This is a genomic window from Geminocystis sp. (assembly GCF_041753295.1).
Lineage (GTDB): Bacteria > Cyanobacteriota > Cyanobacteriia > Cyanobacteriales > Cyanobacteriaceae > Geminocystis.
In genome coordinates this window covers 1-57,671 of sequence record NZ_JBGSUU010000098.1, presented here as the reverse complement: position 1 = coordinate 57,671, position 57,671 = coordinate 1, and the positions used below count along the sequence as shown (strand labels likewise).

The 57,671-nt window shown below is 32.2% G+C and carries 52 protein-coding genes, 2 tRNA genes and 1 pseudogene (1 of these 55 running past the window's edge); 23 read left to right on the top strand and 32 right to left on the bottom strand.

Features of this window, described 5'->3' with window-relative positions:
• On the top strand, nt 1–1,890 hold the 3' portion of the coding sequence (locus ACEW8E_RS11355; protein ID WP_373480457.1) for a type I restriction endonuclease subunit R. The gene continues 1,209 nt to the left of window position 1, outside the view; 1,890 of the gene's 3,099 nt are visible here — the last part of the coding sequence; the start codon falls outside the window, past its left edge; its stop codon occupies nt 1,888–1,890.
• A gap of 274 nt (nt 1,891–2,164) precedes the next feature.
• On the opposite strand, the gene pheT is transcribed toward ACEW8E_RS11355, so the two are convergent.
• Complete coding sequence (gene pheT / locus ACEW8E_RS11350) at nt 2,165–4,729, bottom strand: phenylalanine--tRNA ligase subunit beta (protein ID WP_373480456.1); 2,565 nt, start codon at nt 4,727–4,729, stop codon at nt 2,165–2,167.
• 140 nt (nt 4,730–4,869) lie between these two features.
• On the opposite strand from pheT, the gene ACEW8E_RS11345 reads away from it, so the two are divergent.
• Both ACEW8E_RS11345 and ACEW8E_RS11340 read left to right on the top strand, forming a co-directional pair.
• The gene (locus ACEW8E_RS11345; protein ID WP_373480455.1) at nt 4,870–5,106 is read left to right on the top strand and encodes a type II toxin-antitoxin system HicB family antitoxin; all 237 of its coding nucleotides are present in this window, start codon (nt 4,870–4,872) and stop codon (nt 5,104–5,106) included.
• Nucleotides 5,099–5,338 carry a type II toxin-antitoxin system HicA family toxin gene (locus ACEW8E_RS11340; protein ID WP_373480454.1) on the top strand — a complete coding sequence of 80 codons (240 nt, stop codon included), beginning with the start codon at nt 5,099–5,101 and terminating at the stop codon, nt 5,336–5,338. Before ACEW8E_RS11345 ends, ACEW8E_RS11340 begins: the two co-directional genes overlap by 8 nt.
• A 210-nt stretch (nt 5,339–5,548) precedes the next feature.
• Here the strand turns inward: ACEW8E_RS11340 and bioD are convergent, their stop codons facing one another.
• Nucleotides 5,549–6,226: a dethiobiotin synthase gene (bioD, locus tag ACEW8E_RS11335; RefSeq protein ID WP_373480453.1), complete on the bottom strand. Its 678-nt coding sequence runs from the start codon at nt 6,224–6,226 to the stop codon at nt 5,549–5,551.
• Nucleotides 6,227–6,379: 153 nt separating this feature from the next.
• Between bioD and ACEW8E_RS11330 the strand changes: the two genes are divergently transcribed.
• On the top strand, nt 6,380–7,375 hold the full coding sequence (locus ACEW8E_RS11330; protein WP_373480452.1) for a ribose-phosphate pyrophosphokinase: 996 nt from the start codon (nt 6,380–6,382) through the stop codon (nt 7,373–7,375).
• An 84-nt stretch (nt 7,376–7,459) separates the two neighbouring features.
• Here ACEW8E_RS11330 and devC read toward each other — a convergent pair whose 3' ends face one another.
• Nucleotides 7,460–8,611: an ABC transporter permease DevC gene (devC, locus tag ACEW8E_RS11325; protein ID WP_373480451.1), complete on the bottom strand. Its 1,152-nt coding sequence runs from the start codon at nt 8,609–8,611 to the stop codon at nt 7,460–7,462.
• A 45-nt stretch (nt 8,612–8,656) separates the two neighbouring features.
• Nucleotides 8,657–9,964 carry an HlyD family efflux transporter periplasmic adaptor subunit gene (locus ACEW8E_RS11320; protein WP_373480450.1) on the bottom strand — a complete coding sequence of 436 codons (1,308 nt, stop codon included), beginning with the start codon at nt 9,962–9,964 and terminating at the stop codon, nt 8,657–8,659.
• 165 nt (nt 9,965–10,129) lie between these two features.
• On the opposite strand from ACEW8E_RS11320, the gene ACEW8E_RS11315 reads away from it, so the two are divergent.
• The 4 genes from ACEW8E_RS11315 (at nt 10,130) to ACEW8E_RS11300 (ending at nt 13,501) form a co-directional block, all read left to right on the top strand.
• Nucleotides 10,130–10,744 (top strand): TetR/AcrR family transcriptional regulator, encoded by a 615-nt coding sequence (locus ACEW8E_RS11315; protein WP_373480449.1) that lies wholly within the window; start codon nt 10,130–10,132, stop codon nt 10,742–10,744.
• Nucleotides 10,745–10,839: 95 nt separating this feature from the next.
• The gene (locus ACEW8E_RS11310) at nt 10,840–12,276 is read left to right on the top strand and encodes a MotA/TolQ/ExbB proton channel family protein (protein ID WP_373480448.1); all 1,437 of its coding nucleotides are present in this window, start codon (nt 10,840–10,842) and stop codon (nt 12,274–12,276) included.
• A 42-nt stretch (nt 12,277–12,318) separates the two neighbouring features.
• Nucleotides 12,319–12,771 carry a hypothetical protein gene (locus ACEW8E_RS11305; RefSeq protein WP_373480447.1) on the top strand — a complete coding sequence of 151 codons (453 nt, stop codon included), beginning with the start codon at nt 12,319–12,321 and terminating at the stop codon, nt 12,769–12,771.
• Between the two features lie 28 nt (nt 12,772–12,799).
• On the top strand, nt 12,800–13,501 hold the full coding sequence (locus ACEW8E_RS11300; RefSeq protein ID WP_373480446.1) for a hypothetical protein: 702 nt from the start codon (nt 12,800–12,802) through the stop codon (nt 13,499–13,501).
• Between the two features lie 186 nt (nt 13,502–13,687).
• Here ACEW8E_RS11300 and ACEW8E_RS11295 read toward each other — a convergent pair whose 3' ends face one another.
• The 4 genes from ACEW8E_RS11295 to ACEW8E_RS11280 form a co-directional block, all read right to left on the bottom strand.
• Nucleotides 13,688–13,969 carry a hypothetical protein gene (locus tag ACEW8E_RS11295; RefSeq protein ID WP_373480445.1) on the bottom strand — a complete coding sequence of 94 codons (282 nt, stop codon included), beginning with the start codon at nt 13,967–13,969 and terminating at the stop codon, nt 13,688–13,690.
• Between the two features lie 143 nt (nt 13,970–14,112).
• Entirely contained in the window at nt 14,113–16,848 is a 2,736-nt protein-coding gene (locus ACEW8E_RS11290) for a CBS domain-containing protein (protein ID WP_373480444.1), read from the bottom strand.
• A 45-nt stretch (nt 16,849–16,893) separates the two neighbouring features.
• Nucleotides 16,894–18,423 carry a serine/threonine protein kinase gene (locus tag ACEW8E_RS11285; RefSeq protein WP_373480443.1) on the bottom strand — a complete coding sequence of 510 codons (1,530 nt, stop codon included), beginning with the start codon at nt 18,421–18,423 and terminating at the stop codon, nt 16,894–16,896.
• 57 nt (nt 18,424–18,480) lie between these two features.
• Nucleotides 18,481–18,924, bottom strand: a complete 444-nt coding sequence (locus tag ACEW8E_RS11280; RefSeq protein ID WP_373480442.1) for a hypothetical protein — start codon at nt 18,922–18,924, stop codon at nt 18,481–18,483.
• Nucleotides 18,925–19,135: 211 nt separating this feature from the next.
• Between ACEW8E_RS11280 and ACEW8E_RS11275 the strand changes: the two genes are divergently transcribed.
• The 7 genes from ACEW8E_RS11275 (at nt 19,136) to ACEW8E_RS11245 (ending at nt 27,691) form a co-directional block, all read left to right on the top strand.
• Nucleotides 19,136–20,266 (top strand): S-layer protein, encoded by a 1,131-nt coding sequence (locus tag ACEW8E_RS11275; RefSeq protein ID WP_373480441.1) that lies wholly within the window; start codon nt 19,136–19,138, stop codon nt 20,264–20,266.
• 98 nt (nt 20,267–20,364) lie between these two features.
• Nucleotides 20,365–21,267, top strand: a complete 903-nt coding sequence (grrP, locus tag ACEW8E_RS11270; protein WP_373480440.1) for an extracellular substrate binding-like orphan protein GrrP — start codon at nt 20,365–20,367, stop codon at nt 21,265–21,267.
• 22 nt (nt 21,268–21,289) lie between these two features.
• Nucleotides 21,290–21,643 carry a GrrA/OscA1 family cyclophane-containing rSAM-modified RiPP gene (grrA, locus tag ACEW8E_RS11265; protein ID WP_373480439.1) on the top strand — a complete coding sequence of 118 codons (354 nt, stop codon included), beginning with the start codon at nt 21,290–21,292 and terminating at the stop codon, nt 21,641–21,643.
• Between the two features lie 54 nt (nt 21,644–21,697).
• Nucleotides 21,698–22,099, top strand: coding sequence for a GrrA/OscA1 family cyclophane-containing rSAM-modified RiPP (grrA, locus tag ACEW8E_RS11260; RefSeq protein ID WP_373480438.1), 402 nt, complete (start codon nt 21,698–21,700; stop codon nt 22,097–22,099).
• Between the two features lie 103 nt (nt 22,100–22,202).
• Nucleotides 22,203–23,387 carry a cyclophane-forming radical SAM/SPASM peptide maturase GrrM/OscB gene (gene grrM / locus ACEW8E_RS11255; RefSeq protein WP_373480437.1) on the top strand — a complete coding sequence of 395 codons (1,185 nt, stop codon included), beginning with the start codon at nt 22,203–22,205 and terminating at the stop codon, nt 23,385–23,387.
• Nucleotides 23,388–23,533: 146 nt separating this feature from the next.
• A complete protein-coding gene (locus ACEW8E_RS11250) occupies nt 23,534–25,324 on the top strand; it encodes a sodium:solute symporter family protein (RefSeq protein ID WP_373480436.1) in 1,791 nt (596 codons plus the stop codon).
• A 114-nt stretch (nt 25,325–25,438) separates the two neighbouring features.
• A complete protein-coding gene (locus ACEW8E_RS11245; protein WP_373480435.1) occupies nt 25,439–27,691 on the top strand; it encodes a glycosyltransferase 61 family protein in 2,253 nt (750 codons plus the stop codon).
• Between the two features lie 60 nt (nt 27,692–27,751).
• Here ACEW8E_RS11245 and mnmA read toward each other — a convergent pair whose 3' ends face one another.
• From mnmA to ACEW8E_RS11230, 3 genes are all read right to left on the bottom strand, one after another.
• The gene (gene mnmA / locus ACEW8E_RS11240; protein ID WP_373480434.1) at nt 27,752–28,804 is read right to left on the bottom strand and encodes a tRNA 2-thiouridine(34) synthase MnmA; all 1,053 of its coding nucleotides are present in this window, start codon (nt 28,802–28,804) and stop codon (nt 27,752–27,754) included.
• A 172-nt stretch (nt 28,805–28,976) separates the two neighbouring features.
• Nucleotides 28,977–29,132 (bottom strand): hypothetical protein, encoded by a 156-nt coding sequence (locus ACEW8E_RS11235; protein WP_373480433.1) that lies wholly within the window; start codon nt 29,130–29,132, stop codon nt 28,977–28,979.
• Nucleotides 29,133–29,242: 110 nt separating this feature from the next.
• Nucleotides 29,243–29,584, bottom strand: a complete 342-nt coding sequence (locus ACEW8E_RS11230) for a metal-sensing transcriptional repressor (protein ID WP_373480432.1) — start codon at nt 29,582–29,584, stop codon at nt 29,243–29,245.
• Between the two features lie 189 nt (nt 29,585–29,773).
• On the opposite strand from ACEW8E_RS11230, the gene ACEW8E_RS11225 reads away from it, so the two are divergent.
• Nucleotides 29,774–30,133 (top strand): ArsR/SmtB family transcription factor, encoded by a 360-nt coding sequence (locus ACEW8E_RS11225; protein WP_373480431.1) that lies wholly within the window; start codon nt 29,774–29,776, stop codon nt 30,131–30,133.
• A gap of 83 nt (nt 30,134–30,216) precedes the next feature.
• Here the strand turns inward: ACEW8E_RS11225 and acsF are convergent, their stop codons facing one another.
• Nucleotides 30,217–31,275 (bottom strand): magnesium-protoporphyrin IX monomethyl ester (oxidative) cyclase, encoded by a 1,059-nt coding sequence (gene acsF / locus ACEW8E_RS11220; RefSeq protein WP_373480430.1) that lies wholly within the window; start codon nt 31,273–31,275, stop codon nt 30,217–30,219.
• A gap of 254 nt (nt 31,276–31,529) precedes the next feature.
• Between acsF and hemF the strand changes: the two genes are divergently transcribed.
• Nucleotides 31,530–32,558, top strand: coding sequence for an oxygen-dependent coproporphyrinogen oxidase (gene hemF, locus ACEW8E_RS11215; RefSeq protein ID WP_373480429.1), 1,029 nt, complete (start codon nt 31,530–31,532; stop codon nt 32,556–32,558).
• A 152-nt stretch (nt 32,559–32,710) separates the two neighbouring features.
• Here hemF and ACEW8E_RS11210 read toward each other — a convergent pair whose 3' ends face one another.
• From ACEW8E_RS11210 to ACEW8E_RS11170, 9 genes are all read right to left on the bottom strand, one after another.
• Complete coding sequence (locus ACEW8E_RS11210) at nt 32,711–33,547, bottom strand: EamA family transporter (RefSeq protein WP_373480428.1); 837 nt, start codon at nt 33,545–33,547, stop codon at nt 32,711–32,713.
• Complete coding sequence (gene hpnK, locus ACEW8E_RS11205; RefSeq protein WP_373480427.1) at nt 33,541–34,383, bottom strand: hopanoid biosynthesis-associated protein HpnK; 843 nt, start codon at nt 34,381–34,383, stop codon at nt 33,541–33,543. The genes ACEW8E_RS11210 and hpnK overlap by 7 nt, the downstream gene beginning before the upstream one ends.
• An 81-nt stretch (nt 34,384–34,464) precedes the next feature.
• A tRNA-Gln gene (locus tag ACEW8E_RS11200) sits at nt 34,465–34,536 on the bottom strand.
• Between the two features lie 96 nt (nt 34,537–34,632).
• Nucleotides 34,633–35,730, bottom strand: coding sequence for a chorismate synthase (aroC, locus tag ACEW8E_RS11195; protein WP_373480426.1), 1,098 nt, complete (start codon nt 35,728–35,730; stop codon nt 34,633–34,635).
• A 298-nt stretch (nt 35,731–36,028) separates the two neighbouring features.
• Nucleotides 36,029–36,691, bottom strand: coding sequence for an iron-sulfur cluster biosynthesis transcriptional regulator SufR (gene sufR / locus ACEW8E_RS11190; protein ID WP_373480425.1), 663 nt, complete (start codon nt 36,689–36,691; stop codon nt 36,029–36,031).
• A 163-nt stretch (nt 36,692–36,854) separates the two neighbouring features.
• On the bottom strand, nt 36,855–37,325 hold the full coding sequence (locus tag ACEW8E_RS11185; protein WP_373480424.1) for a hypothetical protein: 471 nt from the start codon (nt 37,323–37,325) through the stop codon (nt 36,855–36,857).
• Nucleotides 37,326–37,423: 98 nt separating this feature from the next.
• Nucleotides 37,424–38,293, bottom strand: a complete 870-nt coding sequence (locus tag ACEW8E_RS11180; RefSeq protein ID WP_373480423.1) for a metal ABC transporter permease — start codon at nt 38,291–38,293, stop codon at nt 37,424–37,426.
• Between the two features lie 70 nt (nt 38,294–38,363).
• Nucleotides 38,364–39,116 (bottom strand): metal ABC transporter ATP-binding protein, encoded by a 753-nt coding sequence (locus ACEW8E_RS11175; RefSeq protein ID WP_373480422.1) that lies wholly within the window; start codon nt 39,114–39,116, stop codon nt 38,364–38,366.
• A gap of 67 nt (nt 39,117–39,183) precedes the next feature.
• On the bottom strand, nt 39,184–39,783 hold the full coding sequence (locus ACEW8E_RS11170; protein WP_373480421.1) for a pseudouridine synthase: 600 nt from the start codon (nt 39,781–39,783) through the stop codon (nt 39,184–39,186).
• A gap of 144 nt (nt 39,784–39,927) precedes the next feature.
• Here ACEW8E_RS11170 and ACEW8E_RS11165 point away from each other — a divergent pair, with 144 nt between their 5' ends.
• Nucleotides 39,928–41,334: a DUF2079 domain-containing protein gene (locus ACEW8E_RS11165; RefSeq protein ID WP_373480420.1), complete on the top strand. Its 1,407-nt coding sequence runs from the start codon at nt 39,928–39,930 to the stop codon at nt 41,332–41,334.
• Between the two features lie 4 nt (nt 41,335–41,338).
• On the opposite strand, the gene fumC is transcribed toward ACEW8E_RS11165, so the two are convergent.
• Both fumC and ACEW8E_RS11155 read right to left on the bottom strand, forming a co-directional pair.
• Entirely contained in the window at nt 41,339–42,742 is a 1,404-nt protein-coding gene (gene fumC, locus ACEW8E_RS11160) for a class II fumarate hydratase (protein ID WP_373480419.1), read from the bottom strand.
• An 880-nt stretch (nt 42,743–43,622) separates the two neighbouring features.
• Nucleotides 43,623–43,707 (bottom strand) — tRNA-Leu (locus ACEW8E_RS11155).
• Between the two features lie 207 nt (nt 43,708–43,914).
• On the opposite strand from ACEW8E_RS11155, the gene ACEW8E_RS11150 reads away from it, so the two are divergent.
• Nucleotides 43,915–44,643 (top strand): Bax inhibitor-1 family protein, encoded by a 729-nt coding sequence (locus ACEW8E_RS11150; protein ID WP_373480418.1) that lies wholly within the window; start codon nt 43,915–43,917, stop codon nt 44,641–44,643.
• Between the two features lie 60 nt (nt 44,644–44,703).
• On the opposite strand, the gene ACEW8E_RS11145 is transcribed toward ACEW8E_RS11150, so the two are convergent.
• The gene (locus tag ACEW8E_RS11145; protein ID WP_373480417.1) at nt 44,704–45,393 is read right to left on the bottom strand and encodes a DUF4230 domain-containing protein; all 690 of its coding nucleotides are present in this window, start codon (nt 45,391–45,393) and stop codon (nt 44,704–44,706) included.
• 175 nt (nt 45,394–45,568) lie between these two features.
• On the opposite strand from ACEW8E_RS11145, the gene btpA reads away from it, so the two are divergent.
• Both btpA and ACEW8E_RS11135 read left to right on the top strand, forming a co-directional pair.
• The gene (gene btpA, locus ACEW8E_RS11140; protein ID WP_373480416.1) at nt 45,569–46,414 is read left to right on the top strand and encodes a photosystem I biogenesis protein BtpA; all 846 of its coding nucleotides are present in this window, start codon (nt 45,569–45,571) and stop codon (nt 46,412–46,414) included.
• A 171-nt stretch (nt 46,415–46,585) separates the two neighbouring features.
• On the top strand, nt 46,586–47,590 hold the full coding sequence (locus ACEW8E_RS11135) for a vitamin K epoxide reductase family protein (protein ID WP_373480415.1): 1,005 nt from the start codon (nt 46,586–46,588) through the stop codon (nt 47,588–47,590).
• A 95-nt stretch (nt 47,591–47,685) separates the two neighbouring features.
• On the opposite strand, the gene nagA is transcribed toward ACEW8E_RS11135, so the two are convergent.
• Nucleotides 47,686–48,819, bottom strand: a complete 1,134-nt coding sequence (gene nagA, locus ACEW8E_RS11130) for an N-acetylglucosamine-6-phosphate deacetylase (protein WP_373480414.1) — start codon at nt 48,817–48,819, stop codon at nt 47,686–47,688.
• A 462-nt stretch (nt 48,820–49,281) separates the two neighbouring features.
• Here nagA and purU point away from each other — a divergent pair, with 462 nt between their 5' ends.
• On the top strand, nt 49,282–50,136 hold the full coding sequence (gene purU / locus ACEW8E_RS11125) for a formyltetrahydrofolate deformylase (RefSeq protein WP_373480413.1): 855 nt from the start codon (nt 49,282–49,284) through the stop codon (nt 50,134–50,136).
• Nucleotides 50,137–50,196: 60 nt separating this feature from the next.
• Here purU and ACEW8E_RS11120 read toward each other — a convergent pair whose 3' ends face one another.
• A complete protein-coding gene (locus tag ACEW8E_RS11120; protein WP_373480412.1) occupies nt 50,197–51,273 on the bottom strand; it encodes a methyltransferase domain-containing protein in 1,077 nt (358 codons plus the stop codon).
• Nucleotides 51,274–51,416: 143 nt separating this feature from the next.
• Between ACEW8E_RS11120 and ACEW8E_RS11115 the strand changes: the two genes are divergently transcribed.
• Nucleotides 51,417–51,968, top strand: a complete 552-nt coding sequence (locus ACEW8E_RS11115; protein ID WP_373480411.1) for a hypothetical protein — start codon at nt 51,417–51,419, stop codon at nt 51,966–51,968.
• Between the two features lie 151 nt (nt 51,969–52,119).
• Here ACEW8E_RS11115 and ACEW8E_RS11110 read toward each other — a convergent pair whose 3' ends face one another.
• The 6 genes and pseudogenes from ACEW8E_RS11110 to ACEW8E_RS11085 form a co-directional block, all read right to left on the bottom strand.
• Nucleotides 52,120–53,019, bottom strand: a complete 900-nt coding sequence (locus tag ACEW8E_RS11110) for an AEC family transporter (protein ID WP_373480410.1) — start codon at nt 53,017–53,019, stop codon at nt 52,120–52,122.
• Nucleotides 53,020–53,081: 62 nt separating this feature from the next.
• Entirely contained in the window at nt 53,082–54,239 is a 1,158-nt protein-coding gene (dprA, locus tag ACEW8E_RS11105) for a DNA-processing protein DprA (RefSeq protein WP_373480458.1), read from the bottom strand.
• A gap of 165 nt (nt 54,240–54,404) precedes the next feature.
• The gene (locus ACEW8E_RS11100; RefSeq protein ID WP_373480409.1) at nt 54,405–55,247 is read right to left on the bottom strand and encodes a DNA adenine methylase; all 843 of its coding nucleotides are present in this window, start codon (nt 55,245–55,247) and stop codon (nt 54,405–54,407) included.
• A 391-nt stretch (nt 55,248–55,638) separates the two neighbouring features.
• Nucleotides 55,639–56,808 (bottom strand): LL-diaminopimelate aminotransferase, encoded by a 1,170-nt coding sequence (locus tag ACEW8E_RS11095; RefSeq protein ID WP_373480408.1) that lies wholly within the window; start codon nt 56,806–56,808, stop codon nt 55,639–55,641.
• A 51-nt stretch (nt 56,809–56,859) separates the two neighbouring features.
• The gene (gene trxA, locus ACEW8E_RS11090) at nt 56,860–57,183 is read right to left on the bottom strand and encodes a thioredoxin (protein ID WP_373480407.1); all 324 of its coding nucleotides are present in this window, start codon (nt 57,181–57,183) and stop codon (nt 56,860–56,862) included.
• A 103-nt stretch (nt 57,184–57,286) separates the two neighbouring features.
• Nucleotides 57,287–57,532, bottom strand: a pseudogene (locus ACEW8E_RS11085) (magnesium chelatase); the annotation flags it as partial.
• Nucleotides 57,533–57,671: the final 139 nt, after the last annotated feature.

The window sequence follows — 57,671 nt, the reverse complement described above, 5'->3', positions numbered from 1 at the left end:
GTATTTATCTTTGACGAAGCCCACCGCTCTCAATTTGGGGAAGCCCAAAAAAACATCAAGAAAAAGTTTAAGCGGTACTACCAATTTGGTTTTACGGGTACGCCTATCTTCCCCCAAAATGCCCTAGGTGCAGACACCACCGCTACAGTATTTGGTCGGGAATTACACTCCTACGTCATTACCGATGCCATTCGGGATGAAAAAGTATTAAAGTTTAAGGTGGACTATAACGATGTACGTCCACGCTTTAAGAGCTTTGAGACAGAAACAGATGAGACTAAACTAACCTCCGCCGAGAATAAACAAGCCTTACTACACCCTGAACGCCTAAAAGAGATTTGTCAGTATATCTTAAAGAACTTCAAACAGAAAACCCATCGCCTACAGACAGGGGGTAAAGGTTTTAATGCTATGTTTGCCGTCAGTAGTGTAGAGAGTGCTAAGTTATATTATGACTTATTTAAACGTTTACAGAAGGATAGTGATAAGCCCCTCAAGATTGCCACTATTTTCTCCTTTGCCCCCAATGAAGCCCAAGACGCAGTAGGCGATATTCCTGATGAAAACTTTGAACCGACTGCTATGGATAGCACCGCTAAGGAGTTTTTGAAGACGGTTATTGATGACTACAACCAGATGTTTAATAGCAACTATGGCATTGATAGTAATGGATTTCAAAATTATTACCGTGACCTTGCTAAACGGGTACAGACTCAAGAAGTTGATTTATTGATTGTGGTAGGAATGTTTTTGACAGGTTTTAATGCCCCCACTCTCAACACTTTATTTGTCGATAAAAACCTACGCTATCACGGCTTAATCCAAGCCTACTCCCGCACTAATCGTATTTATGACGCTACCAAAACCTTTGGTAATATCGTTACTTTCCGTAACTTGGAGGAGGCTACCATTGACGCTATTACCTTATTTGGCGACAAGAATACGAAGAATGTGGTGTTAGAGAAAAGCTATCAGGAATATATGGAAGGCTTTACCGATGTAGCCACTGGTGAGGTGAGCAGGGGTTATTTAGCAGTAGTAGCAGAGTTACAGGAACGTTTCCCTAATCCTGATGAGATAGTGAGAGAAAAGGATAAGAAGGACTTTGCTAGGTTATTCGGGGAATATTTACGCACGGAGAATGTCCTGCAAAATTATGATGAGTTTACCCACTTGAAAGCCTTACAAGGTATTGATATAGGTGATACTGAGGCTATAGAAGCCTTTAAAGCTGAGTGTTACCTGAGTGATGATGATTTAGCGACAATGCAAGGGATTAAAATACCGACAGAGCGTACTATTCAAGATTATCGATCGACCTATAACGATATTCGTGATTGGCTACGCCGTGAGAAGTCAGCTAATGAAAAAGCTACCTCCTCTATTGATTGGGATGATGTGGTTTTTGAGGTGGACTTACTGAAATCACAAGAGATTAATTTAGAATACATTTTAGAGTTGATTTTTGAGAATAACAAGAAAGTAAAAGATAAGGCGTTATTAGTAGAAGAAACACGCCGTTTAATTCGGGCTAGTCTAGGCAACCGTGCTAAGGAAAGTTTATTGGTGGATTTTATTAACCAAACTAATTTAGATAATATCCTTAACAAAGAGAGCATTATAGAGGCTTTCTTTGGCTTTGCCCAAGTTGCCCAGAAACGGGAAGCAGAGGAATTGATTAACTCAGAAAATCTAAACCCAGAGGCTACTAAACGTTATATTATTACATCATTAAAACGAGGATACGCCAGTGAAAATGGTACTGAGCTAAATGCAATTTTGCCTAGAATGAGTCCACTTAATCCGCAATACTTAACGAAGAAACAAAGTGTGTTCCAAAAAATTGCTACTTTTGTAGAGACGTTTAAGGGCGTGGGTGGAGAAGTTTGACTTACCCCAATACTGTTTGGTTAGTCGCTTAATTTATTTTGTCCGCCCCTAAATCCCCAATACTGGGGACTTCTAGCAAGTTTAACTCCCCGAAAGTTGGGGCAGGAGGGCTTAACCGAGGAGTATTGTGACTTACTCTGCCTGACACCACTGTTTAACAAAAGCTATATATGATGTTGGTTGGGGAACTTTTGTCAATTACTTAGACTACAAACTAAAAGAAAAAAGTCCCACACCATCAATCTTTGATTTTAGTGTTGGTTAGTTTACTAAATTAACTGCGTAATTCCACCGCAAATAGTTTAGTTAAAGTATCTCGAATTTTGTTATGAATAGGATCAACATCGCTATCTTTAAGAGTACCATCAGGGGATTTATAGACTAAATTAAAGGCTAAACTACGTTTATTTTCTTCCACATTTTGCCCTTTATATTCGTCAAATAATGTGACATCCACTAAAGTTTTACCTCCAGCTTTGCGCATAGCGTTGGTAATTTCAGCTACAGTGAGATTACTTGAGGCAAAGAAAGCTAAATCACGAGCAACAGAAGGATAGCTAGAATAAGGTTTAAAAGTCGGAGTTTTTAAGTATTTTTGACTTAAATAAGCAATTAAAGGCTCTAATTTTAACTCAAATACATAAACACTATCAGGCAAATCTTTCTCTTGTCGTAATTGAGGGTGAATTTGTCCAAAAATACCAATTTTAGTCTTATTTAACCATAAACTAGCAGTACGTCCCGGATGTAAACGATTATCTTCGGAATCCGCTTGATAGGTAATTGGTGCTTTTAAATTATTAAATAAACTCTCTAAAATACCTTTGGCTTGATACCATGTTATGGGTTGTGGTTTACCGCCGAAAGTCCAGATACCATCGGTATATAAATTACCGCCTATAATGCCACCTAGAGCGTCACCTTCACGCTTTTCACCATTTTCTAGCCAAAAAACTCGTCCCATTTCAAAACCCTTCAAATAGCCATTTCCTTGGGCTTGGTTATATTCAAAGGCATTAATTAAACCATCAATTAAGTTACTGCGAAGGGCGGAATATTCACTAAATAAGGGATTAGCAATTTTTATTTGTGCTTTTTCAGGGGAAACTAAGGAATATTGTACTAATTCTGTTAAGCCTAAACCTCTTAAATTGGCGCTGATTTGTCGTTGAATTTGCACCTGTGAGGATAAATAACCTACTTGGGATTGAGAAGGTAAAGTATCGATAAAATGATCATAACCGTAAAGTCTAGCTACTTCTTCAATTAAGTCAATTTCTCTTTCTAAATCACGATAGCGATAATTTGGCACGGTGACAAGCCAGATTAAAGGAGATTGGGTTTTTACTTCTAATAGACAACCTAAATCCTCTAAAATTCTTTCTACATCTTCTTTTGGAATATCTACTAATGCTTTTTTTCCACTTTCGGAAGGGGATATTTGCCCACTTTTTAAGGGAGGGTTAGGGAGGGTTACTTTACCTAATACTTGATGAATACGATTAAGTCTTAATTCGATAGTATTGGTTAATTTTTCGGGGCGATTATCGGCGATAACTTGATTGGTAACGTTACCTTGGGCTAAATCTTGAATCAAAAAAATAGCACGATTTAAGGCTTTTTCTAATTCTACTTGATTAACTCCTCTTTCATAACGAGTAGAGGCTTCCGTGCGAATACCTTGACTTTTGGCACTTCTACGAATAGGCACTGGCTCAAATAACGCCCCTTCGAGTAAAATATTTTGAGTATTGTTATCTACTTCGCTATCTTCACCACCCATTACACCAGCTAAGGCGATAGGTTGATTGTTAGCAGTAATAAGTAAATTTTGTGTTTTTAAGTCTCGTTTTTGCCCATCTAAAGTGGTTAATGTTTCATTTTCAGTGGCAAAACGCACTCCGATAGTTAAATCTTGACTTTGTGCAATGTTTTGCAGTTTTTCTCTATCAAAAGCGTGTAAAGGTTGTCCCCATTCTAAGAGAATATAGTTAGTTATATCCACAATATTATTTATCGGGCGCACTCCTGCTGATTCTAAACGCCATTGTAACCATTGAGGAGATGGTGCTATTTTCACATTTTCAATGATTATACCAATATAAGCCGTACAAGCTGATGTTTCTTGAATGTCAACCCCCCTTAATCCCCCCTTAGCAATGGGGGAAACCGTGTCAACATATTTTAATCTTTCTTGAGATTCCTCTTCTACATAGGAAGGGTTGGAGGAAGCCGTTTCAATTCCCATTAATCCTCCTTCAACATGGGGAAGACAAGGACTTTTTCCCGTTAAAGCGGCTACTTCCCTCGCAATTCCCACCATACTTAAAGCATCGGCACGGTTTGCGGTAGCGGTTACATCTAAAATAACGTCATCTAAGCCTAAAATCGGGCGAATATCCTCACCTACTTGGAAATCTCCTTCTAAGATTTTAATTCCTTCGCTTTCCTTCGCCAAGCCTAACTCTGCTAATGAGCATATCATGCCTTGACTGTCAACTCCTCTTAACTTCGTCGGTTTAAGTTTTAAGTCAACTTTTGGTAAATAACTCCCTAAAGTGGCAACGGGTACAAATATATCTTTTTTGACGTTAGATGCACCACAAACTATCTGTGATAAAATTTCTTTACCAATATCTACTTGACATACACTTAGTTTATCAGCATTGGGATGGCGATCGCACTCTATAACCTTACCAACTACGACACCATCAGCCCAACTTCTTCTGTCTTCGGTGTCTTCCACTTCAAAACCAGCGATAGTAAGAGTTTTTGCTAATTCTTCAGGGGTAATGGTGATGTTAACTAATTCTTTTAACCAATGGAAAGAGATACGCATTTTAAAATATCGAGTGATTATAAATAAGCTAATCTCCTATTATCAATCAATTTCAGTCTTGAGTAAACAGCAGATAAGATAAAATTAATGTTATGAGTAATTAATACACATCAAAAAATCTTTTTTCATTTTTAATTATTATGACTAATTTAAAAAATACAATTAACGTCATTATTCATGCAGGTGAAACACAAGGTTATGTTGCAGAATGTTTAGAAATTTCCGTTGTCAGTCAAGGATTAACATTAGATGAAACGATTAAAAATATTCAAGAAGCGGTTAGTTTACATCTTGAAGATGAAGATTTAACAGAATTTGGCTTAACAGAAAAACCATCTTTAAAAATTAATTTAGAAATGCTAATACAATATGCCTAAAATTAAACAATTATCAGGAAAAGATGTTATTAAAATTCTGCAAAAATTTGGTTTTGAAATTCATAGTCAAAAAGGAAGCCATATTAAACTCCGTAGAATTACGATGAAAGGAAAAGAAACATTAACTATTCCTAATCATAAACAATTAGATATGGGTACTTCTCAGGTTATATTTAAACAGGCTTGTCAATATATTTCTGAATCAGAATTATTTGATTATTTTTATATATAAAGTTAAATTATTCTCAAGGTCAAATTTAGTGAAAAATTATTTTTTATGGCTCTACTACTTCTCATCGTGATAAATTATGTCTAAAAAAAGGTGTCAGGTATCAGGTAGCAGGTATTAGGTTAAATTCAAACTTTTAATTTATAATAATTGCATTTTTAAAGTACTCAAAGCCATACTGATTAAAGTTTACATTAATTATTTTATATTAATTTATTCCCTGTTAATATTTAATTTGGAAAGGTTTAAATTATGGGCGGTAATTTGTGCTAAATCTGCTAAATTATCAATTTTATCGACATAAGGAAAACAACCTAAAATCGGTACTTGAGTTAAAGATTCTATCAGTTGTTTTGGTGTCCAATTATTAATATCTTCTTCATTACAAGGATTGACGCAATTTAAAACAATACCTTTAAGTTTCACTTTGTGATGTTTCGCTAAAGCAACATTCGCCACCGTATGAGCGATCGCCCCTAATTTCACGGGAACGACTAAAATAGTTTCTAAATGCCAATTACCAGCTAACTGTGCAATGGTTAAATCATGGGTAATAGGTGAGCCTAAACCCCCTAAAGCCTCCACTAAAAGCAAATCATGGCTTTGTTGCAACTTAAGTAAACTTTGCCAAATAACGTTTAAATCAATGAATTTTCCTTCTAAATCTGCTGCTAGGGGGGGGGCTAGGGGTGCATTAAAACGTAAAGGAATCACCACGTCATCAAAAAATTGCTGATAAAACTCACCATCTCCCTCTACTCCTGTTTGTAGTAACTTCATTAAACCAACTTTTAACCCTGAAAAATATTGCTGATAATAAGCCCTTAATGCAGTGGTAATGATGGTTTTACCCGCATCAGTATCAGTGCCAGAAATTAATAAAGTTTTCATAAAAGAAATGATTGAGTATCAACTAGAAAAAAATTGCACAAAAAGTTGACTTATATTGTAGATTATAATGATAATGTTAATATATCCTATGTAATAAAAGGGTAAAAAAATCAATAAATTAGTACTTAATATTAAGAGGTTAAAGAACTTGTCGTGAGTAATTCTGCCACTTTAACACTCAGTCCGATGTTGCAACAACAAGTATCGGATCACAACCGTTTAAGATTATTTTCCGGTTCAGCCAATATAGGACTCGCTACGGAAGTAGCACGGTATCTAGGCATGGATTTAGGTCCGATGATTCGTAAAAGATTTGCAGACGGAGAGTTATACGTCCAAATTCAAGAATCCATTAGAGGTTGTGATGTTTATTTAATTCAACCTTGTTGTAATCCTGTCAATGATAACCTGATGGAGTTGTTGATTATGATTGATGCTTGTCGTAGAGCGTCAGCACGGCAAATCACCGCAGTGATACCTTATTACTCTTATGCTAGAGCAGATCGTAAAACCGCAGGTAGAGAGTCGATTTCAGCCAAATTAGTAGCTAACCTCATCACTAAAGCAGGAGCCCATCGAGTTTTAGCAATGGATTTACACTCGGCACAAATTCAAGGCTATTTTGACATTCCTTTGGATCATGTTTATGGTTCTCCCGTAATTTTAAATTATCTTCACCACAAAAACTTAGAAGACTTGGTAGTTGTATCTCCTGATGTTGGCGGTGTAGCTAGAGCGAGAGCTTTTGCGAAAAAATTAAATGATGCACCTTTAGCTATTATTGATAAACGCCGTCAAGCCCATAACGTGGCGGAGGTAATGAATGTTATTGGTGATGTCAAAGGTAAAAACGCAGTTTTAGTTGATGATATGATTGATACTGCGGGTACTTTATTAGAAGGTGCTAGACTTTTAAAGAAAGAAGGGGCAAATAAAATTTATGCCTGTGCTACTCATGCAGTCTTTTCAGGTCCAGCAGTTTCTCGTCTTTCTAGTGATGTATTTGAAGAAGTTATAGTTACTAATACTATTCCTATTCCCATTGATAATCATTTCCCCCAATTAAAAGTTTTATCCGTAGCTAATCTTCTAGGGGAAACTATCTGGCGGATTCATGAGGATAGTTCTGTTAGTATTATGTTTCGTTAATTATTTTACCTTGTTTTTGTCGATTGCTCACAATCATTAAATTGATTTTAAGCGATCGCCTTTTTTTGATAATTTATTTATAGCTTAAAATATGTCAGCAGGATCAGCAGATTTTAATTTATTAACGGCAATCGCCCCAGATAAAAAGCACATAATAACTGTTAAAATAAACACTAATATAGCTAAATCTTTTGTCATAATAATGGGTAAACCAGTGGCTTTTGCTGCTTGATAATAAAGGAAACTAGAGACACCAAAACCGGGAATAAAACCAAGACAAGCGAGAAAAATTGCTTCTTGAAAAACGAGAATCAAAAGATAAGAATTATCGTAACCCATAGCTTTTAAAGTAGCATATTCAGGTAAATGATCTGCAACGTCAGTATAGAGAATTTGATAAACAATAACAATACCGACAACTAAACCCATACCAGCACCAAGGGTAAAAATAAAACCAATAGCGGTGCTACTTTCCCAATAATTCTTTTCATAATTCATAAATTCTTCCCTAGACAAAATTAAAACATCACCGCCATTTAATTTATTTTTTAAACTGTTAATAACAGTGGTATTATTAGCATTTTTATCAAGTTTAATTACCCCAATATCAATTAAACCTTTATTACGATTAGGAAATAACCTTAAAAAGTTTAAATCGCTAGTAATTAAGTTACCATCCGCACCAAAAGTTGCACCAATAGTAAATAATCCACCTACTTTTACTTGTCTGCTATCTATTTCTGTTTTAACTTCTTTTTCTTGTAAATAAAGTTCAGAAATATTACCAAATTCTGGGCGAGATTCTTGATCAAATAATACCACGTCAGGTAATTTTAATTGATCTAAATTGTCCGTTACTCCCGATAAATTAAATACTCCTTGTTTCGGATTAAAACCCACTACCATAATTTGTCTAGTATTTTTATTCTCAGGGTTTTTCCAAATACTAAAACCAATATAAATAGGATTAATGGACTCTACACCATCGACTCCTAAAGCCTCATATAAACGACGAGAAGAAAAACTTTTCATAGCTATTAAAGCATCAGATTGAGGACTAATTAAGAAAACATCTCCTTCGATTTTTTCATGTAATCTAACAGAACTATTTAATAAAGCAGACTTAAATCCTAACTGCATAAACATTAAAATATCGGCAAATCCAATCCCCGCTAAAGCGATTAATAAACGGATTTTTTCTCTACTTAATTGTAGCCAAGCTAAAGGTATTTTCATAATTGGTAAGAATTGTTTATTATATTTATAGAAAGTCAAAAATATTTAATCACTTAAAGAAATTTCAGCGATTATTTGAGCATAAATTAAATTACTAATAATGTCGTTATTTTCAGGATTAATGGCAATTTTTACTTCTACTACTCTAGCATCAACACTGGCGGCTGGATCTGTTTCTAATACGTCTTTTTTACCTATTTTTGAGCTAATTTCGATAACTTTACCTTTTAAAGTCTCATTAAAGCTATTATTATCACTTTTAATCGTAGTTTCTTGTCCTAGCTTAATTTTACTAACATCACTCTCATATACTTCTGCTATTGCTACCATTTGTGTGGTATTCGCCATCTCCACAACTCCTGTAGCGTTATCAACGTTTTCCCCTTCCCTTGCCATAATTTCGAGAATAGTGCCGTCACTAGGTGCTTTAATGAGGGTTAAATCTAACTCAATGTCTGCCTGTTTGACTAATGCCATGGCTTTATTTATTTGCGCTTGGGATTGGATAACATCAACCTCTCGAATTTCCCTAATTTCCCTTAATTTAGCCTCTCCTTCCGCAATTTTTTTGGTGAGGGTATTTACCTGTTGAGTGGTGAAGGCTTCCGCTTCTCTAATTTCTTCTGTTACCGTTGAAATAGTTTTTTGATAACTTGCTAAGGCTTCTTGATAACTTTGAGTCACAGTATCAAAAGTTAGTTGTTTTGACTCCAAATTTGACTCGGAAATGACTCCATCTTGTGCCAATTCTTGGTAACGTTGTAATTCTGATTGAGCATTTTTTACTTCAGCCTTAAATCTTTGAATATTAGCTTCTTTTTCGGCTTTTTCCGTAGATAATTGAGCATTTAATCGAGAAATTTTAGCTTTATTGGTAGCAATTATGCCATTTAATTCCGCTTTTAAACTCTCAATAGCTGATTCTTGAGCTTTGATTGTACCTTCCTTTGCTCCTGCTTGTATAATTGCTAAATTAGTTTGGGCAACTTTTACTTCTTGCTTGGCAGTTTCTAACTCAGCTTTTTTGCTATCAAAATCCGTAGTAATAGCAATAATATCACCTTTTTTTACCTTATCTCCTTGTCTCACTAATAAGGTTTTAACTTTTGCACCAGCCATTGTCGGTGTAGAAATTACTTTTATAACTTCCCCCAAAGGTTCAATTCTACCTAAAGCGGTGACAGATTTTTCCCTCACTTTAGAGGTAATCGGAGAAGGAGAAGTATTATTTGTGACACCTAATTTTTGATTTAGATATATTCCTGTCACTATAACAATAACAGCTCCTAAAATTCCCGTAACCACAGCGATTTGTTTACCATTTTTTGCCAGAAAGGATGTTGATTCGCCCATATTCCCAAAAGTTAGACTAGACTGTATAGTATGATTATATACTATAGTTTTAATAATTGACAATTATTATTTTATAATTCATTTATTTAAAATCAAAAATTATGCCCTAATTATCTATTATTTATAATAATCAAAATTATTTGTCTATATTAATTATTTAAAAAAATGATATTAAGCTATCAACAAAAAAAAACAGAAGCGAAAACGAAACAAATTTTAAAAGGTGCTTTATCTCAATTTTTAGAGTATGGTTATTTAGGTACAAGTATGGATAAAATTGCTCATCATGCTGGAGTTTCTAAACAAACTTTATATAGTCATTTTGGAGATAAAGAGACTTTATTTAAGGCTTTAATTTATGAAGTTGCTACCCAAAAATTTCAATTAGTTTGGGCAAAACCTTTAGAGGGAAAACCAGAAATTGTTTTAAAAGAATTAGCACAAAGAATTATTAATGAAGTTAATGATCCACAATATTTAGCTTTTATACATATTATCGTTACTGAAGCAAAAAGTTATCCTGAATTAGGAGAATTATTTTTAGAAAATGTCGCTAAACCAGCTATGAATATTCTTACTAAATATCTCGATGATTGTCCTGATTTAAACTTAACAGATTCTGAAGCAATTGCTCATATTTTTGTTAATAGTTTAATTCATCATATTTTAACTCAAGAAATATTACAAGGAAAAAAAGTTATACCTATTAGTAATGATAGAATAGTTAATAATTTAATGATTATGATTAAATTTAATCAAGAAAATATCAAAATAAAATAAAAAAAGTTATAATTAGCTCATAATTTAATTATAATAAAAAAATTATCATTACAATTTATAATATCAAAAACTAACTCAATAAATTAAACTTTATTATGGCTCAAAAATCCAACAATAATCGTCAAGAATTAGACATTAATTTTCCTACAGTTTTGACAGGGGCATTACTATTAACTATTATTATTTATCTCTTATTTTTACCCTTCAAAGAATCTTATGTCGGTATTTTATTATACCAAAGAGGATTTACACAATATTTAACAGTATTTTTTGCTTCTTTAGTAGTAATAATTACGGTTAATAAATATTTAAAAATTAAAAGAGAAGAGAAGATTTTAAAAAAGATTGGATTACCTGAAAAAATTTCTTTTGATAATTATAAATCCGCACAATTAATTCATCTTCAAGAAGATTTTGCCAGAAATTATAGTATGGTAACGAGTAGATTAGCAAGAATTTTAAGCGCTTATATTAACTCTGGAAGTCGCAAAAGTGTCACAGAATTAGCCTTAGATGATGCTTCTTTTTACCTTACTGCGTCAGAGTCTTCTTATACCTTACCACGAATTTTAGTCTGGGCAATTCCTTTATTAGGATTTATTGGCACAGTTTTAGGTATTAGTAGTGCCGTTAATGGTTTTTCAGGGTTTTTAGATAATAGTGCAGAAATTGAGCAAATTAAAGAGGGAATTGGCACTGTTACCAGTGGTTTAGCTATTGCTTTTGATACCACTTTATTGGCACTTTTGTTAAGTGTTATTGTCATGATTCCTTTAGTCTTAATTGAAAAAATGGAATCACAATTATTACTAGCTACTGATATTTATATTAATGATTATATTTTACCTCGATTAAAAGAAAAAAATGACTCAGAAAAATCTATCTTAAATAGTGAAATATTAATTAAAACTGTTACAGATGCTATTGATAATAAATTACCGACAAAAGAGGAGTTAATTCAACCAATAAAAGATGCTTTACCTTCTCCTCAAGACTTAATTAATCCTGCGGAAATTTATGCTAAAGAAGCAGCTAAAAATTTAGTAGAAGAAATTATTAAACAATTTAAGGAAATTAATCATCAAGAATTAGAATTAATAAATAATATTAAAGATATTAATCAAGTAATTTTAAAAGATAGAGATAATTTTTTACAAACTTTTGGACAACAGAATGATTTAAACCAGTCTATTATTACTAATATTAAAGAATTAGTTGATTTAGTGAGAGAAAATAATCAGGTAAATAGTAATAGTTTAAATGAAAAAACTCAAGTTATTAGTAATGAATTAAATAAAGCCGCTTTAAGCCTAGAAGAAAAAGTTATATCTTTAGAAAAATCTAGTGCTAAAATTGCCGAACTTAATCAGTTACAATCTAGTTTAGAGAAAGTTGTTGAGGTATTAAATAACGTAGGAGAAATGCAAAAAACTTTAGTTAATGTACAAGATAAAATAACTCTTTTACAACCTACTTTACAAGACTTAAGTAAGCCTAGAGTTATCAGATTAGTTGAACAAATTGAACAATAAAACTATTAATTATTAACTACTATTATTATCTAATTTTTAAAAATGCGCAGACAATTAAAATCAAATAAAATAGAAATGGAATTATTCCCTTTTTTATCTATTCTAGCTTGTACTATTGGGAGTTTAATTTTACTTATAATTGTCATTAGTACAGAAACATTAAATACTAATCCAGAAGTAACAATTATTGCTAAAACTGACGGAAAAGGAATAAATCAAAAAAAACAACCTCGTTATATTGAATGTAAAGAAGACGGAGTTGTTATCTATCCTAGTCAAGAATTTATACCCAAAAATAAACTTAGTAACAGTGATTCTAAATTACTAAATTTTATTGCAAATATTAGAGCAAATAAAGATAAAGAATATGTTATTGTAGCAGTTAGACCAAAAGGAATTGAGGTTTTTCAACAAGTAAGAGATTTGATTGAAAAAGAAAAAATTGATATAGGTTATGAGCCCATAGAAGAAGGTTGGACTTTAAAAGTTCAATAGTCAAAAATACGATAACATTAATAATATCATGAGACCTAGAAGAATTAGAAAAAAAAATCATCCCGGACAAAATTTAGATTCATTTTTAGATATATTGACAAATACCGTAGGAGTATTGATGTTTATTGGTTTATTTGTCAGTTTATTAGCAGCAGAAGCAGGTACAATTATTAGGACACCTTTACGCTCACAAACCAACAAACAACCTCTTTTTTTTGAAGTAAGAAATAACAAAATTTTTTCCTTAAATGATCCTAAATTAGATAGCGAAATTAATCAAGTATTAGCAACTTTACCTAATTGTAAAACCCCTGATATTCCCAAAGATATTCCTTCTTATTTATACAGTTTTTATCTACAAGAAATACAAGATTATGAGCAATGTATTAAGACTAGAAATATTAAACTCGATAATTTTTATTATGATAACGGTGATTATTTAGTTAGTTTTACTGAAGATGGGGCATTAAAATATGAAGCTAATTCTTCATCTCAAGGAGAAGATTCTAAACAATTAAAAATGACTAACTCTAACTTTATTAACACTTTAAAACAATTAAATCCTGATGTTAATTATATCGCTTTTATTGTACGTCCTGATAGTTTTGAAACTTTTAGAGTTGCGAGGGAAAAGGCTTGGAGTATTGGTTATGAAGTAGGATGGGAACCTTTCGCCCAAGATAAAATTTTAGTTTTTGGCTCTGGAGGGCGTTCAGTGGGAGTACAATAGATAAATAGTAATGGTTAAGGAGTGATAAATTGAGAATAAACTATATAAGTAAATAGCCAAGATTAATTGTATGTTTACTTTGACACTCATGCACTTATAGAAGAATGGGAGAGGCAAAAAAGATTATGAGTTATTTTCATTAATTTTAAACTCCACAATCTATTTTACTTTAGTAGTTAAAATTATTTACTGCTGGTTTTCAGAAATATTATTGAGAGGAGAATTATTTGACTGAGAAATTTCTAAATGATGCCCATAACGTAAGGCAAAACCGAATCCGAAACCACCAAAACTAAATACTATACTGGTAATGATAATTAATTGTTTAAAAATTGTTAAGGATTTTTGTTTTTGTTTTTCGGGAATGTCATCCATGTTTATTTTTTTCTTAATTGAAACATTTTTTATCATCTGAGATGAAGACAATTCTAAATTAGGAGAATTAATTTTAAGAGTAGATTTAGTCACTGTATTTGATATTTTCCCCTTCATAAAAATAATAAATAAAATTTTTTAGTGTTTAATGGTTAGTTAATTCTTAAAAGTAAATAATTTTACTAACAAGTAATAATAGCTAAAATCTAGCCAAAAGTGGGATTATTATAATCAAATTAGCAAAGAGGATAATTTTTCAGGATAAAATCTTTTGCCTCAAGAGTATTATTAATCTTACCATCTAAAAATAAAGCCTGTACTGTTGTCAATATTTGTTTATATTTTTGACTAGGTTTATAACCTAAATCCCTCAAATCATTGCCATTAAAAGGGAATTTTATCTTATTCCATGTCATCAAATAACACCAAATAGTTTTTCTAATGTGTTTATCATTTTTTACCGCAACAAGTAAAAGAGTCAAAGGTTGGTAATTTGATAAGAATTTTACCTTTTCACTAATAGATTGACAAGTGGATAAAGTATTTTTAATATTTTCCTCATTAATTGACAAATATTTAAGTCTTTGGATACTGTCTTTAGGTAATTGTAAATTTTCCGCTACTTTCACCCCTTCCATAAAAGAAGCCAAAATAATTTCTAATCGTAATAACCAACAAGTAACGGGAGGATTTTGTCCATCTAAATGATAGTATCTTAACCAACGATCTAAACAACGAATTTGCCACCATAACTGGGGAGTTAATTGACAATTTTTGTGCAAACAAGTTAAAGCGCCCACTTCTTGCAATAATTTTAAAGCTGGTTTCCAATACTGCGCTTGAAGAATATAGTTTAATTCCGCTTTGAGACGAGTAGTTAAAGCTGGAATAGAGGTTTTTTCTGAGGAGACTCTTTCATATATGCCACTAGAAATAGCATAGTTAATATATTCTCTGGTTTCTGATTCAATAATAAAATTTAGTCTTACAGCAAACCTTACTGCCCGAAAAATTCTGGTAGGATCTTCTATAAAGCTATTAGGATGTAAAACTCTGATAAAATTTGAGCGTAAATCTTTTAAACCGCCAAAAAAATCTAATAATTCCCCTCCACGAGGATGAGTAAGACGCACAGCTAAAGCATTGATGGTAAAGTCTCTACGGTATAAATCTTGACGAATTGAGCTCGATTCTACCACAGGATTAGCCGCAGGATAAGGATAAAATTCCGTGCGCGCGGTGGCAATATCTACCCATAATGAGCCTAAATTCTCGTCTTTATGCCATAATAATGCAGCAGTTTGAAATTCCCCATGAATACTTAAACGTGCTTGAGGATAAATATTTTGCAAGGATTTAGCTAACTTTACCCCAGCCTCAGTAATTGTCGATTGATGAAAACCATCTACCACTAAATCAATATCCTGCAAAGAAAGAGTATCGCAAGATGAGGTTAATAATAAATCTCTTACACCACCACCCACCAGATAAAGATGCCAACCTTGAGTTTGTGCATAAGTTGCCGCTTGTTGTAATAATTTCCAGATAGGGGGATGTAAATGTTTTTCAAAAGAAGGTAAAAGACAAGAAAGTAGAGGTAAAGTATCTTGAGAAGGAGAATCATTGAGACGAAATTGATGAAGATGTCGTAAAATATCCGTGCGCGTCACAATACCTAATAACTCATTGTTTTCCATTACTGGTAATCTACCAATATCATTATTTACCATTAAACTTTGAATATCAGGAAAAGAAGTTTGAGGGTGAATTTTTTGGACATTTTTCGTCATATAACCTTTTACAGGTGCATGAGAAAAGCCATGATGTAAAGCTAAATCAATATCTCGGCGAGAAATTACTCCCACTAATTCCCCTTTTTCCGTCACCACAAATAACCCTGAATGCCCATAACGGAGTAAAATTCGTTGTGCTTTTTCGATGGTAAGGTGAGGAAGAATTGTGCGCACAGGAGATGACATTAAATCTCTAGCCACCAGAGGAAAAGGAATTAAATCTTTAATCTGAGTCAAAAGATTATCAATTATTTCGTGAGGATTATCACAACGTAAATTAAAAGAAGCTGCACTACTATGACCTCCTCCGCCAAAATCTGTAAAAATAGAAGCTAAATTCACCGAATCTATACCACTACGCCCAATTACCGTTAATTTTCCTTTTTTCTTTTCTTCCGTTTCCGAAAAAATCTGTTTAGACTTGACACTATAACCATAATAATGTCCTAATAAAAAAACATCAACTTCCGTTAAATCTCTAATTCTTCCTGCTAAATTCGACAATCCCGCCATAAAATTAGGAGTTTCTAATAATATCCATCCCACACAACAACCGTTAATAATTTCTGTTTGTAAATTCTTTAAGGCTTGGGGCAACAACTGCTGTAACGATGGTGCTAAACTTGGTTCAACATATTCTCCTATGGTGCGAAGATTTATTCCTTGAGTCATCAACCATGCCAAGGCTAAAGCATCACGAGAAGTAGTCTGTTCGTAAGTGAGTGAACCAGTATCCACATGGATTCCTAATGCCATTACCGTGGCTTCGATGGTATTTAGGGTTAAAGATTTTTCTTGTAAAAGTTCGCAAATAATTGTGGCACTAGAACCAACTTTTTCGATATATTTAAAAGTAGCCCTGATATTAACTTCGTTTTCAAGATGATGATCGTAAATAGTTATGGACTCTATATTCTCTAGCTCTAACCATTCTGTAGCTTTTCCTAAACGACTAGAATTTTGAGTATCCACAATAAATAAATTTCTAATTTTTTGAGGATTAACACTACGAAACTCCATTAAAGCTAATTCATCTCGATGTAAAGCTAAAAAATTTTTCACCGAAGGATGTGCGCCCCCCGTTAAAATGATTTTCGCACCTAAATGTAATTTAGTTAAACCTACTGCCGCCCCTAAAGCATCGAAATCCGCCGTTTGATGACATAAAATTAAATCCATACTTTATTTATGTAATTGATCATTGACAATTATTTCTAACCTTAATTATTGATAACTTTGTGCTAGTTTTTCTAAAATACGAGGTTTTAATCGTTCAAATTCATCTCTTAATCTTTTACGACTAACTTTTGCATCCCCTTCAGGAGTGGGAATAGTAGTGTTTTTAATCCATTCTTTCATAATGGTACATTGATTAGAGGCGATGGTAGAAATCATACTATGTTGACATTTTTCAGGCTCTTCTAAAGCAAAAAAGAGAATTTTATAACTACCTAGTTGAGATAAAGCAGAAACTACTTGTCTTGCGCTTTCTGTTTTTAAGTCTAAGTAACAAGGTAGCCAACGGGGGCCATGGGTGGGATTATAAATAACTGTAATCCACAAAATCATGGGATGAGGTGAACTTAAAAAAAGAAATTGATTATAACGAATACTAACTATACGATTTAAAATATCTTGTTTATCTAACATTACCCATAAACTAGGGTAGTTTTCTGTTTCTGTATTAACAATGCGAGGAAAAACAATTTTTTGTAAAGGTTTATTTTTAGGCCATGTTAATTTTGTGTCTTTAGTCGGTTTTACTTCAGATTTTTTTTGAGTTGGAGTAACTTTGGCTTGAGAAACTTCTGTTTTATCTTTATCCGCAACAATGGTTTCTTGACTTGAATAACTGGTTTTTTGTTGATTATTGCGTTTATATTCTTTTTCTAATCCTTCGATGACTTTTAAGATTTCAGCTACGGTTTGTGGGCGTTTATCTCTGGATTTCGCCATACACTTCATGATGATATTTTTTAATTCTGAAGGTATTTTTAGATGTGCTTCAAAAGGGCGAGGCTCAAAATCATGATGGGCTTTATACCATGCACCAAAAGATGATGTTTCTGGCAAGATGGGCATTTCTAGGGTTAACATTTCGTACATCATTACCCCTAAACTATAAATATCTGAACGATTATCTAACTCTTTTCCTTCCATTTGTTCGGGGGAGCAATAAGCTAAAGTTCCCATAAATGAATGAGTTTGAGTTGCATTTGCTTGTACTAATTTGGCAATACCAAAGTCTAATATTTTGACTAATTCTCCTAATGTGGGGTCTTCCATTACCAAAACATTACTAGGTTTAATGTCTCGATGTACCACTTGACATAATTCTTTGTGTAACATTATTCCACTGTGAGCGGCATCCATCCCTACGCAAATCTGACGAGTAACATAGAGAAACCTTTTTAGTGCCATGGGTTGAAATTTAATAATATCGCTTAAACTTTGCCCTTCTAAAAACTCCATCACATAGTAAGGGATTTCATTTTCATCGATACCATAATCTCTTACTCGAATGATATGAATACTTTTTTCTCCTAACAATGCACTTATAGTTGCTTCAATTTCAAAGCGACCACGCATTTTATCGTTAAGTAAGGTTTGGGAGAGGAATTTAATGGCCACCGTTACCCCACCTAATACTTGATCTTCAGCTCTATATACCTGCCCCATTGCCCCAGAGCCAATTAACTCAATCAGTTGATAACGATTTGCTAGTATCCGATTTTCTTTTTTCCCTAAACTCATGATTTAACTTCAATATCAAATCTTATCTATTATTATTTTGACTTATATATTCACTTTTTACCCACGACGTTCTAAAATTCCTTCTAAGGTATTTAAAAGATGATTTCCCGCCATCATCCCACTGGTGAGATGGTAGGTATTTTCGTCTAGGCAAAAATACGTTTCAAAGCCATTTAAACGCCGATTATCTCCTAATATCCAATATCTTTTGATAATTGAATCATTGGTTAACCAACCTTCTCCTTCTATTTTCTCAAAATCACTTCTTTTTAATACATAAGCATACTGATTTTTATTGGCAGGTAAAAATCCTTTATATTCAAAGGTTATATCTTGGCGATCGCCACTAAGAAAAACAATTTTAGTTTTCATAATGAACCAGTTAGATTGATCCCAAGTGATAATAATAGCACCTTTAAAAAGGCTAGATTTTTGATTTTTATCTAACCATGTACCTTTAATAATCCAACTGCCTGATTCTAAAAGAAAACTATGGGTCATGAAATTATGAGAGAATAAGAAGAAAATTTGTTTTGTGACTTATGAACATAACAACAATATACAGAAAAAATGCTACTTTAAAAATAAATTATTAAACTTCTTTCATTTCTGTAGGTAATAGTAAAAAAAGGAAAAAAAAGAGATTTTTGTAATAAATGTTATTTCGTTTTCGATAGTTAATAGTTGATCACAATTTAAGAAAATTTAGCTCATGATTTCAGTACGTTATATTTTACTTTCAGTTTTGCTAGTTTTGGTAAATGGTTGTAGCACAAATAAGGCTTTAGAATCTCGTTTTGCTCCCCTTCAGCCTAAAAACCCTGATGAAATAAAGACGGAAGTATCTCCTACAGTAGAAACCCCTAAAAATACTTCAGAGGTTAAATTGCCTGATAATTTTCCGAAAGAGATACCTATTTATACTCAAGCAAAATTAGTGAGTGTTGACGGAAAACAAACAAATTGGACATCTTCAGATCCGCTAAACTTAATTACAGAGTATTATCAACAAGAATTAATTGCACAAAAATGGACAATATCTCAAAAAGAAGATAATTTAATTATTGCCACAAAACCAGACAGCAATGAATCAATTAAGTTGTCTTTAACTCCTCGTAATGGTGAAACGGAATTTACTCTTTTCTATGAATCGGCAGCGGAAATTATTGCCAATCCAGTTATTCCTGAGAATAATAATACTTTACCTTCTACTGTTACCAATGTGAATGAATCTTCTTCTAGTCTTGATGAATTAGTGAGATTAAATATTATTTCTTCTACGGAAAAATTAAATCCTTATCAACCGATTACCCGTCGAGAATATGCTCGTTGGTTAGTTAAGGTAAATAATCTTTTATATGCTGATGTAAATAGTAAATTAATTCGTCTTGCTAATCCTCAAAGTAAGCCAATTTTTACCGATATTGCCCAGAATGATCCTGATTTTGCCATAATTCAAGGTTTAGCAGAAGCTGGTTTAATTCCTTCGACTTTAACTCAAGATAGTAATGCTATTACTTTTAAACCCGATACTCCTTTAACCAGAGAAGATTTAATTATATGGAAGTTACCTTTAGATTTTCGACAAAAATTACCTAACGCTACTTTAGATACTATTAAAGAAACTTGGGGTTTTCAAGATGCCGCAAAAATAAAACCTCAAACATGGAGACAATTATATGTTGATTGGCAAAATGGGGAAGAATCGAATATTAGACGAGGATTTGGGTATATAACTCTTTTTCAACCGCAAAAACCCGTAACTTATGAAGAAACTGCTCGAATTTTAAGTATATTTGGCTATCAAGGAGATATTCGTAATCTTCAAGATGTTAAAAACTGAGAAGGGATGAGGAAATAATTATTATTGTTTTAAGATAGGATCTTCAGTTACACTTGAAAAAAATGTTGGTAATATAGTTTAAAAAATTAAATAAAATAATGTTGAAAAAAATTTTTATCACTTCCTTAATGGGTTTACTGCTATCAACGGGGGTAAAACCGACTATAGCGGGTACTGTAGTTGAAAATATCGCTAAAACTGGTACTTTTACGGTGGCTACTCCTTTTAATACAGTGCCTTATTCTTATTACAACCCTGAAAACGAATTAACGGGTTTTTCTATCGATGTCGTCAAATTAATTCATCAACAATTAGAAAAAGAATTAGGGCGTAAAATAGAGCTAAATTTTGTGGAAGTCAATTCTCTTCAAGAAGCGATTCCGAAAATGCTCAGCGGAGAGGCAGATATTGCTTGTAATGCTGTTTTTACATGGGAAAGAGATAAGTATGTGGACTATACTTTGAGATATACTATTTCGGGTATTCGATTACTAATTCCGAAAGGTAAAATACCTAGTGATTCTTCTTTTGCTAACAAAAAAATTGGTATTCCTCCTCAAACCTTTGTTAGAGATGCCATTAAGTTAAATTATCCTAATGCTGTATTAGTGGATGTTAAAAGTTTAGAAGAAGGTACTAATAGTTTAAATCAGGGGAAAATAGATGCCCTAGCAGGAGATAGCATCCTTTTAGATGGTTTTCGTCAACAAGTTAATCCTGATGGATTTGAGCAGTTTCCTCCCTTTGCCGAACCTTCTTTGGCGAACTATGGAGTGGGTTGTATTGTTCCCGAAAATAATTCTGCTTTCTTAAATATTGCTAATTATAGTATTGCGAGAATGATGGAAGGTTATCTAGTTAAAGATGCCGAAATGACTCAATTATTTCAAAAATGGATGGGAGAAAATGGTGTTGTCAATATAGTTAGTAATGAAAGGGTAGAGTTATTCTTTAAAAGTACCATCATTAATCATGAACAAATCCCATTCCCTAAAAAATAAAATTTACTATTGACAAAATATCATGAAAATTTCAAATCTGACGTGGTTGGGTTTTTTCTTAACCCTATCAAGTCTAACTATTTCTTCTAAAATCTTAGCGGTGGATAGTAATAACATCAACCCTAATCACAATATTGAAACTCGTTTAAATCGCATTTCTGAAGCTCTAAAAACCACACAAAATAAGTTACCTGAAAATACTTTAAATTATCCTGATGAAGAAATCTTGTTAGGAGGATTTATCAACGGTGGTGGTGGTTTTCGCAATGCAGCGGGGGGCGGTGGTTTTCTTAATAATCGTGGTGGCAGTGGTTTCCTTAACAATCGTGGTGGTTGGGCTGATGGTGGCGGTGGCTTTTTAAATCGTCGTTATTAATAATAATGACTATAAAAAAAATATTTATCACTTTACTTTTTGATTAATAAATTTATGAAAATAACAAATTTAACATGGTTAGGCTTTTTAATGACTTTATCTAGTCTTGCTATCGTACCTGAAACGAAAGCTTTAAATACAGATAATGTTAATAATTTTGATAATATTACCGAGAATATAGAAAACCGTTTAAATCGTATTTCCGAAGCCTTAAAAATCAGAGAAAAAGACTTACCTCAAGATAACGATATAGAAAATTATCCTGATGAAGAGATATTATTAGGACAATCATTTTTAAATAGTAATAGAGGCGGTTGGGCTAATGGTGGTAGAAATTGGCGCAACGGCGGTAGCTTCTTGAATAGTAACAGAGGTGGTGGTTTTATTAATCAACCCAGAAATTTCCTTAATAATCGTGGTTGGAGAGATGGTGGTGGTTTCTGGAATCGACGTTAATTAGCCCATCAATCTACAATTATGCTCCCCAATACTGGGGACTTTTTGTCTTGATTGTCGCAAACTTAAGAAAATTAATTACTTATTACCTATTACTTTTAAAATGGCCAAGGCAGAGAAACAAATATCAGAAACATTAAAACATACCTCAAAATTTGGACCTATTTCTTTAGTTATTATTCAACCAACTTCTTTTTGTAATTTAGATTGTGATTATTGTTATTTACCTGATCGTCATTTACAAAATAGGTTATCTTTAGACTTAATTGATCCTATTTTTAAAAGTATTTTTACAAGTCCTTTTTTTCAAGATAATTTTACAGTTTGTTGGCACGCTGGTGAACCTTTAACTGTACCAATTTCTTTCTATAAATCTGCTTTTCAACTAATAGATGAAGCTGATAAAAATTATAATAAAACTAATTTTGGATTTAATTATTCCTACCAAACAAATGGTACATTAATTAATCAAGGATGGTGCGATTTTTGGCAAGAATATCCTGTTCATGTTGGTGTAAGTATTGATGGTCCAGCATTTTTACATGATAGTCATAGAAAGAATCGTAAAGGTGGTAATTCCCATGATTTAACTATGCGAGGAATTCGTTATTTACAAAAAAATAATATTCCTTATAATACTATTTCTGTTATCACTGAAGAATCATTAAATTATCCTGATGAAATGTTTAATTTTTTCCTCAAAAATGAGATTTATGATATAGCTTTTAACATGGAAGAAACTGAGGGAGTTAATGAATTAACTTCTCTTAATGGTAAAGAAATTGAATTGCGTTATATCAAATTTATTGAACGTTTTTGGCAGTTAGTAACGGAAAGTAAATCACCTTTTATTGTTAGAGAATTTGAGGTTTTAATCAGCTTAATTTATAGCGGAAATAGACTTAAAAATACTGATATGAATAAACCTTTTGTCATTGTTAATTATGATTATTTAGGAAATTTCTCTACATTTGATCCTGAATTATTATCAGTCAAAACAGAGAAATATGGTGATTTTATTTTTGGAAATGTCTTAACAGATACCCTTGAATATATTTGTGATAGCAATAAATTTAAAGCTATTTATCATGATATTAATGAAGGAGTAAAACTATGTGCTGATAGCTGTAGTTATTTCGGTATTTGTGGTGGTGGTGCAGGGAGTAATAAATATTGGGAAAATGGTACTTTTGCCTCTACGGAAACTCAAGCCTGTCGTTATCGTATCAAAATTTTAACGGATGTTTTAGTCACTGCCATGGAAAAATCTCTTAAGATTATCTCTTAATTATTTTCTCAAAAACTTTGCTAATAAAACAATAAATTTTTCTGTTTTTCTATTCCTATCTAATTATCAATAAATTCTTAATAATTACTATCTCAAAAATATCTATTTATTTAATTATATATTCTTCATAATTAACGTTTAATTTTATGCAAACTGTTGATTGGGTTGTTATCGTTGTCTATTTAATTATCACTATGGCAATCGGTATCTATTTATCGGGTAAAGCATCGAAAAGCCTCGAAGATTTCTTCTTGTCGGGGCGATCGCTTACATGGTGGTTAGCGGGTACAAGTATGGCTGCGACTACGTTTTCAATTGATACACCTTTGTATATTTGCGGGATTGTAGCAACAAGGGGTATTGCTGGTAATTGGGAATGGTGGAGTTTTGGCATAGCTCATGTTGTCATGATTTATATTTTTGCACGATTATGGCGTAGATCAGAAGTTGTAACTGATGCAGAACTAACAGAGCTACGATATGGCGGAAAAATGGCAGCAATTCTCCGCGCTACGAAAGGATTTTTATTTGCTGTACCCATTAATTGTATTGGTATAGGTTACGCAATGTTAGCGATGGTAAAAGTAGTTACAGCATTGCAATTATGGGAAAGTCTCGGTTTAGACTTAGGCGACAGTGGCAAGTTATGGAGTGTCATCGCTGTTAGTATTTTTGTTTTAGTTTACTCAGGTTTTTCGGGATTATGGGGAGTAGTCGTAACAGACTTTTTTCAATTTTTCCTTGCTTTATTTGGGGCGATGGTTGTGGCTATAATGGCAGTTAATCACGTTGGTGGTATTCAAGAGTTAATTCCCGCAGTGCAAAAAGCAACAGAAATAGATGTTTTATCTTTGATACCTCTTACCAAAGGAGAAGGTTTCTTTAATTGGCGTTGGAGTGATGTGGCAGGAATTAGTTTAAGTACTTTTTCTGCCTATGTATTTGTACAATGGTGGAGTTTTCGTCGTAGTGATGGCGGGGGAGAATTTATCCAAAGATTAGTCTCCGCAAAAGACGAGGCAGAAGCAGAGAAAGCCGCTTGGTTTTTTAATATTCTTAACTACATTGTTCGTACATGGCCTTGGATTTTAGTCGCCTTAGTGGCGATTGTCATGTATCCAGATCTCGAAGATCCAGAATTAGGTTATCCTAAATTAATGTTAGAATTTCTCCCTCCAGTCATGTTGGGGTTAGTGGTAGCTTCTCTTATTGCGGCTTTTATGAGTACAGTTTCTACCTCCATTAACTGGGGTGCATCTTACCTCACCAATGATTTATACCGCCGTTTTTTTGTGCCTGATGCCACGCAAGATCAGTTAGTATTAGTGGGAAGGATAGCTTCTATTGTAGTTACTTTTATTGGTGCGATCGCAGCTTTTTTCGCTAAGGACATTAGTACTGTATTTCGTTTAGTAATTGCTATTGGTACAGGACCAGGATTAGTGTTAATTTTACGTTGGTATTGGTGGCGTATCAACGCTACAGCAGAATTAGCCGCCATGATAGCTGGTTTTATCATCGGTTTAACTAGCGTTATCCCCAACCTTAATATTTTTCCAGCGGATTTTGGCTTAAGACTAATGATTATCTCAGGTTTAACGGCTATTATTTGGATTACTGCTATGTATTTAACCCCTCCTGAATCCGAAGAAACTTTAAACAAATTCTATCTAAAAGTGCGCCCTGCTGGAATTGGTTGGCGTAAACAACAGGAAGAAACAGGAGTTAAACCGTTGCAAAATCTAAGATTAGATGGTTTAAAAGTTATCGCTTCGGTGTTTTTACTATTTGGTTTAATGTTGTCTATCGGTGGCTTTTTATTATTAAAATCCCTCACAGGTTGGCTATGGTTAATTATTGCTGTTATCGGTGGTTTTTGGTTACGACATCTCAATAAACAAAGAATCTTTCCTATGCCTCGCCCCGGTTTAGAATAATAATAAGTAGGGGTAAATAGTATTTACCCAAATTCTTTGATTTTCGCCCAAATTATGTGGTATTAACTCAAATTATTTTATATTCACTCGAATAATAATTTTGTTGATTTTGATATGAATATTTCTGAATATGAAACAAGGATAAAGAGTTTTTTTGAAGAAGAAAAATACGAAAAAGCTATTGAATATATTGAAACAAATTTATTTGATAATTCTGTGCATAATTTATCTAAAATTTATCTAGCCTTAGCTTATTTTTGTCTAGGCAATGATGAAATTTATCAAACAATTTTATTAGATTTACTCTTTAATAATGAAGAAGAAGAATTAATTATTCTCTCTCAATCTATCTTAAATATTGCTGAGTTAAAATTTAATCAACAACATACTGATTTAGCTATTAAATTATATCAACAAGTTTTAGAAATTGATGCTAAATCTATAGTAGCTTATATCAATTTAGCTCAACTTTTTACTCAACAAAGTAATTTTGATGATGCAGTTTTCCTTTGGCAGGAATTAATATTTATTCAGCCTAATTTAATTATTTCTTATCAAAATTTAGGATTATTATGGCAAAATATTTGTGAATTTAAAGAAGCGATCGCCATTTATAAAAAAGGATTAAATATCGAAGAAAATAACCTTAATATCTTATCAAATTTAGGTAATTGTTATCTAAAAAATAATCAACTAAAAAAAGCGAAAGATGTTTTCTTAAAAATTATTACCATTGATTCTAATAATTATCAAAGTTATGGAGAATTAGGTTATATTTATCTTTTGGAAAATGACTTAAATTCAGCAATAAAATTATGGCAAGAATTAACTAATCATCAACGGTTAGTTTTTGAAAAATATTTGTATTGGTATAATAATAATAATATTAAACCTTTTTTTACTGATAGTAAAGCAATAGAATTAAATATCACTTTAATTAATTCTTTAGTTAATAATGACAATAAAGGCAAAATTGCCCTTAATATTGCTAATTTATTATATCAACAAAAAAATTATCTTTTAGCCATTAATTATTATGAAATTGCTTTAAATAATAACCTAGAATCAGAATCTATTTATCAATATCTTATTCTTAGTTTATTTTATACTCAACAAAGAGATAAAATCGTTAATTATTTAGACAAACTTAATAGCATAAATCCCGAAAAAAGTCAAGTATTTTCAACACTAATTAATAATCAAACAGTAGAAAATAAGAATAATGAAAACTTAGTTAATTCCCCTAATAATTATTATGATAATGTAGAAAAATGGGCAATAAAAAATGATTTAATAAACTCAAACTATTATAATTTTAATTTAGATAATATTTTAAATTTAAAACCACCAAAAACTATTGATAAAAATATCCATCCTAGCTTTTATTATCCATCAATTATTGATTTACCAAAAACTTTTTTAGTCAATATTCCTCATGGTAAATTTTATTTACGACAAGACGAAGCAAGTAGTGCCGTAATGACGGAAGAAAATTATCTAATTGGTAATCTTTCCCCTGAATCTCCAGCATTAAGTCCAAATCATCCTGATAGTCATCCTAGTAAACATTCTATTTTAAAAACTAATTTTTTACCACCAATTCAACAAATAGAAGGAAAAGTTATCGTTTTAGCAGGATTATTAAATAAAATTTATTTTCACTGGTTATTTGATATATTACCTAGAATAAAATTATTAGAATTAGCTAATATAAATTATAGAGAAATAGATTATTTTTTAGTAGATAATAGTACCAATTTTCAACAAGAAACTCTCAAAATATTTAGTATTCCTTCAGAAAAAATATTACCTTTATCTTTTCCTCTACATATACAAGCTAATAATTTAATTATACCTTCTTTTCCTAGTTCAATTGCTTGGATGCCTTCTTGGAGTTGTGATTATTTACGAGATAAAATATTAGATGCAAAAAGTATTAATAATCAGAGAAAAAGATTATATATTAGTAGAAATAAATCTAACAATCGCCGTTTAATTAATGAGGAAGAAGTAATAAATCTTTTGTTAAATTATAATTTTGAAGTAATAAACCTAGAGTTATTATCAGTCAAACAACAAGGGGAATTATTATCTCAAGCGCAAATGGTTATTTCTCCTCATGGTAGCGGTTTAAGTAATCTTGTTTTTTGTCAACCTAAGACTAAAGTTATCGAAATTTTTGCTCCTAATTATGTTTATCCTTGTTATTGGTTATTGAGTAATTTAGTTAACCTTAATTATCATTATTTAATAGGAGAAATTATCGGTAGTAAACACTTTCATTCATTGCTTTATCCTGATTCACGTTTTGAAGATATTTACTTAAATTGTGAAAAATTAAGACAACTTTTAGAAATAATAATTTAAACATAAATTAAGGTAATTGTTAATTATTAATTGACAAACTTTAAACAGATTCTTCATGACTTAATTTCGCTCAATAATGCCACCGCCTAAAAGTAAATCTTGATGATATAGCACAGCAGCCTGACCGGGTGTAATACCAAATTGTGGTTCATCAAATACTAATTTTACTCGTTGATTATCTAAAGGAATGACATGGACAAATTTTGGAATACTGCGGTATCTAATTTTAGCCTCAGCTTTGATGGGGTTTTTTGGTTCACTTATTGAAACCCAATTCATTCGATTAACAATACATTCCGTTTGTCCACCTTCATCACGGGTTGCCACAATAACTTGATTCATGACAGGATCTAATTTTACCACATATAAAGGCTCTGCATAAGCAATTCCTAAGCCTTTACGTTGGCCAATGGTATAATGATGTATCCCTTCATGTTCTCCTAAAATATTACCTTTTAAATCTACAATTTGCCCTTGTTTTGGTTTAATATATTGATCTAAAAAGTCTTTCATCGAACCATGACTTTCAATTAAACATAAATCTTGACTATCAGGTTTTTCTGCCGTTGTCAGTTTAAATTGATTTGCCATAACTCTAGTTTCTGTTTTTGTTTGTTCTCCCAAGGGTAGAATTAAATGGGCTAATAATTCTTGAGTAAGATCATAGAGGAAATAAGATTGATCTTTTGTATCATCAATGGCTTTTAATAACTGATAGCGATGATTATTTTGGTCATATTTGATTCTCCCATAATGTCCTGTAGCGATTTTATCAATACCTAGAGTATTTTTAGCGTATTCTAACATGGGTGGAAACTTAACCACACGATTACATTGAGAACAAGGTAAAGGAGTAACTCCTGATTCATAACCTGACACTAAGTAATCGACAATATAAGTCTGAAAAAGATCACGAGTATCTACTATATGATGAGGTATGTTTAATTGTTCACAAATAGAGGCAGCATCTACCATTCCTTCTGAGCAACATTGCCCTTTTCCCTTCATTAACCATAGGGTTAAACCTTCCACTTCATAACCTTGACTTTGTAAACTAGCGGCAGCTACAGAACTGTCCACACCACCCGACAACCCGACGACAACTTTATTCATAACACTAAATAAATAACGATAAACAATGAATACTAATAATTAATTTATATATAAACCATGGCAAAAATAAAACCATCAACCTAACATTATCTTGAATAGATAGTAATAATTGATGGCTTTTTATGAATGAGTGATTAGTGAAACTCAAAAAATGGAGATGTTTAGAAATATTCTACTCTTTGTTATCATCGGACTGTTGAGCAGAACCATTACCGTTATAATCTCTTCTTTTAAATTTAGAATTGAAAGTAGTAGTTTTTTTTCTAAACTGACGCGCGTAGGCTTTATTACGTTCTGCTTTTTCCTTTTTAGGATTACTTTTCGCCATTATATCCTCATAAATAAATAGGTTTCTTTTGAACTACCCACTCCAAATCAACGATTGTCATCATATTTCCTACCGTGGGAGGTTTTCTTAGAAATTATAACATTTTATGGTTAAGATGGTAAAAAACGATCTAAAGCCGATTTTAATGCTTTGATTTCTTCCTCAATAGTTCCATCTTTGGCAGCACGAGTAATACATTCGCTCAGATGTTCATCTAAAATTAATCTGGCAACTCTATCTAAAGCACCACGAATAGCCGCAATTTGAATCAATACTTCTGGACAATCCCGACTTTCATTAATCATAGTCTTAATACCTCTAACATGACCTTCAATGCGAGATAAACGATTAATTATTTTCCGTTGAGATTCCTCACTATGAATATGATCATGGGAATGTTTCTTGTGATCATTATAATTATGGGAATGATTATCGGAAAAAGTTGTTGTCATGGAATTGTTATAATATTAGTCCTTTAAAGGGATTATATCATTACAGCTATGTAATCAGTGTCGAATTAACTTTTTGATTATGTATTTCAAACTTTCCATAAAATAAATAGATTTTCTATTAGTGACAAAATTTTCAGGAAAAGGTGCAAGATCTAAGTAGAATATAAGTGTTATTTACTTCTAATTCTCATGGCCATAGTCCAACCTGTACCTACGGAAATTCTCGAACAAGTTGCCGAGTATTTTAATATACTAAGTAATCCTATGCGTTTACAGATATTAAACCTCTTGGGAGATGGAGAAAAATGTGTACAAGAATTAGTAGATTGCACTACAACGAGTCAAGCAAATGTTTCAAAACATCTGAAAATCATGCTACAGGCAGGAATTATTAATCGTCGTGCTGAAGGTACGTCCGCTTACTATTATGTAGAAGATTCCCTGATTTTTGAGTTATCTCACCTAGTATGTAATCGTTTAGCAGATAAAATTGAAAAACAAGCTAGTCAATTTCGTAATTTTAACCTCGCCAATAAACCTTTAATTTAGGAGTAAGGAGTAAGGAGTAAGGAGTAATTATGTATTTACCTTTGCCCCTTTGCCCTTGTCTTTTGCCCTTGCCCTATGACTCATTAACGAGCAACTCCTCTCAACTTTTCTGTTTCAATAGGTTTGATCAAAAATAAGCATAATAAATTCCAGAAAATTGCTATTTGTAGTGGTAATTGACGGAAAAATTTAATTATTTTATTAGGACTATTTTGTTCAATGTTTGACAACTGTAAATTATAGTCTGAACATTTTTCTAAACGAGGAAAAAATTCTGGATGTTCTGTGTCTAAAATAACAGGAAATGCTTTAGCCGCCGTATTATTTGTGTTTCTAGTCACATCTCGGTCATATTGTTGTGCATCTAATCCTACGGAAGCGTAAAAATCTGCTCTTTCATGAACTGTTAATGTATGAGTAGCAAATACAGATAAGAGGAAAAATCTTGACCACAATTTAGCTTTCCATCCTTGCCACATGGACGTTTGAGAACGTAATAGTGCGTTAAAAATATCACCGTGACGACTTTCATCTTGACACCAATGCTCAAATTTTTTAAATAAAGGATAAAATTTATATTGGGGATTTTTTTCTAAATGACGATACATCAAAATATAACGCCAATAACCAATTTTTTCTGATAAATATACCGCATAAATAATCCATTCAGGCTTAAAAAATGTATAAACTCGATGTTTTGTCAAGTATCCCAAATCGAGGGAAATATTAAAATCACTCATGGCTTTATTGATAAACCCTGCATGACGTGCTTCATCCCTTGCCATTAAATGAAAAATCTCTGCTAACATGGGATGGCGATCTTTTAATTGTCTTGATAATTCCTTGAATAATATAAAACCTGAAAATTCTGAAGTACAAGAACGTTCAAGAAAATCAATAAAAGCTGCCCGAGTTTCTCCATCAACATGATCCCAGTTTTTCTCAAAATCTTCATCTCTAACAAAATGATTACGGTTATAATCGTTCTTCATCTCCACAATCATGGCTTTTAATTCTTCTTCTTGACTAGAAATATCCATCTTGGCGATCGCATCAAAATCAGTGGTATAAAATCTAGGAGTAAGAAGAGTCTCTTTAATAGCAGTTTTTTTAACGTTAGGTTTAGTAATAGTAGCAGTCATTTTTATCGCTTAATAGTTATATTGCATTTTTATTATTCTAATCCTTCTAGTGATACTTAGCAATAATCTTTACATTACTTAAAGTCTAATATTAGTCCTCTAAAAGTAGGGATAGGAGAATTTAAAATTATTAACTCATAATATAAAGAAAGTTTTATTTATTAAGTTTTTATAAGTTATCTTGGCAAAGAAAGATTAATCACTATATAGTGATTAAAGTATAAAAAAGAAAATCAAAAAAAATTAACAAAGCTATGACGAATTTACTGACAAATCCTCAAGATGTAAATACAAATATCACCCCAAGTAATTCCAGGGAACGTGCCAAAGAATTGGTAAAAACATTACAAGATAAAATTTGCCAAGGTTTAGAAGAAATTGACGGAAAAGCCAAATTTCAAGAAGATAACTGGGAGAGAGAAGAAGGTGGCGGTGGACGCACAAGAGTAATCAGCAATGGCGGTGTATTTGAGCAAGGAGGAGTTAACTTTTCAGAAGTTTGGGGGGATACTTTACCACCTTCAATATTAGTTCAACGTCCAGATGCAGTGAATCAAGGATTTTACGCCACAGGAACATCGATGGTATTACACCCAAAAAATCCTTATGTACCTACAGTACATTTAAACTATCGTTACTTTGAAGCTGGTTCTGTGTGGTGGTTTGCTGGGGGTGCAGATTTAACCCCTTATTATCCTTTTGCTGAAGATGCAATTCATTTTCATAAAACCTTAAAACAGGCTTGTGATAAACATCACCCTGAATATTATCCGACTTTTAAACACTGGTGTGATGAATATTTTTACTTAAAACATCGTCAAGAAGCCAGAGGTATTGGTGGTATTTTCTTTGATTATCAAGATAACCGAGGACAATTGTACGCTGGTTCAGATCATAATGGATTAGCAAATCAGTATAGTCAAAAAGTAGGTACAGTATCTCGCACATGGGAAGATTTATTTGCTTTTGCGCAAAGTTGTGGTGAGGCCTTTTTACCTTCTTATTTACCTATTATTGAGCGTCGTAATGGTATGGAATACGGAGAAAAAGAACGTAACTTCCAATTGTATCGTCGAGGACGTTATGTCGAATTTAATTTAGTTTATGACAGAGGTACTATTTTTGGCTTACAAACTAATGGACGTACAGAGTCAATTTTAATGTCTTTACCTCCTGAAGTTCGTTGGCAATATTGTTACTCTCCCGAAGCAGGAAGCCGTGAAGCTGAATTAACGGAAGTTTTCCTTAAACCTCAAGATTGGGCAAATTTAGGAAATAATTAGGAAACAGGAGTTAGGAAATAGGAGTTAAGAAACAGGAGTTAGGAAACAGGAGTTAGGAAATAGGAGTTAGGAGACAGGGAGAAATACAAATAAATCAAGGTTTTTAAGCAAGTTTTATGTTTAAAGATCTTGATTTTATCGTTTTTTGAAAATTATACAGAAAGAGTTATCACACCGAATAAAATCCAACAAATACCGATAAATCTACCTCTATTGATTTTTTCATGAAGAATATATTTAGCAGATATTAAAGTTATTAAATAACTAATGGCACTAGCCGGGCGTATTAAACTTAAATCATCCCAACTTAGCAAAGAAATTAATAATAATAAAGCGATCGCCTGACAAGAAACACCGATAATAATGTTAGTATTCGTCAAAATTTTTTTTAACCATTGAAAAATTCCTAAGAAAGAAAAAGAAGTAATATCACCAATAGTTTTCATCGCCTTAGCATTTAATAAATCTCCCATACTATCAGCTAAAACCATCAGAATAACTCCTAACCAAGTAACAGGTAAAAAAGCGCCAAAAGGAAGAGTAACAAGAATTTTACTAGCATTTTCTTTATCAACTATTAAAGTATCTCGTAATTTTTCCTCGTATTTTTCATATTGATATTGACTATAACCAACAATAAAAACCCCTCCAGAAATTATGGCAGTAGCTAACCAACGGATAGGGGTGATAGTTTCTTGTAAAAATAACCAAGCGAATAAAGCATTTAAAATATAACTTGAAGCGTGAATAGGTAAAACATAGCTTAAATCCATCTTCGACACAGAAAAAAGATAGAGAAACCATGAAAAAGTTAAACTACCTAATCCAAGATAAAACCAAGGAGAAGTAAATAAATAATAGATAACATTGAGAATAACTGAGGGAGAAAAAGAAGTAATTTCGCCGTAAATTTTCATAGCATGACTCAGACAAACATCACCTAAAACCTGAGTAATGACTAAAACCAACAAAATTAAACTATTTAACACCCCGATATTTTCTCCTGTAATTGTGGATAACTTACTAACTCAAAACCATTAGAGCTTAACATATCCTTAACTTTTTGACTACATAAACCCTGTAATTCTACATCAGAGAAAATACCTTGAGGATGAGAGTAAATTTCGATAAAATTAGCTTGAATTTGAGGAATTAAACCTAATAAATAAGATTCACTAACATTACCTGTTTGCAATAAACCATAAACACGTTTTAAATATTTAATGCCATGATTACTTAATAAATTTTTGCCGTATTTTCTTAATAAACTAAATACATTGGAATAGACTATTTTTAAAAGCAAATTATTAGAATCAACATTCAAAGTAAAACTTAATTCTTCATAGGGAAGACGAATAAATTTTATCTGATATTCTTGAGCTAATTCTGCTAATATTTGTAAAATAACAGGATGAGTATGTAAATGTAAATGCCCATCAACATGAGATAACTTTAAACCCGTAGCCTTAAACAACTCTAATTGAGCTTTAATTTCCGCTCTTAATTCTTTTCGAGCAGACTTAATAAATTGATACCTTAAACCAGCCATAGCCGCACTATCATTAAAGTTGCCATTTTTATCGACTAAATGAGGAATTTGTGAGGGATTTAATGCAGATTTTCCACAACACAAAACAAGATGTAAACCTACTCCTAAATTAAGATTTTCTTTCGCTAAATTAACGGCGGAATTTGCTTTTTTTCCTGTCACCATTAAACTGGTACTGGTTAAAATACCTTGTTGATAACCAGTAATAATAGCCTTATTTACCTCATCGGAGTAACCAAAATCATCAGCATTAATAACTGCATATTTAGGCATCATTGTCAATATAAAAATGTTTGAATAGATACAATTATTTTATTCTAATGATAATAAACCATACAAACAGGGAATAATTAAAAACTGGGATGCTAGGATTCGAACCTAGGAATGGCGAGACCAAAACCCGCTGCCTTACCGCTTGGCGACATCCCATTTATTTCGCACATTTATTAATATAACAAAGCTCAAACAAATTTGTCAAGCTCTGGTGGAAGATTTTATTAAATATCAACTATCAACTATTCATTGTCAATCATTAACAATCAACTTACATTGAGCATGATGTCTTAAAAGATGATCACATAGCACAAGAGCAACCATTGCTTCTACCATCGGTACTGCTCTAGGTAATACGCAAGGATCATGTCTTCCTTTCGCTGCTAAGGTGGTTTCTTCCCCTTCCTTACTAACCGTATTTTGTTCTTTCCCAATGGTAGCTGTAGGCTTAAAAGCTGCTCTTAAAACGATGTTTTCACCGTTACTAATACCCCCTTGAATACCTCCTGAACGATTAGTTTTAGTACGAGTGTTTCCTTGGTCATCAATATAAAATTCGTCGTTATGTTCGCTTCCTGTTAGAGTTGTACCATGAAAACCTGAACCAATTTCAAAGCCTTTAGTAGCTGGTAATGACATAATTGCTTTAGCTAAATCTGCTTCTAATTTATCAAAAACTGGTTCGCCTAAGCCTAATGGTACGTTTCTAACTACACATTCCACTACACCTCCTAAAGAGTCTTTTTCTTTTCTAATATCATCGATTAATTCGATCATTTTCTGGGCACATTCTTCATCAGGACATCTAACAATATTACTTTCTACTTGCTCAAGAGTTACAGTATCCTCATTTACCACCGCTTCTAAGTCTTTGATGCGCTTCACATAGGCGATAATTTCCACTCCTGTTACTTGATGAAGAATTTTTTTTGCGATCGCACCAGCCGCAACCCTAGCGATGGTTTCTCGTGCGGAAGAACGTCCGCCACCTTGCCAGTTACGAATGCCATACTTACCATCATAGGTAGCATCAGCATGGGAAGGGCGATATTTCACAGCCATTTCATCATAATCTTGTGATCGAGCGTCTTGATTGCGTACTAAAATAGCGATAGGTGTACCTAGAGTTTTACCTTCAAAAACTCCTGAAATGATTTCGCACAAGTCAGACTCATTACGAGGAGTGGTAATCTTACTTTGCCCTGGTTTACGACGATTTAGCTCAAGTTGTATCTCCTGTGCAGAAATTTCAATTAAAGGAGGGCAACCATCAATAACGACACCAACCCCTCCTCCGTGAGATTCACCGAAGGTTGATATTCTAAATAATGCACCAAAATTACTGCTCATTTATTAATGAATAAAATAGTTATAGATTTGATATATTTATTTGTTTTAACTTACCATAAATAGATAAAAAAAGTTAAGGTATCCCTAAGTTCGAGACTAAAAACCTTTTAGGAATTAGGAATTAGAAAGGAAACTGGGAATTAGAAATTAATTACTCATTACTCATTACTCATTACTCATTACTCATTACTCATTACTCATTACTCATTACTCATTACTCCTATCTCCTATCTCTTATTCTCCTATAGTCTTTATATGATGTTGTTTTTAGGTCAAAATAAAACAAACCACATTTTCATCAATTCAAATTTTTTTTGATTAAATAACCGCAACGATGCTCACCATCTTTAATCCAATTAGTTCTTTCCACATGACAATCAGGAAATAAAGAAGCAAACATTTCTAATTCATGACCACAAACTTGGGGATAAGACTCAGCTACGTCAGAGATAGCACAGTTATGCTCACTTAAGAAAAATTGTTGTTGATTATCTAAATCTGTAGATTTTTTTTCAACGCAAAACAATTCCGCCATATAACCTTCTTCTTTCCTAATTTCTACTAACTGAGCAACTCTTTGATGTAATGTTTTACCTGTGAGGTATTGTCGATAATTTTCTGCTTTTCTTTGCCACTGTTTTTCTAAAACTTTGCTAACTTGATTTTCCCCTACAGTTTCGGTGAGAGTATCTAAAAAGGATACCGCAAATTCTCCATAATTTTGGGGAAAACGATCACGCCCTTTTCGAGAAAGAGAATAAAAATGTTGTGGACGTCCTGTTTTTACTTGAATTATATGGCGATCAATAAATCCTTGATCTTCTAGCTCTTTTAAATGTCGTCGAGTGGCTTGAGGACTAATATTAAGAACTTGTGCAATAGTTTGAGCAGAAGCCTGAGAATCTTTGAGCAGGTATTGTAAGATAGAATCTTTACTCGATTGTTGTAAGGAAGTCGTCATAATCTCCCTTTAAAGCATCAATAAAATTAATGATTATCAAAATATGTGTGAGAATAAAACAACTTTTTAGTTGCTTAAGTTTTAAGTATAACAGGTTATTTTCTCAAAAATATTCCAAATTAAAGGTTCTTCATTGTTAATTATTAATTGTTATAATTGAATTTTATTTATAACAACCCACAACTGATGCTGTGTAAGTTCTTCCGATTTGTTCTATTCCGCCGAGTAAAAGATTAACTTGAAAAGGAAAATCATTAGGAGCGGATTTTTTCTCAATAATTAAAGGCTTTTCAGGATCAATGGTTACATTTTGCTTGTTAAAAACTTCCTCTGAGGTTTGATCACTATATTTAAGAAATAAACTGAGGTTGAATGAACCGCCATTGGGTGCAGTTATGGTAGTTACAAAACGATTAAAATTGATTCCTCCGGGTATTGCCCAATCTGTATTCCAATTATTACGAGTAATGGTAATACCAAAAGGGCCGGGAATAGTCGGTTGTGAAACAGTTTTTGTGACTTTACTACCTTCCCCGCCTACCAATGAAAGGGGGATACAGGTTTCGGCTAAAGCAGGTAAATTTACCGTAACCATTAAAGCTAAAGTAGTTAAAAAAGTGGCACGAGAAAACATAAAATACCTCTATATTTAATTTAATAAATACTATTATTTCATCAATTTCGTCAAAATTAGTTTAACTTAAGAAAAAATAATATTAAGGAAAATAATAATTAATTTAAGAATTTTATTTGATTATATTTTAATTTTAAAAATCCAGTAATTAAACCATGATTAGGACTGAATAAAAAGGTTATTATAAAAAATAATGTAGCTACTAATACGATGGCTGGTCCTGAAGGTAAATTAAAATAATAACTTAAATACATTCCGCTAATACTAGAAATTACCCCGAAAAAAACTCCTAATATCATAACTTCATGTAAGCGATTTACTAATAAATAAGCAGTACAAGCTGGGGTAATTAATAAAGATAAAACTAAAATTACTCCCACAGCTTTTAAACTAGCGACAATGGTTAAACCAATTAAAATCATTAATCCTGTATCGAGTAGATTAACGGGTAAACCAACGGATTTTGCTCCCAATTTATCAAAGGTGTAGAATAATAATTCTTTATAAAATAAAATGACTATTAATAAAACAAAAATAGCAATAATAATTGTATCTTTTACATCTGATAAACTAACCCCTAAAATATTACCAAAAAGAAAGTGATTAAGATCTATTTTATTCTCTTTTTGAACAACAGTAATTAAGGTTATACCAAGGGCAAAAAAAGCAGAAAATACTATACCCATAGCAGCATCTTCTTTTATTTTTGAGTTATTTCTAATGATATTTATACACACAGTACTAATTAATCCTGCCACAAATGCACCAATAAAAATATTTATATCTAAGATAAAAGCGATGGCTAATCCGGGTAAAACAGAATGACTAATTGCATCTCCTAATAATGCTAATCTTTGCACCATTAAATAACTACCAACTACGGCACAAATTATGCCAACAATAATAGCTATTATTAAAGATCTTTGCATAAATTCATACTGCAAAGGTTCAATTAAAATTTTTAACATTTGGGATGATTTAAAACTAATATATAAAAGATAAAAATATAAACATTGTATTGAACATATATTTAATTTTTTAAGCTATTAATTTTTGATTTTGAGAGAAAAAAGAGACTTTTCCACTATAGGCGTTATATAATTTTTCTTCTTGTAAAACTTCTTCTTTTGTGCCAGAAGCAATCAAGTTTTTATTAACTAAAATAAGATTATCAAAATTATTAATTGATTCTCCTAAATCGTGATTTACCACTAAAACAATTTTACCTTCTTGAGCTAATTCTCGAAAAATATTAAAGATAATTGTCTCAGTTTTTTGATCTACTCCTGCAAAAGGTTCATCAAAAAAGAATATATCAGCAGATTGTGCTAATGATCTAGCTAAAAATACTCTTTGTTGTTGTCCTCCTGAAAGTTCACCGATGGGGCGATGGCTAAAATCAGACATTTGGACTTTTTCTAAGGCTTTTTTGGCGGTTAAACGACTCATTCTTGAGAAGGGAAGTAACCAACCTGTTTTTTTGACTCTACCCATCATCACTACATCCCAAACCGTTGCGGGATAAGTCCAATCTATCTGTGATCGCTGTGGTACATAGGCGATACGAGATTTTTGTTTGATTAGGGGTTGATTATCGAGAAGAATTGAGCCAAACTGATAAGGGATCAAGCCTAACATGGCTTTCATCATAGTACTTTTTCCTGCACCATTAGGACCAATAATACCTGTAACTCGATGAGGTAAAACTTGAAAACTAACATTTCTTAAAGCCTCAACTTGCCGATAACTCACGGAAAGATTTTTTACTGTTAAACCATTAAAATTTCCCATAATCTAGTCACTTTGCCATTAAAGATAAAATTATTATAACAAAAATGAAAGAATTATGAAAAAAGAATTATAGTTGTTCAAGATTTTTTTGCTCAATATCCGTTAATTTACGCCATTGTCCAAGTTGTAACCCTGATAAAGTTAATTCATGGTGAGCATTGATACCGATTTTGACTCTAATAAGTCTTAGGGTAGGATGTCCCACTGCCGCAGTCATTTTTCTTACTTGGCGGTTACGTCCTTCTGTGAGGGTTAATTGTATCCATGTCGTAGGAATTTCTCGGCGATAACGAATAGGAGGATTACGCAGGGGAAATTGTGGCTCTTCTGTCATTAATTTGGCCATGGCATTTTTGGTTTTTTTACCTTGAATGACAACTCCTTGCTGTAATTTTTGTAATGCTTGAGGAGAAGGTATATTTTCTACTTGACTCCAATAAGTGCGAGGATGGGCAAAACTAGGTTCACAAAGACGGTGTTTGACTCTCGGATTGTCTGTTAATAATAATAATCCTTCACTGTCGAGATCTAATCGTCCTACAGAATAAATATTAGGTATATCAATATAATTTTTAAGAGTTTCTCTATTAGTATTATGAGGACTATCGTCAGTAAATTGACAGAGAACATTATAGGGCTTGTAAAACAAAATATAAGTATATTTCATAATTCATAATTAGTAGTTAATTTTATTAATAATTATGTAAGTAAAAATACATAAGTAAATAAACCATTAAAGAATAATTAAGCTATTATAACTAAATAATACCATTAAAAAAATGGCAATAAATCAGAATATTTCAATATAATTATGAAAGAATTTATAACCCGTTTTAATAACATCAAATACTATATTATAATTGCATTTATTGTTCTATTTGTAGCAAGTAGTTTGCGTCATATTTTATTTAGTTCAACGGCTTATGATTTAGGTATTTTTGATAATGGAGTTTATCTTATTTCTCAAGGGAAAAATCCTTATGTAAGTTTTAGAGAATTGCATATTTTAGGTGATCATGCTGGGTGGATTTTATATTTAATCGCACCTTTATATTTTATTTTTCCTTCGGTTTATTGGTTATTTGTCTTACAGGCTTTTGCTTTAGCCATCGCAATTTTACCAATATGGCATATAGCAAAATTTATCGATTTAACAGATTCAAAAGCAAGAAGCGTCTGTTTAATTTATATATTATATCCCTTAATTTTTAATGTTAATTTGTTTGATTTTCATCCAGAAGTAATTGCTGTACCTTTATTTTTTACAGCTATTTTAGCAGTAAGATTAAATAAAATTTATTGGTTTATTGCATCCATTATTTTAATCTTAGGATGTAAAGCCGTATTAGCTTTAAATGTCATGATGATGGGTGTTTGGTTAATCATTTTTCATCAGAAAAAAAGATACGGAATTATTGCAACATTTAGCGGTATTTTTTGGTTTATAATTGCCACTCAATTAATTATTCCTGCTTTTAGTGGAGAAGAAGCCGCCGCCGTTAGTAGATATGGTTTTTTAGGGGATTCTGTGGGGGAAATTTTAGTTAATTTAATCTTAAAACCGCATATTATTTTATCTTATTTATTTACTTCTGCAAATCTCGAATATTTAGTATTATTATTTATTCCTGTTATTCCAGCTTTAGCATGGCAAGAATTGACAAATTTAATCCCTGCAATTCCTGCAATATTTCTTAATTTATTAACAGATTATCAACCGCAAAAAGATTTAATTCATCAATATTCTTTACCAATTATTCCCTTTTTAATTTTAACGGTTATTAATAGTTTAGCAAATCACAGAACATGGTTTTATAAAAGTTCACAAATAAGAATTTGGTCAATAATTGCTTTCTTAGTATTAGCAAAATATGTTTATTTTTTCCCTGATTCTATCTATACAAAAAACTTATCCACATGGCAATCAACCAATGAAGCGATTAATTTAATTGACAAAAAAGCGTCAGTTTTAACCGCAGCCCAAATAGTTCCCCATTTAACCCATCGAGATGTAATTTTTTTAGCTACCGATGATTTTAGTTATGATAAAGTTAATGATCTTGACTACATTTTACTTAACTTAGATAATCCAGGTTTTGGTGCTTCTCAAGAAAAAATTAAAGAATTATTCAACTTCTTAAAAACTAAAGAAAACTTTAAATTAATTCATGAGAAAGATCAAATATTTTTATTTCAGAAATTAACTCCTAATTCCTAACTTTTCATTCATGGGGATAAGCCATTTGTCGGAGGTTAATACATTGATCAAATTCCGCCTCAGTGAGATAACCTAATTCTAAAGTGGCTTGTTTGAGGGTAAGATTTTTTTCATGGGCAACATGAGCTATGGTTGACGCTTTATCATAACCAATAAAAGGACTCAGAGAAGTTACTAACATTAAGGATTGATTGACTAATTCTTCAATGCGTTTTAAATTTGGTTTCATGCCGATGACGGTAAAATCAGTAAAGTTATTACAACTATCGGCAAGAATTTTGATGGATTGAATGACATTATAAATCATCATGGGCTTGTAAACATTCATGTCTAAATAACCACTAGCACCAGCAAAACTAACAGCCCCATCATAACCCATAACTTGCACTGCTACCATAGCCAAGGCTTCGCATTGTGTGGGATTTACCTTCCCCGGCATTATAGATGATCCGGGCTCATTTTCTGGTAATTCTAACTCATTTAAACCAGCACGAGGGCCACAAGCTAATAAACGAATATCGTTGGCGATTTTATATAATGAACAAGCAAGTACTTTTAAAACACCGCTTAACATTACCATACCATCATGAGAACCCATCACCGTAAATTTATTTGGGGCACTAACAAAAGGTAAACCCGTTAATTGGGCGATATGATAAGCAGATTTATCAGCAAAACCTATAGGTGCATTTATACCCGTACCTAATGCTGTACCTCCTAAGGCTAACTGATAAATAGACGGTAAGGCTTGATTTATTCTCGTCAAATTATCATCTAACATTCCCACATAGCCTGAAAATTCCTGCCCTAAACTTAAAGGTACTGCATCTTGTAAATGAGTTCTACCAATTTTAATAATTTCTTGCCAATTTTCAACTTTTTCTTGTAAAGCGTTTCTTAATTTTGTAACTTTAGGAATTAAATACTCATTGATGGCAATAGCCGCCGCTATATTCATGGCTGTAGGAAAAGCATCATTAGAAGATTGAGACATATTCACATCATCGTTAGGGTGAATCGGGTTTTTACTGCCTAATTCTCCTCCTAAAATTTCAATGGCACGATTAGCAATAACTTCATTTACATTCATATTACTTTGCGTACCGCTTCCTGTCATCCAAACATATAACGGAAAATGATCATCTAGTTTACCCGTAACAATTTCATCGGCGACTTGAGCGATTAACCCCGCTTTTTCGGAGGATAATTTACCTAATTCTTGATTAGTAATAGCGGCAGCTTTTTTCACTATGGCTAATCCTCTAACTACTTCTATGGGCATTTTATCTTCACCGATGGAAAAATGATGTAATGAGCGTTGAGTTTGCGCCCCCCAGTAGCGATCGCTTTGTACTTCAACAGCACCCATACTATCTTTTTCGATGCGAATATTATTAGTTTTATTCATAAATTTATTATGGCTCTCCTACAGTAGTTATGACAAATTAATAGAAAATAATTAATGTAAACTTTAATCAGTATGACTTTGAGTATTTTAAAAATGCAATTATTATAAATTAACAGTTTGAATTTAACCTAATACCCGCTACCTGATACCTGACACCTTTTTTTAGACATAATTTATCACAAACAGAAGTAGTAGAGCCAAATTTTTTATAATTCAAAGCCATTAAAGATTATATTAATAATCCGGTAAAATTTGAGAGTTATCTGTTAAGTCCTCAATTTTTTTTGCGAATTATGAAGATTTTTTAAAATTTATCCTTGCCACAATCAATAATTAAAGAATAAATAAAATGACGTAATCATGTTTGCTTGTATCTAATACTATGTGTATAATCTGATTAATTATAACCTTATCAGAAATCCTGCCGTTATTAACTTTAGCTTTTCCGCCGTAAGAAGCCCCACACTGTATTTTTCCTTGACAAAAAAACTCACGATCGGCAGCGTGGGATGAATTACGGTCAGTGGTTATGATATAATTTACATAGTTTGACTCGCTCAGTGAATGACACAAACGTACAGAGTATTCTGGTGTACAGTGCATATTCACAAAGTAGCTACAATAAAAATGCGGTTGGGCGAATCGTACACAGTCTGTGGAGGGTAGCGGTTACGGGGTCTTATGGACTTGTCTGTAAGGCTAGTTCCGTCCGATGAAGCAGAAACTCTTAATTGCGAAGTTAAGAAGCTCACATCTGTACCGTAGGTCAGTGTGAGAGCGTCACATAAATCTCAAGGAATAAATTAACAATTCTAAGTCAATCTTAGGTCATTTATAGTGTTACTTTTGTTTAAACTCTATAACAAAGAATGTCAAAGTATGGGGGCGGAGAGACTTGAACTCTCACGACCGATTAAGGTCAACGGATTTTAAGTCCGTAGCGTCTACCATTCCGCCACGCCCCCGAGTGAAGCAATTTGTTCACATTTACTTATTATATCTAGGATTAATAAAAAAAGCAAGGAAAAAAAAACTTTTATTTAAGCTACCCTTGAAATGCTTATTATCAAAGGGAAATTTTTATTAAATAAGTTCGGTTCATACTATGTCATAAAAAGTGAAAGGTAAGTTAAATTAGTAACAGTAAGTCAATAATTAGATTTTCAAAAATCATGGCAACAACAAGTAACTTTCGTGATTCAATTAAAAAAGCTAAAGGACAATCTTTAGTAGGTCCGAATGTAATTAATAAAGCATTACCTTATTTAGGCGGTGGTTTAGTTTTAACGGCAGTCGGCACTTACGGTGGCTTGGGGATGATTCAATCAAATCCATCCTTATTCATGCCTACTTTTATCGGGGCAATGATTGCACAAATAGTTCTCTTTTTTGTGGTTAGAGGTATTGCTGAAAGGGCGGATAATAGCATTGCTTTACCACTTTTAACTGTATATAGTCTTTTAACAGGTTATACTCTTAGTGGCATTGTTTTCGTGGCTTTAGGCACTAATGGAGTGGGAATTAATGGTGTAGCCATGGCCGCTTTAGGATGTGGCATTACTTTTGTTATTGCTAGAAATATAGGGTCAAATTTAGGAGATGAAGACGGATTAGCTTTAACTAAAACAGTGCAATTGGGAATCATTGCCCTTGTGATAGTTATGCTTTTACAGATAGTATTGAGCTTATTCGGTATTTTTACCCCTAGTTGGTTAGAAATCGGTATTTCAGGTTTAGGAGTGTTTTTATTTGCTGGTGCATCAGTAGTTGATTTTTACATACTACCTCGTGCTTATCGTGATAATCAGTATTTATCGGCGGCTCTTTCAATGTATCTTACTTACATTAATTTATTTGTCTTTATTCTCCGATTATTGATTGCTATTAATAGTCGTGATTAAGTAATAGCGAATGAGGAGTGAAGAATCTGTGATTAATTTTTCTTCCTCCTTTGATTGTGACTATAGACATTGATGGGATGGGGTGGTTATTACCTCTACTTTTTGATAACCTGCCGTTTGCATTAATTGAGTAACTAATATAACTGCTTTTTCGTTAGCTTGATTTAATATTTGTTGGGAGCAGGCAGTTTCTTTTATTTTGACTAAAGTTTGACGTTGTGCTTGTTCTTGTAATTGTGGAGCAATATCAGGACCTAAGTTGAGAAAGCCTCGGTTATAATCATAAACTTGAGATTGGTTAACGTCTATTTTCTCGTCTAAAATTTTCGGTGCAGGTAGGGTGATTTTTAATGTATCTTCATTAACTTGAATGTTATCTGTGGTTATTTTACTCAAATCTAATCCTGCTTTTACTTCTCCTCTAGCTACATAAAGTAAACTTGTCTCTCCAATTACCCAATTACCTAGTTTACGATTGGAAGAAGTGGGTACAATTGCATCCATAACAAATTTTGTGGTAGTTAACTCACTGACGGCTTGTATTTGTTTGACGATGAAGTGAGGATTATTAATTTGGGGGGGTGTAATTTCGTGATCAAAAATGTGAGTTATACTTTCTATAAAATTATAGGTAATTTTCCCCATACCCAAAACACCGAAAAGAATTATCAAGGTAAAACTACCGCTAGTTATCAACGCAGTATTTTTCAAAATATGAGAATGGAAGATAAATGATTTATAAATGTTCATCAAAGGTAAGGGTACTTTTTGTGCATCAGAATATTATAACAAGGTATTTTTGCTAACAGATGAGTAGTAAAATATTTGAAGAGAATTACCAAGCGCTATTAAAATAAAAACTTGCTAATTGGACTAGATAAATTGACTAAATTCCCTATTTGAGAGGAATATATACTAAATTTTTATGATAACTGAAAAAATTTTCGGCAAAAAAAATCCTATTATTGGTGTTGTTCATTTATTACCTTTACCTACTTCTGCTAGATGGGGAGGAAGTTTAAGAGATGTAATGCGAAGAGCGGAGCAAGAAGCTACTGCTTTAGCGGCTGGTGGTGTTGATGGTATTATTATTGAAAATTTTTTTGATGCTCCTTTTACTAAGGATAATGTAGATCCTGCCACTATTAGCGCCATGACTTTAATTGTTGATCGCATTATGAATCTTATTATGCTACCGATAGGTTTAAATGTGTTGCGAAATGATGCTAAAGGTGCTTTGGCTATCGCTTCTTGTGTTGGGGCAAGTTTTATTCGAGTTAATGTATATACAGGAGTCATGGCGACAGATCAGGGTTTAATTGAAGGAAAAGCCCACGAAATCCAACGGTATCGCCGAGAATTAGGAGAAGATATTGCAATTTTTGCTGATGTTTTAGTGAAACACGCTCGTCCTTTAAGTACACCTAATTTAACTATTGCGGTACAAGATACCATCGAAAGAGGTTTAGCTGATGCGGTAATTTTATCAGGTTGGGCAACGGGTTTACCTCCTAGTAAAGATGACTTAGAATTGGCACAATCCGCCGCTAAAGGTACTCCAGTATTAATTGGTAGCGGTGCAAATTGGGAAAATATCGGAGATTTGATGAGTGTTGCCGATGGTGTGATTGTTTCAAGTTCTTTAAAACGTCATGGTAAAATTGATGAAACTATAGATCCTAGTAGGGTTTCACAGTTTATTGAAGCTGCACAAACTCCGATAATTCTATCTAATTCTTCCACTCCTTCTGTTATCAAAACCGCTAATTAAGCATAATAACAGAAAAAAATAATCAGCCATTTTTGATAATTAAGACTTTACCATTGACTATTGTCTATTTATTCTTTCTTAACTATTACTTATTATCTATTCATTCCCTTTTACTTTATTTAATTGTTAAAATTCAGATACTTATTAATTTAATTTTTATAGATAATCATTATGCTTCGTCGTCGTCGTAACTTGCCTTGGATTCAACGCAATTCTCGATTTATTATTGGTGCGATCGCCATTGTTGGTTTAATTTTAACCATATATCTAACGATTTTGAAATTAAGTGGTGGAGAAGTTGCCTGTACTGCTAACGGTAGTAGGGGATGTAACAGCGTCTTAGATAGTGCTTATGCTTATCCTCTTGATCCTCAAGGTAAAACAGGCATACCTTTAACGGTATTTGGATCATTGGCTTATTTTACTATGGCAATATTAGCATTAGCTCCTTTATTTATCAACCCTGAAAAAAATAAAGAATTAAGACAAAAATTAGAAAAGTCTTCTTGGTGGTTAATGTTACTTGTTACTTTTGCCATGGCGGCTTTTAGCAGTTATTTAATGTATGTTTTAGCTTTTAAACTTCAAGCAGTCTGTCCTTATTGTATTAGTTCGGCGTTGTTTTCTTTTACTCTATTAACATTAACTATTATTGGTCATGATTGGAAAGATATGGGACAAATTTTCTTTACTGGTATCACCGTTGCTTTAATTACCCTAGTTAGTGCGATGGGAGTTTATGCTAATGTTAACACGACTGCTGTTGATCCCAATATGGAGTTAGCCGCAGGAGGAAAAACACCGATTACTCAAGCACAAACTGCACCAAAACCACCTTTAGGATGGGAAATAACCACTACTTCAGGAGAATCAGAAATTGCCTTAGCAAAACACTTGGCTTCTAAGGGTGCAATCATGTATTCTGCTTATTGGTGTCCTCATTGTTACGAACAAAAACAGCTATTTGGTAAAGAAGCATTTAAAGAAGTTGGCAAGGTAGAATGTGATCCTAAAGGTGTTTCTCCTGCACCTCAAAAGTGTGTTGATGCGAAAATTCGTGCTTTTCCTTCTTGGATTATTGGCGGTAAAATCTATGAAGGAGTGCAAGATTTAGAGAAATTAGCTAAGTTAACTGGTTATAAAGGTTCAACTAATTTTAAATATACCATGCGTTAATTTATTAGGAGACAGGAGTTAGGAATTAGGAAGGAAATGGGGAATTAGGAAGGAAATGGGGAGTGTATCTCTACCCCTTGGCTTTTACCTTTTGCCTAACTTACTCTTTGCCATGTTAATTGTTGATTATGACATTGCCAACGAATTAAATTAGCTGGGGATTTTATTTGTAAAGTCGGTAAGTTTAAGGCTTTTCGAGGTGCATCGGTGACGAGGGCGATCGCCTGTGCTACATCACAAATAGCCCATTTTATAAGATTTTGTGCACCCATAAATAAAGGTAAAGTCGTGCCAGATAAAGTACCATCTGGTAATATCGCCGTGCCATTTTTAACTTCAATTGTGCGATCATCCCAAGGGTAAAAACCATCATCTAATCCCATTGGCGATAAGGCATCACTGACTAAGAAAATTCCTTCTTGATAATTACTAGCCTGTAAAATCAGCTTTAACATTGTTTGACAAACATGATTACCATCGGCGATTAAACCACAATAAATATTAGGGTTAATAATGGCTTCTCCTAATAATCCGCATTGTCGATGATGAAGGTTAGGCATAGCATTAAAAGCGTGTGTTACCATCGAAGCACCTTGACAGAAAGCCTCCTTAGCCTGTTGTGCAGTGGCTTGAGAATGCCCTAAACTAACGACAATGCCATGGGAATGTAAAAAAGGTATAATTTGCCCTGTGGTGTCTAATTCTGGTGCTAAGGTGATAATTTTAACGATGTCGCCATATTCCCCTAAAACTTGTTTGACATTATCTAAAGTTAGAGGTAATAAATATTGGGCAGGATGTGCCCCTCTTTTATCATAATTTAAAAAAGGCCCTTCTAAATGAACTCCGATTATTTGCGCTTGTGAAGTTTTTTTTGGTAAATTTATATACTCATTAATTACTTTTAATGATTGGTGAATTTTTGGGATAGAAGTTGTGACAATAGTGGGCAAAAATTGATTAATTCCTTGTTGCCATAAATAAGCACAAATTTCCTCAAGTTTTTCCATATCATTAATCGTTAAATCAGGAAAAGCTAACCCTAAACCGCCATTAATTTGTAAATCAATTCCTCCTAAAGAAAGCCAATCACCTTCTAAATCTAAATCCGTTTTTTCTGATAAATTAGTATCTGTAATAGAAGTAATGTAGTTATTTTCAATGGTGATAGTTTGTAAATTTTTATAACCAATTAATCTAGCATTAGTAATAACTTTTTTAATATTCATTTTGTATATGTGGCAATGGTAAATTATTGCTGAATAATTAAAGATTAAAAATCAATCTAAATCTTACTATACCGTCAAAGCTAACATCAGTAAAAATCTTAGAAAAGAAAAATTATCACGGATTTATTTTGAAAATTTTTGGCGCTACTACTTCTGGTCGTGATAAATTATGTCTAAGAAAAGGTGTCAGGTATCAGTTAGCAGGTATTAGGTTAAATTCAAACTGTTAATTTATAATAATTGCATTTTTAAAATACTCAAAGCCATACTGATTAAAGTTTACATTAATTATTTTCTATTAATTTGTCATAATTACTGTAGGAGAGCCAAATTTTTTTAATTCTGGTTTATTAAAAAATAAAATATTAATATTATTAGTGACATTTTTATCAGAAATCTTTACTTTAAATCAAAAGTACCTGACAATGAAATTGAAAGATTATATCTTAACAAGGGAAATTTATGGTTATAGATACTGCTACTTTACTGGTATCTTGTCCTGATCAACAAGGTTTAGTGGCAAAAATTGCTAGTTTTATTTACTCTAACGGTGGTAATATTATTCATGCTGATCATCATACAGATTTAGAAGCAGGTTTATTTTTATCTCGTATTGAATGGCAATTACAAGGTTTTAATTTACCAAAAGACTTAATAGGTAGGGCATTTAACGCCATCGCACAACCATTAAAGGCAGATTGGCAACTACATTTTTCTGATACAATACCGAAAGTAGCAATTTGGGTGAGTCAACAAGATCATTGTCTTTATGATTTATTATGGCGCATACAAGCAAAAGAATTAAAAGCAAAAATTGGTTTAATTATAAGTAACCATGAAAAACTTGCATCTATTGCCGAACAATTTGGTATAGAATATCATTACTTACCTATTAACAATAGTAATAAAAAAGAGCAAGAATTAAAACAATTAGAATTACTAAAAAAAGCTGATATAGACTTAGTTATTTTAGCAAAATATATGCAAGTATTAAGTTCAGATTTTCTGCAAAATTTTCCTAATGTAATTAATATTCATCATTCTTTTTTACCCGCTTTTATAGGAGCAAAACCTTATCATCAAGCCTATTCTAGGGGAGTAAAAATTATTGGTGCGACAGCCCATTATATCACTCAAGACTTAGATGCAGGACCAATTATTGAACAAGATGTTGTTAAAATTAGTCATAGAGATACCGTAGAAGATTTGATTAGAAAAGGAAAAGATTTAGAAAAAATTGTTTTAGCTAGAGGAGTTAGATTACATTTACAACATCGTGTTTTAGTTTATGGAAATCGCACCGTAGTTTTTGCATAACATTATAAAAAATTACTTATTACTTTCTCTATTTTGAGATAATATTTTTTTGCTAATTTATTATTTTGTCGCTATCCAATATTTACTAAAGCCATAGATTTTAACTTCAATATCTTTAAAACCAGCGTTATTTAACCGCAATTCTATATCATCTTTAATATAATCATTATAAAATGGTTCGTGAAAAGCAAGGGGAAAATTAGCCATCATGGCTTCTAATTCAGGAGAATCTGACAGTTGTATAGAATCGCAAATAACGAAAACTCCGCGCGATTGTAAAACTCGCAAAGATTCATCAATCACTTTTTGTCGGATAGGATTAGGCAATTCATGAAAAACAAAAACATTACTAATTCCTTGAAAATAGTTATCTTGATAGGGTAAATTTTCGATGTTGCCTTGTATTAACTGCGGTAATTCGTGAGGAAGTTGAGATAATAATTGATTGGCTTTGCGTAAATAAGCGGAAGATAAATCAACACCATATAATGATATATCAGGAAAAGTTGCCCTTAAAAATTGCAATGTTCTACCAGTACCACAAGCACAATCTAATATTTTTAAGTCAGAATTTTTATCAACATTTTTCAATCTTTCCACCATCGGTTTTAAGATTCGGCGACGCATGGCATCGGCTATACCATTGAAAAGAATATCTACTTGTAAGTCATAAATATTGGCAGAATAATCGCTTAAATAACCATCAGTTTGATAGTGAAAGTTACGGCGATAATATTGCGGATAAGATTCGAGGTTAACATCTTCCCTAAAATCTTGAGGTTTTTGTTGTTGCATTCTTTGCCAAGTTTGGGGATAATCCAACCAAATTTTCACATAACTTTGTAAAAATTCTTGCCAGTCAGCCTCGAATAACACATTAACGGGATAAATTCCTCTTTGTGCGTCTCGCCAATCTTCTTCAATAATTGTCTGAAATCTACCTTGTAAATTTTGGAAGGTTTCAGGAGTTATTTCTTTATATTGAATGGCATTATTAGGGAAAAATACTTTTTTAATTTCGGTACTAAAGTTTTTATGTGCTAAACTAAAACCTGCTTTGGTTTGTTGCCATGTTTCATAGGCATTCTTTAACAATTCTTCAGGTATAAATTTCGTTAAGTCAAAGGTTGATAGCATGGTGATAATATACAGTTATGATTTTTTGATAAAGTTATGTTAACTATTGTAAAGAAAAATTACGCTCAATAACTGTTTAAAGGAAATTTTGTTGTTTTGGATATGGTTTATGATGGTATAAAAATTTTTATAAGTAGTAATTGATGTTAATATTTATCACCATTTCCGAAAAAGTCAATAATAGTTTAGAAACTAGCAAAAACTTTCTTAAAAATGTCGGAGATACGGCAATTAATAAATCTGAAAATATAACTAATTCTGCAGTAGAGACTTTTAATAATACGAATACAGTTACTAAAAATGTTATTCAAGATAATCTTAATAAAGTAAATAATGCCAAAGATTTAGTTTCAAATACTATTCAATCTTTGTGGAATAATTGGGTTGCTAATCATTGGGCGATTGCTTTTGTAGTTTCTCATCCTATCATTGGTATCGTACTATTAATAACGGTAATTTTGACGATTTGGGGATTGATTCAAATGATACCTTCTTTGTTAGTTAACTTTTGGTTACTTGTGTTTAAATCGCCTTTTATATTTGGTAAATCTTTATTAAAAATTAAAAATGAAAAAGAAGTTACCGAAAACTTTAATTCAAATCAAGAAAAATTATTAAAACAAATATTAACTAAGTTAGAAATGATTGAAAAAGAGCAAAAAAATATAAAAGAAGAATTAAAAAAACATAAGTAATTTAGATAAAATTTTCTTTTAAGTTTATTTTTTTCACCTAATAACACTTCGCTAAAATTCAACTATTACAGATAGAGAAAAGTTATAGCGATTGTATTTTAAAACATAATTTTTCTTATGAAATTTTCTAAAATTATATCACCTTTTTTTATTAAACCGAAGGTGAAGTCATTAACCAAATTATGAAAGGTAAAGTAGCAAAACTCATCAATGTAGATATAATAATTGTTCTTGCTACCATTGTGGTGTTTCCCCCAAATTCTTTAATCATAATTACTGCATTTACCGCCGTTGGCATCGCTGTTTGTAAAGTCAACACTTGTAAATCTAATCCTTCTAAACCGACTAACCTTCCTATACTATACGCTATGATCGGGGCGATCGCCAATCTTCCGATAGTAGCGGTAAATTCGCCGACACCAAATTCAAACTTAGTTTTACTTAATTGAATTCCCAAGATAATTAAAGCAATGGGAATAGCGGAAATACCTAACCATTCTAAACTTTTACCAATGTTAAAAGGTAAGGTTATTTTAGTAAAATGTAAAGTAATGCCGATGACCATTGACCAAATTAATGGTAACTTAAAAGTAGCTTTTAAACTTGTCATCAAACTATCACCTTTTAGCATGGGTGGCAACATTCCAAATAAAACGACACTAGAAAAAATCATATAAATTACAGCTCTTTCTAACCCTTCTTCACCCAAAGAAAAAGCAATAATTGATAAACCCATATTACCGTTATTGGGGCAAAGACTAATGGCTAACAATCCTTTATCATCATCAGCAGATAACTTGAGAAGTTTGCTAATTATCACCACACCAAGATAAATAATTCCCGTGGTTAAAACATAGGCTAAAAGTAACCTTAAAGCTGCATCGTTAGAAATAGTGGTGCGGTAAAAACTATCCGTAACTAAAGCAGGTGCTAAAATATAAACACTAATTTGAGATAAGGTTGATTGATCTAATTTTAGAGTTTTATTGCTAACATAACCCAGCGCAATAATTAAAGCCACAGGCAACACCGAAGAAAGAATTATATTCACGACAAATAATTAGGAATTAGAAAGGAAATGGATAATTAGATATTTTGCATCTTTTAACATTATTAATTGTTAATTTTTTGATACATCATGCCGGGTAATTGAGTAATTAAACCCTCTAACTCTAGTTGTAATAAAATTCCCGAAACTTCTCCACTATTTAATGAACTTTTTTCCACAATTACATCATAAGGAGTTGGGTTGACATCGATCGCTTCATAAATTATTCTAAAAGTAGAAGATAAGATGGGTTCTTCCTTTGTTTTTTTCGATAGAGAGGAAGAAGAAGAAGACGAAAATAACGATAATTGTTGAGTTTCATCTAAACTAGGAATAACTCCTAAACTAGATAATAACTCTTCGGCGGTAATAATCACTTCTGCCCCATGGTGAATTAAACGTAAACAACCTCTAGCCTGAACATTATCAGGAGTATTTGGTAAAGTATAAACATCCCGATTAAACTCATTGGCATAACGGGCGGTAATTAACGCCCCTGATTTTTCTGGTGCTTCCATCACTAAAATAGCTCGGCACAAACCAGCGACAATACGATTACGGGCAGGAAAATTACCCCTTTCAGGTTGACTTCCATATTCATATTCTGTCATAATTAACCCTTTTTCGGCAATTTCTGCCATTAATTGACGATTATTAGAAGGATATACTCTATCAAGGCCATTTCCTAGTATAGCAATAGTTCTACCGCCTCCATCTAAACAACCACGATGGGCTTGAGTATCAATACCTTCGGCTAAACCTGATACTACCGTAAAACCATTTTCGGCTAGAGCTTTTGCTATGTTATACGTCCATCTTCTTCCGTGTTCTGTAGGTTTCCGTGTGCCAACAATACCGATTAAAGGAGTTATGCCTTGATTTTCGGCTAAATTTACTTTTCCTTGATAATATAATATCGCTGGAGGGCTAGGAATTTCTAATAATAATTGAGGGTATTCTTTTTCGTTAGGAGTCCAAAAGTTAGGATTTTTTTCGAGATGTTTTAAGTATAAGTTTTTTGGTTCAATTTTTCTTTTTTCTTCTTGAATTAAGCTACATAATTTTTTACCGATTCCGTCAATTACTATTAATTCTTGTGGTGAAACTGTCCAAGCCTGTTGTAAACTACCAAAATAATCATATATTTTTTTGAGAGATACTGCACCTAATCCTTTAATTTTTGACCATGCTAACCAGTAAATCTTTTCGCTATCTTCTATCATCATAAATATATTATTAAAAATAAAAATAAATATTGGTTTCATAGTACTTGCGAACTTGTTATCTTTATCCCGAAGTTTGAGAGAAAGACGAGTTAAATGAAAAATATATTTAAAACAAATAAAATTCAGAAGTATTTTGCGTAAATTCTATGAGACAATAATATTTTAAGTGCTAAAAAGCTCTAATTGAATATCTTTTTTTTGGGGAAAAATATCATAATTAGCGATAAATAATTCTTGTCCTTTTTGGGAATTATCGATGTTAACATTTCTCATGCCATAGTGTAAATCCCATTCGATAATATTAGCAAAAGAAAATAAATTTCTAATATAATCGCTATCATCGTAAGTAATTAACCATTTATGCTTATTTCCCTTCATTATTTCCGCAAATCTTTCATGATGAAACTGTTTATGTAAGTTACCGTTTTTACCATATAAAGCAGATTTTGTGGCAGAATAATAAGGAGGATCTAAAAATATAAAAACATCTTTACCTTCGGCTTCTACTACTTTTTGATAATCATAATTAGTTATTTCTATATTAGTTAAAATAGAGGCTAAATTTTTGACTCTTTCAATACTTGAATCAGTAAATCTTTTTTGAAAAGCCATGTCAGAATAACCACCACTTTCTGTTGTGCCTGAAAAAGTTATGCGATTAAAAATAAAAAAACTCGCTCCTTTTTGTATATCATTAAAGTTGTCAATATTTGTTTTTAAAAATTGATACAATTCTTTGCCTTCTTTAAATTCTTCTTTCCATTTTATTACTTGATTAATTAATTCTTCTGGATTATTACTACAATTAAACCAAAAATAAAAAAGATTTTTATATAAGTCATTAATCCAAAAATTTTTATTCCTAAACTCTTGTTTTAATGCAATAAAAACCGAGCCACCACCAATAAAAGGCTCTCGATATTCTTCAAAATTTGGTATTAATGGTAAGATGAATTTTAAGGCTTTACTTTTACCACCAGGGTATCTTAAAGGGGTTTTTATCATGGGTTATATACTTTCTATTTCGATTAAAAAATTATTTTTCTCACTTTCTTTCCATAAATTATTAATAATTTCTTTATGCTTATTATTTAGTTTGTTTTGATTCATCAAATACAACAAATCATTTTGACTATCTTTTGAAGATATATTTCCTTTTATTCGAGAAGATGATAGTTTTAAAACTGGAATTGTGATATATTCTTGCTCATTAATTTTGACATTTTTTAGATTAATATAACATTTTTAATAAACCATCTTTTATATCACTCAAGGAAGGTAAAACAGAATTTTTAGTATATTTTCCTTCTATTAACAATAATTTATCCTTAACAACAAACTTCATACTTAATTTCTGTTATTTGAGCAAATATATCCACTAGATTTTATTACTAATTTAAGAATGTAAAAATAAGGCTATTTTTTCTACTGCTTCTCGTAAAATTTCAGGGGATTTCACTAAGGCAAATCTAACATAACCTTCACCATTATCACCAAAACCCGCACCGGGTGATAAAGCCACTCCAGTATTTTTGACTAACTCAACACAAAATTTGATGGAATCTTTCTCCCATGCTTTGGGTAGTTTTGCCCATAGATATAAAGTCGCTTCTGGGGTTGGCACATTCCAGCCAATTTTATTTAATTCTGTTACTAAAAAATCTCTTCTTTCTTGATAAGTTTTAACAGTTTCTTTCACACATTCTTGAGAAGAAGTTAAAGCTGTAATTCCTCCTTCTAAAATACCTTTATATTGGTTAAAGTCAACTACAGATTTAATCTGTTTTAAAGCAGTAATTAACTTTGAGTTACCGATAGCAAAACCAAGCCTAAAACCGCCCATATTATAAGATTTTGAAAAAGTAAAAAACTCTATACTTACTTCTTTTTTCTTATCAACTTGTAAAACTGAAGGTTGTATATTTTCGTTAAAAACTATATCCATATAAGGGAAATCATGGACTAAAACAATATTATTGTCTTTACAAAATTGTACTGCTGACTCAAAAAAATTTAAAGAAGCTGTTGCACTTGTGGGATTATGAGGATAACTTAAAACCATCATTTTTGCCTTATTTAAAACCTCTTTAGGAATATCATTAAATTGAGGTAAAAATTTATTTTCAGGTAATAAAGCCATGGGGTAAATTTTCCCTCCAGCAAGGTAAATTCCACCTGCATGAGAAGGATAACCCGGATCTAATAATAGGGCGTAATCTCCTTCATTTAAGATGGCTAGAGGTAGATGGGCTGTGCCTTCTTGACAACCAATTAACGGTATAATTTCTGTCTCCCAATCCACAAAAACACCGAATCTTTTTTCATACCAATTAGCAACAATTTTTCTAAATTCTGCTGTACCACCGTGTAATAAATAACCATGATTATCAGAGTTATTTAGAGATTTTTTGATAGTTTCTATGATGTGTTTAGGTGTTGGTAAATCTGATGATCCTAAAGACAAATCGATGATAGTTTTTCCTTGAAAAATTGCTTCAGTTTTAGCTTTATCCATATCAGCAAAAACATTTTTTTCTAAGGGTTTTATCCTGTTTGATATTTGCATAAATATAGTTAATAATTAATAGTGATTTGTTAATTGCTAATTACTAATTAATTAAAGATTTTTTTCGATAAATTCTTTCACTTTTTCCCTACCAATTGCACCTTCATTCATACTCATAACTTTTCCTTCTTTAAATAAGATTAAAACTGGTACTCCTTCTACTTTATAAGTGGCTACAGTTTCAGGACTAGCATCTACTTCTAGTTTAACTACTTTTAGGCGATCGCTATAATTTTCGGCAGCCCAATTAATAGAAGGTGACACAAGACGACAAGGGCCACACCAAGAAGCCCAAAAATAGGCTAAAACTGGTTTATTTTCGTTAATTACTTCTTTTTCAAACTGAGAATCACTAATTTCAATCACTTTAGTCATGGTTATGGATAGGTTGTTAATGGTTTGCGATATAATTTAACATCAGAACATCTACGATCTTACTGTACAATGGACTAGAGATTATCTTGAAGTGAAGATAGAATTATTGCATTCGATCAATAGTACGATATTGTATAGCTTCAGCTAGATGATGACTTTGTAAATCATTATCTCCTGCCAAATCAGCAATAGTGCGAGAAACTTTTAAAATACGATCCATAGCACGAGCAGATAAACCTAACTTGCGGATTGCACCTTCTAACAGGTTGCGACTAGCATCGTCTATAATACAGTATTCTCGTAAATGTCGTGATTGCATCTGTGCATTGGAACTGATAGTATCGTTTTTAGGCGTTGCTGAATTAAGGTATGATTTTTAGATAAAGGGGTCAAATTATCAAAAATAAAAAAATGATACAATGTCCAGAGTGCGGGTCTAAACATATTCACAAAAATGGAATTAAAAAAGGAAAGCAAAATCATCTTTG

Coding starts and splice junctions, on each gene's coding strand:
- pheT (WP_373480456.1), bottom strand. CDS start 4,729: ATGCGTATCTCTTTCCATTGGTTAAAAGAATTAGTTAACATCACCATT.
- ACEW8E_RS11345 (WP_373480455.1), top strand. CDS start 4,870: ATGACTAATTTAAAAAATACAATTAACGTCATTATTCATGCAGGTGAA.
- ACEW8E_RS11340 (WP_373480454.1), top strand. CDS start 5,099: ATGCCTAAAATTAAACAATTATCAGGAAAAGATGTTATTAAAATTCTG.
- bioD (WP_373480453.1), bottom strand. CDS start 6,226: ATGAAAACTTTATTAATTTCTGGCACTGATACTGATGCGGGTAAAACC.
- devC (WP_373480451.1), bottom strand. CDS start 8,611: ATGAAAATACCTTTAGCTTGGCTACAATTAAGTAGAGAAAAAATCCGT.
- ACEW8E_RS11320 (WP_373480450.1), bottom strand. CDS start 9,964: ATGGGCGAATCAACATCCTTTCTGGCAAAAAATGGTAAACAAATCGCT.
- ACEW8E_RS11315 (WP_373480449.1), top strand. CDS start 10,130: ATGATATTAAGCTATCAACAAAAAAAAACAGAAGCGAAAACGAAACAA.
- ACEW8E_RS11310 (WP_373480448.1), top strand. CDS start 10,840: ATGGCTCAAAAATCCAACAATAATCGTCAAGAATTAGACATTAATTTT.
- ACEW8E_RS11305 (WP_373480447.1), top strand. CDS start 12,319: ATGCGCAGACAATTAAAATCAAATAAAATAGAAATGGAATTATTCCCT.
- ACEW8E_RS11300 (WP_373480446.1), top strand. CDS start 12,800: ATGAGACCTAGAAGAATTAGAAAAAAAAATCATCCCGGACAAAATTTA.
- ACEW8E_RS11290 (WP_373480444.1), bottom strand. CDS start 16,848: ATGGATTTAATTTTATGTCATCAAACGGCGGATTTCGATGCTTTAGGG.
- ACEW8E_RS11285 (WP_373480443.1), bottom strand. CDS start 18,423: ATGAGTTTAGGGAAAAAAGAAAATCGGATACTAGCAAATCGTTATCAA.
- ACEW8E_RS11280 (WP_373480442.1), bottom strand. CDS start 18,924: ATGACCCATAGTTTTCTTTTAGAATCAGGCAGTTGGATTATTAAAGGT.
- ACEW8E_RS11275 (WP_373480441.1), top strand. CDS start 19,136: ATGATTTCAGTACGTTATATTTTACTTTCAGTTTTGCTAGTTTTGGTA.
- grrP (WP_373480440.1), top strand. CDS start 20,365: ATGTTGAAAAAAATTTTTATCACTTCCTTAATGGGTTTACTGCTATCA.
- grrA (WP_373480439.1), top strand. CDS start 21,290: ATGAAAATTTCAAATCTGACGTGGTTGGGTTTTTTCTTAACCCTATCA.
- grrA (WP_373480438.1), top strand. CDS start 21,698: ATGAAAATAACAAATTTAACATGGTTAGGCTTTTTAATGACTTTATCT.
- grrM (WP_373480437.1), top strand. CDS start 22,203: ATGGCCAAGGCAGAGAAACAAATATCAGAAACATTAAAACATACCTCA.
- ACEW8E_RS11250 (WP_373480436.1), top strand. CDS start 23,534: ATGCAAACTGTTGATTGGGTTGTTATCGTTGTCTATTTAATTATCACT.
- ACEW8E_RS11245 (WP_373480435.1), top strand. CDS start 25,439: ATGAATATTTCTGAATATGAAACAAGGATAAAGAGTTTTTTTGAAGAA.
- mnmA (WP_373480434.1), bottom strand. CDS start 28,804: ATGAATAAAGTTGTCGTCGGGTTGTCGGGTGGTGTGGACAGTTCTGTA.
- ACEW8E_RS11235 (WP_373480433.1), bottom strand. CDS start 29,132: ATGGCGAAAAGTAATCCTAAAAAGGAAAAAGCAGAACGTAATAAAGCC.
- ACEW8E_RS11230 (WP_373480432.1), bottom strand. CDS start 29,584: ATGACAACAACTTTTTCCGATAATCATTCCCATAATTATAATGATCAC.
- ACEW8E_RS11225 (WP_373480431.1), top strand. CDS start 29,774: ATGGCCATAGTCCAACCTGTACCTACGGAAATTCTCGAACAAGTTGCC.
- acsF (WP_373480430.1), bottom strand. CDS start 31,275: ATGACTGCTACTATTACTAAACCTAACGTTAAAAAAACTGCTATTAAA.
- hemF (WP_373480429.1), top strand. CDS start 31,530: ATGACGAATTTACTGACAAATCCTCAAGATGTAAATACAAATATCACC.
- hpnK (WP_373480427.1), bottom strand. CDS start 34,383: ATGATGCCTAAATATGCAGTTATTAATGCTGATGATTTTGGTTACTCC.
- aroC (WP_373480426.1), bottom strand. CDS start 35,730: ATGAGCAGTAATTTTGGTGCATTATTTAGAATATCAACCTTCGGTGAA.
- sufR (WP_373480425.1), bottom strand. CDS start 36,691: ATGACGACTTCCTTACAACAATCGAGTAAAGATTCTATCTTACAATAC.
- ACEW8E_RS11185 (WP_373480424.1), bottom strand. CDS start 37,325: ATGTTTTCTCGTGCCACTTTTTTAACTACTTTAGCTTTAATGGTTACG.
- ACEW8E_RS11180 (WP_373480423.1), bottom strand. CDS start 38,293: ATGTTAAAAATTTTAATTGAACCTTTGCAGTATGAATTTATGCAAAGA.
- ACEW8E_RS11175 (WP_373480422.1), bottom strand. CDS start 39,116: ATGGGAAATTTTAATGGTTTAACAGTAAAAAATCTTTCCGTGAGTTAT.
- ACEW8E_RS11170 (WP_373480421.1), bottom strand. CDS start 39,783: ATGAAATATACTTATATTTTGTTTTACAAGCCCTATAATGTTCTCTGT.
- ACEW8E_RS11165 (WP_373480420.1), top strand. CDS start 39,928: ATGAAAGAATTTATAACCCGTTTTAATAACATCAAATACTATATTATA.
- fumC (WP_373480419.1), bottom strand. CDS start 42,742: ATGAATAAAACTAATAATATTCGCATCGAAAAAGATAGTATGGGTGCT.
- ACEW8E_RS11150 (WP_373480418.1), top strand. CDS start 43,915: ATGGCAACAACAAGTAACTTTCGTGATTCAATTAAAAAAGCTAAAGGA.
- ACEW8E_RS11145 (WP_373480417.1), bottom strand. CDS start 45,393: ATGAACATTTATAAATCATTTATCTTCCATTCTCATATTTTGAAAAAT.
- btpA (WP_373480416.1), top strand. CDS start 45,569: ATGATAACTGAAAAAATTTTCGGCAAAAAAAATCCTATTATTGGTGTT.
- ACEW8E_RS11135 (WP_373480415.1), top strand. CDS start 46,586: ATGCTTCGTCGTCGTCGTAACTTGCCTTGGATTCAACGCAATTCTCGA.
- nagA (WP_373480414.1), bottom strand. CDS start 48,819: ATGAATATTAAAAAAGTTATTACTAATGCTAGATTAATTGGTTATAAA.
- purU (WP_373480413.1), top strand. CDS start 49,282: ATGGTTATAGATACTGCTACTTTACTGGTATCTTGTCCTGATCAACAA.
- ACEW8E_RS11120 (WP_373480412.1), bottom strand. CDS start 51,273: ATGCTATCAACCTTTGACTTAACGAAATTTATACCTGAAGAATTGTTA.
- ACEW8E_RS11115 (WP_373480411.1), top strand. CDS start 51,417: ATGTTAATATTTATCACCATTTCCGAAAAAGTCAATAATAGTTTAGAA.
- dprA (WP_373480458.1), bottom strand. CDS start 54,239: ATGATAGAAGATAGCGAAAAGATTTACTGGTTAGCATGGTCAAAAATT.
- ACEW8E_RS11100 (WP_373480409.1), bottom strand. CDS start 55,247: ATGATAAAAACCCCTTTAAGATACCCTGGTGGTAAAAGTAAAGCCTTA.
- ACEW8E_RS11095 (WP_373480408.1), bottom strand. CDS start 56,808: ATGCAAATATCAAACAGGATAAAACCCTTAGAAAAAAATGTTTTTGCT.
- trxA (WP_373480407.1), bottom strand. CDS start 57,183: ATGACTAAAGTGATTGAAATTAGTGATTCTCAGTTTGAAAAAGAAGTA.